Source organism: Methylobacterium variabile (assembly GCF_001043975.1).
In the GTDB taxonomy this organism is placed as follows: domain Bacteria; phylum Pseudomonadota; class Alphaproteobacteria; order Rhizobiales; family Beijerinckiaceae; genus Methylobacterium; species Methylobacterium variabile.
In genome coordinates this window covers 1-45,188 of the sequence record NZ_LABY01000026.1, presented here as the reverse complement: position 1 = coordinate 45,188, position 45,188 = coordinate 1, and the positions used below count along the sequence as shown (strand labels likewise).

Genomic DNA, 45,188 nt, shown 5'->3' with positions numbered 1-45,188 from the left:
GGGCAGCTGGCGCAGGTCCGCAGGCTCGCGGACGCGGTCGAGGAGGGGAAGGTTGAGCGGTGACACCGGAGCCATCCTCACGTCCGGAAGGAGAGAACCCGCCGCCGGATGACGGGGCGGGAGGAATGGGAGCGATCAGGCGACATCGAGCGGCGCCGTCCCGGCGGCGCGTCCGTCCGCCCCGAGGGTGATACGCTGGATGCGCGCCTCGGCGCGCTGCAGCAGGGCCTCGCAGTGACGCTTGAGGACCTCGCCGCGCTCGTAGATCGCGACGGACTCGTCGAGCGGCACGTTGCCCTGCTCCAGGCGCTGCACGATGCCCTCGAGTTCCTCGAGGGCCTTCTCGAACGGCAGGTCCGCGGTTCCGGCCGGGCCGGCGGGTGCGGATGCTGCCGCGCGGCTGGCATCGGACCGGGCTGCGGTCATGCGCGAAGATGCTCCCATGATGAGCGTTGGGTTATGGCGAGTGAGGTGACGCGAAACAACCCTCTGTCCGCGCCGCAGGCCCGCGGATGCCCGTTTACGCGCCAGGGCTGCGTTTCGGCCACAGTGGAATTAGTCGATGGCGAGACAGAAGGGCTCACCCTCGAAGGCGTCCGCGCCGCGACCGATCGCCGCCGCGGCGGCCACCATGCGTCCGTCGCGGCCGAGCATCGCGTCCGCCACGGCGACGAGGCGGCGGTTCGGCGTCGCCGAGGGCGACGCCTCGCGCAGCTCTCGGGCGATCTCGGCCTCGTCGCGGTCCGGCCTCAGGGCGCAGGCGGTGATGAAGGCGGCGGCCGTCGAGCGGCTGATGCCGGCGTAGCAGTGGATGACCAGGGGCTGCGCGCGGTCCCAGGCCCGCACGAAGGCGAGGAGCCGCCGCACGTGCTCCTCGTCGGGCAGCACGTGACCGTCGAGGGCGTCGGTGATGTCGCTGACCCCGACGAACAGGTGGTCGGTCTCGGAGATGCTCGGCGGCCGGGTCACCGGCGTGCCGACATTGATGAGGGTCACTACGTGGCGCGCCCCCGAGGTCTCGACCGTCTCGGGCAGGCGGGACAGGGCGCAGACGTGCAGTCTCGGCATCGGCAAGTCCTCTCTGGCAAGTCCTGTCTACGAAGCGATGGCCGCCTGCCGCGCCTCGGCGAGGGCGTCGAAGCGGGCGAGAAAAGCCCCTTGCGCCTCGGCGGTCGGCCAAGGCTCCAGCAGGGCATCGAGCGAGGTGTCGAGGCGGTCCGGCCGGCCGAAGATCCGCACCGCCTCCCCCTCCGCGAAGCCGGCGAGCTGCGTCGCCTCGAGATAGGCGCTCAGGCGGTCGGCGCGCTTGATCAGGCGCTGCATCGCCGCCGTCGGCGCCGGGGTGAGGCCGAAGCGCAGGCGGATCGCCGCCAGCAGCCGGTTCTCCACCGACTTGTAGGAGTGCCCGATCGCCGCCTTGAACGGCGAGATGATGTCGCCGATCACGTATTCGGGCGCGTCGTGCAGCAGCAGCTCCAGCCGCCCGGTCGCCGTGATCGCCGGCTCGAAGGCGCCGCCGATCGCCTCCACGAGCAGCGCGTGCTGCGCCACCGAGAAGACGTGCGGCCCCGCGGTCTGGCCGTTCCAGCGCGCCACCCGGGCGAGGCCGTGGGCGATGTCGACGATCTCGACGTCGAGGGGCGAGGGATCGAGGAGGTCGAGGCGCCGCCCCGAGAGCATCCGCTGCCACGCCCGCGGCTGGCCGGTCATGCCGGGAGCCCGAGGCCGCCGGGCCCCGGCATGGCGGCGCAGGGCGCGTGGCGGCAACAGCCGACGAGGTGGTCGTTGATCATGCCGACCGCCTGCATGAAGGCATAGACGATGGTCGGGCCGCAGAAGCCGAACCCTTCCGCCTTGAGCGCCTTGGACATCGCTCGCGACACCGGGCTCTCGGTCGGGATGTCCGCCCTCGTCGCGGCCTGCGTCTGGAGCGGGCGGCCGTCGACGACGTCCCACAGGAAGGCCGAGAAGCCGGGGCCGCGCTCCTGGATCGCCAGGTAGGCCCGTGCGCTGCGGATCGTCGCCTCGATCTTGGCCCGGTTTCGGATGATGCCGGTATCCTGCATCAGTGCCTCGACCTCGGCCGGACCGAAGCGCGCGATCGCCGCGGGCTCGAACCCCGCGAAGGCGCGGCGAAAGCCCTCGCGCCGGCGCAGGATGGTGATCCAGGACAGGCCGGCCTGGAACCCGTCGAGGATCAGCTTCTCGTAGAGGGCGCGGTCGTCGTGCTCGGGCACGCCCCACTCGGCGTCGTGGTAGGCGACGTAGAGCGGGTCGGTGCCCGGCCACCAGCAGCGCTGGCAGCCGTCGGCATGCGGGATCAGTCCGGTCGACATCCGGCCTCGTGTAGCGGCGGGACGCCGGAACGCAACCTGCCCCGCGCTGCATCACCCCACGAATTCGCTCGCCGCGAAGCCCTGCAGGTAGAGGAGGCCGGTGAGGTCGCCGTGATCGATGCGGGCATGGGCGGCCGCGGCGACCGCAGGCTTCGCCCGGAACGCCACGCCGAGGCCCGCCTCCGCCAGCATCGCGAGGTCGTTGGCACCGTCGCCCACCGCCAGGGTCTCGGCTGGATCGAGGCCGAGGCGGGCGCGCAGCTCGACCAGCGCGTCGCGCTTGGCGTCCCGCCCGACGATGGGCTCCTCGACGGTGCCGGCCAGGGTCTCGCCCGCGGTGACGAGGCGGTTTGCCCGGTGCTCGTGGAAGCCGATCCGCGCCGCCACCGGCCCGGTGAACAGGGTGAAGCCGCCGGACACGAGCGCCGTGTAGGCGCCGTGCGCCCTGAGCGTCTGAACCAGGGTGCGCCCGCCGGGCATCAGGGTGATGCGGGTGGCGATCACCTCGTCGACCGCCCCGAGGGGCAGGCCCTTCAGCAGGGCGACGCGCTCGCGCAGGGCCGGCTCGAAGGCGATCTCGCCCCGCATCGCCCGCTCGGTGATCGCCGCGACGTGGGCCTTGAGGCCGACCTGGTCGGCGAGCTCGTCGATGCATTCCTGGCCGATCATGGTGGAATCCATGTCGGCGAGGAAGAGGCGCTTGCGCCGATGGGGCCCGGAGACCTGCACGGCGACGTCGATCGGCTCAGCCCCGAGCGCCGTGCGCAGGCGCTCGGCGAGGCCGGCGGCGGCGGCGGGTGCGCCCTCGACCAGGATCTCGGCGGCGACCTCGCCGTGCAGGATGCGCGGCTGGTGCTCGGTCGCCAGCACCCGCCGGGTCTCGGCCAGCACCGCGTCGGTGATGGCGGGGCGCTCCGGGTTTGCTATCAGGGTGGCGACCAGGGTCATCGGGGATCTCGGGTTCGTCGGGACGGCGCGTCCCGGCCGCGCGACACGAGGGGCAGGCATGGACGGGCGGGTTCGGGCGATCCTCATCGCAGGGCCGACCGCCTCGGGCAAGTCGGCGCTGGCGCTGGCGCTGGCCCGCCGGCACGACGGGGTGGTGATCAACGCCGATTCGATGCAGGTCTACCGCGACCTCCACCGCCTCACCGCCAGGCCGGCGCCGGAGGAGGAGGCCGAGGCGCCCCACCGCCTCTACGGCACGGTGGACGGCGCGGTGAACTTCTCCGTCGGCCACTACCTCGCCGAGGCCGGCGCGGTCCTGCGGGAGTCCTGGGAGGCGGGGCGCCTGCCGATCGTGGTCGGGGGCACCGGGCTCTACTTCGTGGGCCTCACGGATGGGCTCTCGGAGATCCCGCCGGTGCCGGACGCCGTGCGGGCGGAGGTGCGGGCCGGAGCGGAGGGGCGCGCGACCCCGGACCTGCACGCCGCCCTCGCCCGCCGGGACCCGGACGGCGCCGCCCGCCTCGACCCCAACGACCGCCTGCGGGTGCTCCGGGCCCTCGAGGTGCTGGCGGCGACGGGACGGCCGATCGCCGCCTTCCAGGCCGAGCGCCGCCCCGGGCCCCTCACCCGCCTGCCCTGCCGCAAGCTCTTCCTGACCCCGGACCGCGAGACCCTGCGGGCGCGGATCGACGCCCGCTTCCTCGCCATGATGGCGGCCGGCGCCCTCGACGAGGTGCGGGCGCTGGCCGCCCGCGATCTCGATCCGATGCTGCCGGTGATGCGGGCCCACGGCGTTCCGGGGCTGATCGCCCACCTGCGCGGCACGCTCTCCTACGAGGAGGCGGTGGCGCGCGGTCAGGCGGATACGCGGCGCTACGCCAAGCGCCAGGTGACGTGGTTCCGGCACCAGGCCGGGGCGGACTGGACCTGGCTGACGCCGGACGCGGCGATGGCGGGCGTGGAGGCCGGGTCGTGGGACGGGCCCGCCTGAGCGCGCGGGTCTCCGGGCCCGGGATCGCGCGGCTCTGGCGGCGCGGATCGGTTCACGATCAGCCAGCCCGCCGGGACTTTTCCAGACCCTGCGCGGACTTGCGACGGATTCCTCCAGGATCGCCATAAGGCACCACGATCACGGGATTGATTGCGGAGCGGCTTGAACGGATTCCGGCAACCGCTTGTGCCCGCGAGCGAATGTCGCTCACGCCCGCCCCCGACGTCCCTCCGCCAGCCACATCGCCAGCACCGCCGCCGCCAGCGCCGCGAGCGCCGCGAGGCCGAGACCCAGCGGATAGACCGACACGCCCCGCACGACCGCGCTGTCGCTCGGCCGGAAGCCGATCCAGTCCGACCCGGCGAGGCGGCCGGAGCGGGCGATCTGGAGCCGCGGGACAGCGATCCCGCCCGCAGCCTCGGCGACGCGGCGCACCGAGCCGCCGGTGGCCTCGGCGATCGGGCGCAGACGCTCGGTGTCGCTGAACACGTCGACGAGCTCGCGCGGGTTGGCCGGGCCGACGCTCACGAAGGCGACGAGATTGCCGGCCCGCAGGGTGTGCAGCCCGAGCTCCTCCGCCTCGAAAGCGGCGGCGAACAGGCCCGGCTTCTCCGGATCGAGGGTCAGGGTGCGGGCCTTGCCGCCAGGCGCCGTCACGGTGACCGGCTCGGCGGTGTCGGCCATGGTCTGGCGCTCGACCCGGACCTCGCGGCCGTGGCCGGTGGTATGCGCCCGCAGGGCCTCCTCCTCAAGCGCCGGCTCCTTCATCAGCCAGTGGCCGAGGCGGCGCAGCAGGTCGAGATGCGGCCCGCCGTCCTGGTAGCCGCGGGCCCAGAGCCAGGCGTGGTCGGAGAGGAGCAGCGCCACCCGGCCCTTGTCCTCGCGGGACAGCGCCAGCAGCGGCAGCGCATCGGCGCCGGCCATGATCGGCGTGACGCCGGGACGGACCTCGGCACCGATCAGGCGCAGCCAGTCGCCCCAGGCCGGAGGCGAGGCGTCCGAGCCCGGCAGCTCGCGGGTGACGGGGTGGCGCTGGCCGCTGCCGGTCAGCGCCGCCTTGTAGGGCCGCTCGACCACCCTTCCGTTCGGCTCGCCCGGCAGGATCGCGGCGAGCCGCGTGCGAGCGAGGCTCGCCGCCGAGGCGAATTCCGGCCCGGCGGCGATCAGCAGGGCGCCGCCCTCCCGCACGTAGCGCACGATGTTGTCGAAGTAGCTCGACGGCAGCACGCTCTGGTTGGCGTAGCGGTCGAAGATGATGAGGTCGAAGTCCTTGATCTTCTGCTGGAACAGCTCGCGGGTCGGAAACGCGATCAGCGACAGCTCGGAGATCGGCGTACCGTCCTGCTTCTCCGGCGGGCGCAGGATGGTGAAGTGGACGAGGTCGACGTTGGCGTCGGACTTGAGCAGGTTGCGCCAGGTGCGCTCGCCCGCGTGGGGCTCGCCGGAGACGAGCAAGACCCGCAGCTTCTCGCGGATGCCCTCGATCGGCAGCACCGCCCGGTTGTTGGCGGTGGTCAGCTCGCCTGGCAGCGCCTCGGCCTCGATCTCGACCACGTTCGGCCCGCCATGCTCGACCCGCAGGGTCAGGCCGAAGGGCTGGCCGGTGCGCACGCTCTGGCGCACCACCTCCTCGCCGTCGCGGCGCACCGTCACCACCGCCGAGCCGGTGCCGCCGCGCTCCATCACCTCGGCCCGGATGGTCTGGTCGCGCCCGACGATGCCGAAGCGCGGCGCCTCGATCAGGCGGATCTGCCGGTCGCGCTCGTCGGTCCGGCCCGTGACCAGCACGTGGAGCGGCGCCTTGAAGCTCAAGGCGGCGAGGTTCGCCGGGATGTCGTGGACGACGCCGTCGGTCAGCATCACCACGCCGGCGAGGCGGTCCGGCGGCACGTCGGCCAGCGCGCTCGACAGGGCCGTGAACAGCCGCGTGCCCTCGTCGCCCCCGGCCTCCGGCACCTCGACGAAGCGCGGCTCGATCTCGTTGAGGGGGCCGAGGCGCCGCTGCAATTCGGCCCGGACGCGGTCGGTCATCGCCGGGCGCTCGCCGAGCGCCTGCGACCCCGAGCGGTCGACGACGACCGCGACGACATCCTTGACCGGCTCGCGCTCCTCCTGGACCAGGGAGGGGTTGGCCAGCGCCAGCAGCACCAGGCCGAGGACGAGGGCGCGCAGCAGCGCCACCGGCCCGCGGGCGAGGAACGCCACCACGGCCATGATCGCGGCGAGCCCCGCGAGGACCCAGAGGACCGGGACGGGGACGAGCGGGGCGAGGCTCAGGCTCAGCATGAATGACACCGTTGGGTGATGCGCCGCCTCACTGCCCCAGCCGCTCCAGCAGCGCCGGCACGTGGACCTGGTCGGCCTTGTAGTTGCCGGTGAGCGCGTACATCACGAGGTTGACGCCGCCGCGGAAGGCCATCTCGCGCTGCCGCGGGTCGCCGCCGACGAGGGGGTAGAGCGCCTCGCCGCGCCGGCCTACGGCCCAGGCGGAGGCCAGGTCGTTGCCCGTGATGACGATCGGCGAGACGCCGTCGCCGGCCCGGGCGGGGCGGCGCTCGCCGCCGTCGCTGGCGGGCGGCAGGGCCTCGACCCAGGTCTGGCCGCTGGCGTAGCGGCCCGGAAAGCCGTCGACGAGGTAGAAGGCCTTGGTCAGCACGTGATCGCGGGGCACCGGCTCGAGCTCCGGCACCTCGAGGGTCGAGAGCATGCGCTGGAGATAGAGGCTCTCCGGCGTCGCCGGACCGCCGGGGCGCGCGGTCATCGCGTCCCGGGTGTCGAAGATCACCGTGCCGCCGTTCTTCATGAAGGCGTCGATCCGTCGGATCGCCGCAGGGCTCGGTTGCGGCCGGCTCGGCACGATCGGCCAGTAGATCAGCGGGTAGAAGGCGAGCTCGTCCCGGGCCGGGTCGATGCCGGCGGGCTCGCCGGGCTCCAGAGCCGTGCGGCTCGCCAGCATCTGGGTCAGGCCGGCGAGGCCGGCCCGGCTGGTCTCGTCGACTGCCGGATCGCCCGTCACCACGTAGGCGATGCGGGTGATCAGCGCCGATTCGATGCCGTTCGGCCGGTTGGCGGCGGGCTCGACGGCGCGCGCCGGGTCCGGCGCGGCACCGAGGACGAGGACGCCGAGAGCGAGCGCCGCGGCGGCGGGGCGGCGGCGCAGGCGCGCCGCCATCAGCCCGAGGAAGCCGCCGAGCCACAGGCTCGCCAGGGTGTCGAGGGCGAGGAGCAGCAGGGCGGCGAGGAAGAACGGCCCGCGCAGGTCGCGGGTGCGGGCCTCCTCAAGGCCGCCGAAGCGGGCGCCGGCGAGCGCCTTCAGGTCGAGGGGCTTCAGCCGATCCTCGGCCGTCAGGGCGTTGACCGCGAGGCCGCCGTCGACCGGGCCGTAATAGCCGGGTGGATGATCGGGGGTGGCCCGCTCGGTCCAGGTCGCCGCCACCGCCCGGGCGGTGGCGGGCGGCGCCTTCAGGGCGCCGAAGCCGTCGAGGGTGAGGCGCGGGGCCAGCACCGGCGGCGGGGCGCCCGTCGCCGCCCCGGTCGTCGGCGGGGTGGTGCCGGCGAGCGCCACGACCCGGCGCAGCATGGTCACGAACAGGCCCGACAGCGGCAGGTTCGACCAGGTGGTGTCGGCGGTGACGTGGACCAGGACCACCATGCCCTCCCCCCGCTTGGTGGCGGTGACAATCGGGGTGCCGTCCTGCAGGGCGGCCCAGGTGCGCCGGGCGAGGTCGCCGTCCGGCTCGGCCAGGATCTGGCGCCGTACGCCGATATCGGCCGGCGGCGTCAGGCCCGCGAACGGGCTCTCGGGCGCGAACGGCGCCAGCGTGCGCGGGCTGTCCCAGGACAGGGTGCCGCCGAGGGTGCGCCCGCCCCGGCGCAGGCGCACCGGCACGAGGTCGTCGCTGCCGGCGGCCAGCCGCGGCCCGGCGAAGCGGAGCAGCAGGCCGCCCTTGTCGACGAAGCCGGAGACCCGCTCCAGGGTGGCGGGGTCGAGGGCCCCGACATCGGCGAGCACCAGCACCGAGACCTGGGAATCGAGCATCTGGCCGATCGATTCGGCGACGCCGCGACCGCCCCTGGGCTCCTGCACGTCGGCGAAGGGCGTCAGCGCCCGCGACAGGTAGTAGGTCGGCGACAGGAGCGGCTGGGCCTGATCGGCGGTGCCGCCGAAGACGAGGCCAACCCGCCGGCGGCGGCCGCGCTCGTCGGCGAGCACCACCGCGCCCGCCGAGTGCTCGCCTGCGACCTCGAAGCGCGCGATGGTGTTGCGCAGCTCCACCGGCAGGTCGAAGCGGACCTCGGCCGCGTCGGACTCACCTTTGAACGCGAAATTCGTCTCGGCAAGCGGCAGGCCCTTGGCGTCGAGGGCCCGGACGGTGCCGGCATCGCGCCCATTGGCGGCCGCCCGCACGACGCTGACGCCGAGCTGCCCGCCCGAGGAGTCGGGCCCGGCGAGGGCGAGGGCCGGCGGGCGCTCGGCCTTCAGCACTGTGACGTCGGCGCGGTTGCGCGCAGCGGCCTGCGCCAGGCCCGCCGGAAACGCGTCGCCGTCCGGCCCCGCGACCCCGTCGTGGATCCAGACCACGGCGCTGCCCGGCGAGCGCTCCAGGAAGGCGGAGAGGGTGGCGAGGTGGTTCGAGCGGTCGGCGAGGTGCGGCAGCGGCTCGATCGCGCGCAGGCGCTCCAGCGCCGGGCCGGGGCCGGTGGCTTCGAGACCCGCGGGCGCGGCGGCGGTGGCGAGCAGCGCCACGGGCCGACCGGCGCGGGCGGCCGCTTCGACCTCGGCGGTGGCGACCCGGACCCGGTCGCGCCAGTCCTGGGCGGCGGTGAATCCGTTGTCGAGGACGAGGACGAGCGGGGTGCGCCCGTCGCCCGCCGCCTGCGGGGTCGGGTTCCAGACCGGGCCCGAGACCGCCAGGATCAGGCAGGCGGCGGCGATGAGGCGCAGGGCCAGGAGCCAGGGCGGGGTGCGGGCGGGCGTCTCGCGCTCCGGCAGCAGGTCGGCGAGGATGCGCAGCGGCGGGAAGTCGATGCGGCGCGGCCGCGGCGGCGTCACCCGCAGGAGGTACCACAGGGCCGGCAGGGCGATCAGCGCCGCGAGGGCGGCGGGGGCGGCGAAGCTGAGGGGCAGTCCGAGCATCGAAGGCGTCCTCAGCCCGCGCCGCGGGCGGCGGCGACCAGGGTCACGAGGCGGAGCGCCGCCTCGCTCGCCGGCCGGTCGGTGCGGTGCAGGGTCAGCGTCCAGCCCTGGGCCCGGGCGATCTCCGCCAACGCGTCGCGGTGAGCCCGGATCCGGCGGCGATAGGCCTCGCCCCAGGCCGCGGCATCGCCGACCCGCAGCGACAGCCCGGCCTCGAGGTCGTGCAGCTCGGCCTGGCCCGCGAACGGAAAGGTCTCCTCGACGGGGTCGACCACCATTACCAGGTGGCCGCGGCTGCCGGCGGCGGCGATCGCCGCGACCGAGGCCCGGACCTGCTCGGGCGGGCTCAGGAAATCGCCGATCAGCACGACCTCGTCGAAGCGGCCGACGGGCGCCCGGGGCGGCAGGTCCTCGTCGAGGCCGGAGGTGTCGGAGACCAGCGTCTCGGCCAGCCGCTCGACGATGGTGCGGGCCGCCTGCGGCCGCGACAGGCCGAGCAGCCCGACCCGCTCGCCGGCCTCCACGAAGGTGTCGCCCAGCGCCAGCGCCAGCACCAGGGCGCGCTCGACCTTCGGCGCCTGGGCGAGCGTGGAGCCGAAGCCCATAGAGGCCGAGCGGTCGATCCAGAGCCAGACGGTGTGGGCCGCCTCCCACTCGCGCTCGCGGACGTAGAGCCGGTCATCCCGGGCCGAGCGGCGCCAGTCGATCCGGCTCGCCGCCTCGCCGGCGACGAAGGGGCGGAATTGCCAGAAGCTCTCGCCCGGCCCGGCGCGGCGGCGCCCGTGCAGGCCGTGCGCCAGGGTCGCGGCGACCCGGCGGGCCTCCAGGATCAGGCGTGGCATGCGCTCGGCGAGCGAGAGGGCGGTCTCGGTCTCCCGCCGGCCGGGCGTGCGGGCGGCCGCGTCGAGGACGCGCGTCGAGGCCACCGGGTCAGAGCCGCCCGACGAGGCGGCCGATCAGGCCGGGGATCGTCTCGCCGTCGGCGCGGGCCGCGAAGGTCAGCGCCATGCGGTGCTTGAGCACCGGCTCGGCCAGCGCCGCAACGTCGTCGACGGAGGGCGCCACCCGGCCCTCGATCAGCGCCCGGGCGCGCACCGCCAGCATCAGGGCCTGGCTGGCGCGGGGGCCTGGACCCCAGAGCAGCTTGTCGGCTATCGCGGCGTCGCCCCCGACCGGGCGGGCGGCGCGCACGAGGTCGAGGATCGCGTCGACCACCGCCTCGCCGACGGGCAGGCGCCGCACCAGGCGCTGGGCCGAGAGCAGGCCCTCCGTGTCCATCACGGCCTGCGGCCGGTGCTCCGCGGCACCGGTGGTCTCGAGCAGGATGCGGCGCTCGGCGGCGCGGTCGGGATAGCCGACGTCGATCTCGAGCAGGAAGCGGTCGAGCTGGGCCTCGGGCAGCGGGTAGGTGCCCTCCTGCTCGATCGGGTTCTGGGTCGCCAGCACGTGGAACGGTCGCGGCAGGTCGTGGCGCGCGCCGGCGACGGAGATGAACTGCTCCTGCATCGCCTGCAGCAGGGCCGACTGGGTACGGGGGCTGGCGCGGTTGATCTCGTCGGCCATCAGGAGCTGGGTGAAGACCGGCCCGCGCACGAAGCGGAACGAGCGGTGCCGGTCCTGGTCCTCGTCGAGGATCTCGGTGCCGAGGATGTCGGAGGGCATCAGGTCGGGGGTGAACTGCACCCGGCGGGCATCGAGCCCGAGCACGGTGCCAAGGGTCTCGACGAGCTTGGTCTTGGCCAGCCCGGGCAGGCCGACGAGCAGGCCGTGGCCGCCCGCCAGCACCGTGACCAGCGCGAGGTCGACCACCGTCTCCTGTCCGAAGATGACCCCGTGGATCGCCTCGCGGGCACGCCCGACGCTGGCGAGGCAGGCCTCCGCGGCGGCGACGATGCCGTCATCCATCGGGGTCGCGGCGGCCGGCGCGCTGGCTTGGGTCATGCGGGGTCCTCGTGCTCGTCCGGGACGCCTGGGCGTCCACCGGGATCCGCGAGTGTGGATCCCTTCCGCACCGCAAGGCAAGGTTGGCGCGACGACGCAGGGTCGCGGCGATGGGCCGGCCGCGGCAACGCCTCACGCAGGCTTGATCGATCGCCGGACGGTTCAGGGCTCGCGGCAGGCGAAGCTCTCGGCGCGCTCCGGCTCGCCGCCGCCGTAGCGGGCCTCCCGCGGGAACGGGCAGAGCGGACGCGTGCGGCCCGGGAAGGCGGCGCCGCGGGCGGGCAGGCGGTCGGGCGCCTCGCCGCGCTCGACCCAGGCCTCGATGGCGGTGAGCGGATCGAAGTCGTCGAGGGCCGGCCCGCCCCCGCAATGGGTCATGCCCGGGATCAGGAACAGGCGCGCCCATTCCGCGAGCGCTCCCGCGCCGCCGTTGTGGCGGGCGAGGTCCCGCCAGTGGTCGGCGAGGTCGCGGGCCGAGAAGACCGGGTCGGCTATGCCCTGGTAGACGAGGAGCCGGCCGCCCCGCGCCGTGAAGGTCGACAGGAAGGTGCCGGTCGGGTCGTTGAGGGCGGCGGTCTCGGCGGTGCGCGGGGTGTCGCGGTCGAAGTCGAAGCGCAGCGCGTCGAAGCCCGGGTCCGGCGGGGTGAGGAAGTAGTTCGCGACCGCCGCCGGCCCGAGGGTCGTGTTGCGGGCGTTCGGCGTCGCGGTCTTCGAGGTGCCGAGCTTCCAGGCCCGCCAGCCCGGCGCCGCGACGCCCGGATCCCACGGCCAGGCGGCGTAGACCGGCCGGCCCTGACCATCCCGCGCGCCGCCGAAGGCGCGATGCAGCGCCTCGACCTGCGGGGGGCTGAGGCAGGCCGCGGTCTTCTCCCCCGGGCAGGTCAGGCTGGCGGGATCGAAGCGGCAGGCCGACACCGCCTCGACCGCTCCGTCGGCGAGGCCGTCGGCCGCGTCGCAGGCCTTGAGCACGGCACCGGCCACCAGGGCGAGGTCGGCCTCGCTGAAGGCCCCCGCCAGGATCGGCCGGCCCTCCGGGTCTTTGGGGGCGACGGCCAGGAAGGTCTGCGTGTCCCAGATCTGGCCGAGGGCCGCCCGGGTCAGGCGGAAGGCCGGCGCGCCGGCCACGATGCCGTCGAAGGCCGTGGGCCAGCGGGTGGCGGCCATCAGGGCGGAGCGGCCGCCGTTGGAGCAGCCCATGAAGTAGGCGCGGGCCGGGGCGCGGCCGTAGTGCGCGGCGATGAGCCTCCTCGCCTCCCGCGCCACGGCGCCGACCGCCCCGTAGGCGAAGTCGATCCGCGCCTGCTGGTCGAGGCCGAAGGCGGCGTCGGCGCTGTCGCGGCCGCGATGCCCGGAATCGGTCGACGCCACGGCATAGCCCCGCAGCAGGGCCGGCGGCGCCGTCGCGCCCGAGACCGGGATCGCGCCCAGCGCCTCGCCGACCACGCCGTCGAGCCCGCCCCCGCCCTGGAACAGGAAGCGGCCGTTCCACGTCTCCGGCAGGCGCAGCTGGAAGCCGATGCCGTACGCCGCGCCGCCGGCTCCGACCCGCGGGTCGATCGTGCCCTCGACCAGGCAGTGGGCCGGCAAGGCCGCCCTGACCCGTGCGGTGCCGGTCAGGGCGGCGCGGCCCGGATTGTCGGCCGGCAGGGTGCCGGCAGGCACCGCCTCGGCGCGGGTGATGCGCAGGTCCGGCCGGGCGAAGCCTGCGAGGTCGCCGCAGGCGAGCGGCGCCGCGAGGGCCGGCAGGGCGAGGCCGGCCACCAGGCAGAGCGCCGGAAGGGTCGGCCCCGCTCTCCACGTCGCGCCGCGCGCCATGACCGCCCCTCCCCCAGAGATCGGCCCGGGTCTTGGCGGCCCGACCGTCGTGCGGCCGCCACTCGGCCCAACGCGGCGCGATCCGTCAAGTGACGCCGCAGAGATTCCCGTGCCGAACCCTGCGGCAGCGGATGCACTCCCCTGTCGCCGCAGGTCGCGCGGACGCATGATCGCCTGTCGACGATTCCAGGGAGGATCCGCCATGCCACCCCACGACGTTCCGCTGCCCGCCCGCCGGACGCTGCTCCTCGCCGGCGCGGGCCTCGCCCTCGCGGGCCCGGCCGGCGCCGAGGAGCGGCCTCCCGCCAGCCCGGTTGCCGGCCCGCTTGCCGGCTCTCCTGCGGGTCCTCTGGCCGACCTGCCGCTGGTGCCGCCGCGGACGGAGTTCGTCTACGAGGCCGTGGTCGAGATCGCCCCGCTCGTGTCCCTGGGGGATTCGCCGCTGGGCGAGCGCCGGATCGTGCCGATCACCGGCGGGCGCTTCCAGGGCCCCCGGCTCAGCGGCACGGTCCTGCCCGGCGGCGCCGACCGGCAGCTCGTGCGCAAGGACGGCGTGCGGCGCCTCGACGCCCTCTACGAGATGCGCACCGACGACGGCGCGATCCTGACGGTGCGCAACCAGGTGCTGATCGATCCCGGCCGCGACGGCGCCCCGGATTATCGCTTCTCGACCATCGAGGTCACGGCCCCCGAGGGCCCGCATGCCTGGCTCAACCGGCTGGTGCTGGTCGGCACCCTGCACAGCCTGAGGCCTGCCCGGGAGGCTGTGCTGGTGCGGGCGTACCGGCTGGCGTGACCTGTGGCAGGGTCGCGGCGGACAACCGGGAGCGCCCGCCATGCGCGCCGCCGAGACCCGCGATCCGCCGATGAGCCTCGACGGCTTCCTGGCCCTCCTGGAGGAACGGCCGAAAGGGGAACGCTGGAACCGGACGACGGGGTGCCGCTGATGAACGCGCAGCCGACGCGGCGGCACGACTGGATCCGGACCAACATCCTGGAGGCGCTGCGGCAGCACCGCCGCCGACACGCGGCTCGCCCGGTGAGAGGGCAGCCCCCACGATCCGATCAGTCCCGCATCAGTCTCGCGCGGGTCACGCTCAACCGAGCTCCGAAACCAGGAACTCCCGCACCGCGCCCGCGTCGATGCCCGGCGCGATGAAGCTCTGCCCGATGCCGCGCGCGAGGATGAAGGTGAGCGCGCCGTCGCGGACCTTCTTGTCCTGGCGCATGGCGTCGAGGAGCTGGTCGGCGTCGCCGCATCCGCCCGGGACCTGGGCGAGCGTGGTCGGCAGTCCGGCGAGCGCCAGGTGGTTGGCGACCCGGCCGGCGTCCTGACCGGGGCAGAGGCCGAGGCGGGCGGAGAACCGGAAGGCGAGGCACAGCCCGATCGCCACCGCCTCGCCGTGGACGAGGCGGGCGGAGTCGTAGGCGGTCAGGCGCTCGAGGGCGTGCGCGAAGGTGTGGCCGAGGTTGAGGAGCGCCCGCTCCCCGTCCTCGCGCTCGTCGCGCACCACCACGGCGGCCTTGGCCCGGCAGCAGGCGGCCACCGCCGCCTCGCGCGCGGGACCGCCTGCGAAGATCTCGGCGAGGTTTTCTTCGCACCAGGCGAAGAAGCCGGGATTGTCGATCAGCCCGTACTTCGCCACCTCGGCGTAGCCGGCGCGCATCTCGCGCAGGGGCAGGGTGTCGAGGGAGGCGGTGTCGGCCACGACCAGGCTCGGCTGGTGGAAGGCGCCGACGAGGTTCTTGCCGTGCGGGGAGTTGATGCCGGTCTTGCCGCCGACCGAGGAATCGACCTGGGCGAGCAGGCTGGTCGGCGCCTGGACGAAGCGCACGCCCCGGCGCAGGGACGCCGCCGCGAAGCCCGCCAGGTCCCCGACGACGCCGCCGCCCAGCGCCAGAACGAGGTCGCGCCGCTCGATCCGGTGGGCGATCAGCCCGTCGCAGACCTGGGCGAAGCCGGCATAGCTCTTCGAGCCCTCGCCGGGCGTCACCGCGATCAGGGCGGTGCGCAGGGAGGCCCGCGCCAGCGAGTCCGTGACGGCAGCGCCGTACTCCGCCGCCACGGTCTCGTCGCTCACCACTGCGACGGCCCTGGCCCCGAGCCCGGCCAGGTGCGCGCCGATCCTGGCCAGCAGGCCCCGGCCGATCAGGATGTCGTAGGCCCGGCCCCCGTCGAGGGGCACGTGAACGGTCTCGGTCTGCACGCGCGTGTCGAAGTCCATGGAGGGATGGCTCACTGGGCGGCGAGGCCGTGGCTCGCGGGCTCCGTCTCCTCGCCGGATTCCGGGGCGTGATCCGGCCGGCCGTGCGCCAGGCCTCCCCCTGCGGCATCCGCCGGGTCGACCGCCAGATCGCCTGCCAGATCACCTGCCAAGTAGGCGTCGAGGGCCTCGAGCACGTCCTGAACCACCCGGTCGTGGGAGACGTCGCGGGAGACCACCACCACGTCGGCACCGCCGTAGACGGGATGGCGCAGGTCCATCAGCCGGCGCATCGTGCCCTCGGGGTCCTCGTTCTGGAGCAGCGGGCGGCCCGGGCGCTTGCGCACCCGGCGCATCAGCACGTCGAGCTCCGCCTTGAGCCAGACCGAGACGCCGGCCTCGCCGATGCGCCGGCGGGTTTCCGCCCGCATGAAGGCGCCGCCGCCGGTGGCGAGCACCATCGGTCCCTCCCGCAGGAGGCGGGCGATCACCCGCTCCTCGCCGTCGCGAAAGCTCGGCTCGCCGTAGATGGCGAAGATGTCCGGAATGGTCAGGCCGGCGGCGGCCTCGATCTCGTGGTCGGCATCCTTGAAGATCAGGCCGAGGCGCCCCGCCAGGCGCTTGCCGACGGTGCTCTTGCCCGCGCCCATGAGCCCGACCAGCACGATCGAGCGCAGGCCGAGACCCCGGCGCACGCGCGACTCGATCGACTGTTCATGGGTGTGGCGCTGGTTCATGCGGCGTTCTTTAGCCTGTTTTTCGCGCAGGGCGAAACGGCGGATAGCGGGGAAAAGCCGCCCCTTCCTCAACTGCCGTCCCACTGCCGCCTCGGCACCCGCGCAACAGCCGCCGGCATTCCGCGGGCGGCGGCGCTGGGCGGCCTTGCCTCAGGGGACGACGCGTGGTCGAACCGACGGCCAAGGCGTCCGCGCCGCTCGTTGTCACGCGTAGTCCCGAGGCCCGTCCGACGTGCCGACCCTCTTCCGTTTCCTGGCCGTGGTGGCGATCCTGGCCGGGCTCGTCTTCGCGGCGATGTTCGCGCTCGCCACCTTCGTCGAGCCGACGCCGCGCGAGATCTCGGTCACGATCCCGAACTCGAAGCTCCAGCCGAAATGAGCGCCCTAGGTTCGCAGGGCCTCCTGGGTCCGCAGGGCCTGATGCACGCCTATCTCGACATGCTGGCGGCCGAGCGCGGCGCCGCCGCCAACACGCTCGCCGCCTACCGACGCGACCTCGAGGACTACCTCGCCCACCTCTCGGCGAAGCGGCTCGATCCCGGCGCCGTCGAGCCCGCTTCGGTGCGCGCCTACCTCGTCGAGCTCGAGGCCCGCGGCCTCAAGAGCACGTCCGCGGCGCGGCGGCTCTCCTGCGTGCGCGGCTTCCACCGCTTCCTCTACGCCGAGGGACTGGTCGAGGGCGATCCCACCGCGCCGGTCTCCGGGCCGAAGCGCGGCCGCGGCCTGCCCAAGGTGCTCTCGGTGGCGGAGGTCGACCGGCTCCTCGCCGTCGCCAAGGAGGCGGCCGCCAAGGCCCCGAACCCGGCCGAGGCGGTGCGGGCCGGGCGGATGCACTGCATGATCGAGCTTCTCTACGCCACGGGCCTGCGCGTCTCGGAGCTGGTCGCCCTGCCGCGGGCTGCTGGCTCCACCAAGGAGCGCTTCCTGGTGGTGCGCGGCAAGGGCGGGCGCGAGCGCCTGGTGCCGCTGACCGAGGTCGCCCGCAGCGCCATGGCGGCCCACCTCGCCACGCTGACGACCCCCGGACCCTGGCTGTTTCCCGCCGACAGCGAGACCGGCCACCTGACCCGCCAGGCCTTCGCCCGCGACCTCAAGGCCGTGGCGGCGGCGGCCGGCATCCGCACCGACCGGATCAGCCCGCACGTCCTGCGCCACGCCTTCGCCAGCCACCTGCTGCAGAACGGCGCCGACCTCCGGGTGGTGCAGGAGCTGCTGGGCCACGCCGACATCTCGACGACGCAGATCTACACCCACGTCCTCGACGAGCGCCTGAAGCAGATGGTGCGCGACCTCCATCCCCTGGCCGGCGCCTGACGCGCCGACGGACGGGTGACGCACGGGCCGGCGCGACCTATCTCGCCCGCGAGGCGGCGAAGGCCGCGGGGGCCAAGAATGCGGCGAAGGCCGCGAGGGAAAGTGCACGTGCCGGTCTCGACCCTGTCCATCGTCGCCCAGGGGCTGGCCGTCGCCCTCATCGCCGCGACCCTGCTGCCATTCTGGCGCAGCCGCGCCGGGCTGGTGCGCACCTTCGACTTCCCGCGCTTCCAGGTCGCCGCCGCGATCCCGCCGGTCCTCGTCCTGCTCGTCGCCGCCGGGACCGATCCGGTCTCGCTCGGGCTCGGGGGCGGGCTCCTCGCGGCCCTCTTCCTGCAGCTGCGGCGCATCCTGCCCTTCACCCGCCTGACGCCGCCGACGGCCCGTGACGCGCCGGCGGACGCGGATCCGGCGGCATGCGTCGCGATCCTGATCGTCAACGTGCTCCAGTCGAACCGGGCCTACGACCGGCTGCTGCGGCTGGTGGAGCAGAGCGACCCCGACCTGATCCTAGCGCTCGAGACCGATGCGGGCTGGCGCGACGCCCTCCGGCCCCTGCGGGCGCGCTACCCGCACGGGGTCGACCAGCCGCAGGACAACACCTACGGGCTGATGCTCTACTCGCGCCTGCCCCTCGACGACGTGCGCGTGTGCTTCCTCGTCGAGGACGACGTGCCCTCCGTGCGCGCCGGCGTGACGCTGCCGTCGGGCGAGCGCTTCACCTTCCACGGCGTGCATCCGCGACCGCCGCATCCGGGCCAGAGCAGCGCCCCCCGGGACGGCGAGCTGGTGCTGATCGCCCGCGAGGTCGCGCGCGAGGGCGGGCCGGCGGTGGTGGCCGGCGACCTCAACGACGTCGCCTGGTCGCGCACCACCCGGCTGTTCCAGGCCATCGGCGGCCTCCTCGACCCCCGGGTCGGGCGCGGCGCCTACCCGACCTTCCACGCCGGCTGGCCGATGCTGCGCTGGCCCCTCGACCACGCCTTCTTCAGCGAGCACTTCCTGCTCGCCCGGCTGGAGCGCCTGCCCGACATCGGCTCCGACCACTTCCCGATCCTGATCGCCCTGTGCCGCGACGAGGATGCGGAGGCGATGCAGGAGCCGCCCGCATCCGACGCGGAGGACCGGCGCGAGGGCGCCGAGGCGGTGGCCGAGGCACGGGACGAGGCCAAGGCGTAGAAGCCAGGCCGCGCAAAAGTCAAACAGTATGACTATTCAGCCGGGCGCCGGCATGCTGTAAGGAGCCGGCCGGCGCCCGCGGGGGGCGCTCCTTGTCGGGCGGATCTTCCCGAGGATGCGCGCACCCTTCGCCTCGTCGAATGCTTCCGCCGGTGCCGGCCTGGTGATGATCCCGGCGGGGCGGGCCCGATCGAACCACGCCGAGGTCGCCCGCAGCCTCGGAACTGCGATCATCACCGGCCGCTACGCCGCGGGCGCCAAGCTGCCGGGGGACGGCGAGCTGCTCGCCGCCTTCGGGGTCTCCCGGCCGGTGCTGCGCGAGAGCGTGAAGACGCTGGTGGCCAAGGGGCTCCTCACCACCAAGGCCCGGGTCGGCACCGTGGTGCGCGAGCGCGCGGCCTGGAACATGTTCGACGCCGACGTGCTGGCCTGGCACCTGGAGGCCGGCATCGACCGGCGGTTCCTGCGCGACCTCGCCGAGATCCGCCTCGCGGTCGAGCCGGCGGCGGCGGCCCTCGCGGCGGAGCGCCGCGGCCCGGCCGACCTCGCCGCCATGGAGGCGGGCCTGGCGCGGATGCGGGCCGAGCCCTCGGACTCGGCCGGCTTCGCGGAGGGCGATCTCGCGCTCCACGTCGCCGTGGCGGTGGCCTCCGGCAACCCGTTCATGCGCTCGATCGGCGGCGTGATCGAGGTCGCCCTGCGGGCCTCGTTCCAGCTCAGCGCCCCGGTCGCGGCGACGGAGCGCGAGACCACGCTCGCGGCCCACGCCGCGATCCTCGCGGCGATCGCCGCCCGCGACCCGCGAGGCGCGGCGGCCGCCATCACCGACGTGATCCACAACGGCCTGCGCCGCCACGGCGCCGCGGCCTGACAACCCCCCCAAGGAGGCAACGCCATGTCCACAGCCCCCCGCCCCTATCGCGGCGTCTTCCCGGTCGCGCCGACGATCTTTCACGACGACGGCACCCTCGACCTCGACGGCCAGCGCCGGGCGATCGACTTCATGATCGAGGCCGGCTCGCACGGGATCTGCATCTTGGCCAACTTCTCCGAGCAGTTCGTCCTCACCGACGCCGAGCGCGACCAGGTGATGACGGTCGTGCTCGAGCACGTCGCCGGCCGGGTGCCGGTGATCGTCACCACGACGCACTTCGCCACCCACATCTGCGCCGAGCGCTCGCGCCGCGCGCAGGACTTCGGCGCCGCGATGGTAATGATCATGCCGCCCTATCACGGGGCGACGATCCGCGTGACCGAGGCCGGCATCGAGCGGTTCTTCCAGCAGGTGTCGGACGCGATCTCGATCCCGATCATGATCCAGGACGCGCCGGTCTCCGGCACCACGCTGTCGGCCGCCTTCCTGGCCCGGCTCGCCCGGGAGGTCGAACAAGTCTCGTACTTCAAGATCGAGACCGCGCAGGCCGCGGCCAAGCTGCGCACGCTGCTGGAGCTCGGCGGCGACGCGATCGAGGGGCCGTGGGACGGCGAGGAGGCGATCACCCTGCTCGCCGACCTCGATGCTGGCGCCACCGGCGCCATGACCGGCGGCGGCTACCCGGACGGCATCCGCCAGATCATCGACCCCTACCTCGCCGGCCGGCGCGACGAGGCGGTGCAGGCCTACGGGCGCTGGCTGCCGCTCATCAACTACGAGAACCGCCAGACCGGTCTCGCGGCGGCCAAGATCCTGATGAAGGAGGGCGGCATCATCGGCTCGGCGGCAGTGCGGGCGCCCCTGGAACTGCCGCACCCGGCGACGCGAGCCGGCCTGATCGAGATCGCGCGGAGCCTCGACGCGGCGGTGCTGCGCTGGGGGCGGTGACAGGCTCCATCGTCGTCCCGGGGCCGCGCGGCGGAACCCGGGATCCGTAAACGCTGACGATCCAGACGAATCCGGATCGCGATCTGCTTCATCCAGCGACGTCGGAGGTCAGGGATCTCGGGTTCTCGGCTGCGCCGGGCCCCGGGATGACGCCGAGGGTTGCCGATGACGTGGTTGGACCGACCTTCGTCAGGCAGAAAGACGCTCTGCCAGTTCCTACAGCCGCGCCCGCACCTCCTCCACCACCCGCTCCGGCGTGAAGCCGAAATGCCGGGCGAGGTCGGCCTCGGCGCCCGAGGCGCCGTAGCCGGTCATGCCGACGAAGCCGCCCTCCTCGCCGAGGTAGCGGTCCCAGCCGAGGCGCACCGCGGCCTCGATCCCGACCCGGACGGTGCCCGGCCCGAGGGTGGCGCGGCGGTAGGCGGCGTCCTGGCGCTCGAACAGCTCCCAGGACGGCATCGAGACGATGGCGGTCGAAACACCCTCCGCCTCCAGGCGGCGGCGGGCCTCGACGGCGAGCGCCACCTCGGAGCCGGTGGCGAGCAGGGTGACGCGGCGCGGGCCGGAGCCCTCCTCCAGCACGTAGGCGCCCTTGGCCGACCGGTTCTCGCCCGATCCGTCGCGGCGCACCGGCGGCAGGGCCTGGCGGGCGAAGATCAGCGAGGACGGGCCGGTGCGGTTCTGGAGCGCGATCTCCCAGCACTCCGCCGCCTCGACGGCGTCGGCCGGGCGCAGCACCAGCATGTTGGGGATGGCGCGCAGGGAGGCCAGGTACTCGACCGGCTGGTGGGTCGGCCCGTTGCGGCCGATATGGACCGAATCGTGGCTGAACACGAAGGGCACCGGCAGACCCATCATGGCGGCGAGCCGCAGGGTCGGGCGCAGATAGTCGGAGAAGACCAGGTAGGTGACGCCGACCGGCACGACCCCGCCATGGGCGGCCATGCCGTTCATCATCGCCCCCATGGCGTGCTCGCGGATGCCGTAATGGACGTAGCGCCCGCCCTGGTCCGCGGCCGTGAAGGCCTTGAGGCTGCGCTTGTGCTGGGTCGCGCCCTCGAGGTCCGGCGCGCCGGAGAGCATCTCGGGGATCGCCGCGGCGAGGCGGTCGACGAGCTCGCCCGACAGGGCGATGCCCGATTGCGCCTTGCCGGCCGCCTCCTCGCGGAAGGTGCGCAGGGGCGCCTCCCACCCCTCCGGCAGCCTTCCCTCGCGCAGGCGATCGAGCAGGCGCCGGCGCTCCGGCGGCAGCGCGGCGACCCGCTGCGTCCAGGCCTCGAAGGCCGGCGCGTCGCGCTCTCCCGCTGCGCGCCAGGCCGCGCGGATCGGCTCCGGGATCTCGAAGGCCGGGTGCGGCCAGTTCAGCGCCGCGCGGGCGGCGGCGCTCAAGGAAGCCGGGATGCGGGCGGAATGCGCCGCCCGGGTACCCTCGACGCCGGGCAGGCCGCGGCCGATCACCGTGGTGCAGCGGATCATCGACGGGCGCGGGTCGGACTTCGCGAGCAGCAGGGCCGCCGAGACCGCCTCGACGTCGTGGCCGTCGACCTCCTGCACGTGCCAGTGGCTCAGGCGGAAGCGCGCCGCCATGTCGTCGCTGAGCGCGAGGTCGATCGCGCCGTCGTCGGTCATCTGGTTGTCGTCCCAGAGGAACGTCAGCTTGCCCAGGCCGAGGTGGCCGGCGAGCGAGATCACCTCCTGGCCGACCCCCTCCTGCAGGCAGCCGTCGCCGACCAGCGCGTAGGTGCGGTGGTCGATGATGTCCGACCCGAGCCAGCGGTTGAGATAGGCCTCCGCCAGCGCCATGCCGGCGGCGTTGGCGATGCCCTGGCCCAGCGGACCGGTGGTGGTCTCGATGCCGTGGGCGGGGGCGTATTCCGGGTGGCCCTCGCAGGGCGAGCCGAGCTCGCGGAAGCGCTTGATGTCGTCGAGGCCGATCGCCTCGTAGCCGCTGAGGTGCAGGAGCGAGTACAGCAGCATCGAGCCGTGGCCGTTCGACTCGACGAAGCGGTCGCGGTCGAACCACAAGGGCTCGCGGGCCAGGAACTTGAGGTGGCGGGTGAAGAGCGCCGTCACCGAGTCGGCGGCGCCGAGCGGCGTACCCGGATGCCCCTCGCCCACCCGCTCGATCGCGTCGATGGACAGGAAGCGGATCGCATCCGCGAGCGCGCGCGGCTCGGTGCCGGTCATCGGGGGTCCCTCCCGGGGATGTTGGGTGCTCTTGAGGCGGGATCACCCAACCGCCCCTGGAGGCGGAACTCAAATGAGTTTTTTCCGCGAGAAGGTGAGCCAGATTCATCTCTGGCCCACCTCCGTGAGGCAGGCTTCAGGCCGCGATCAGCCCGCCCATCCGGGCGACCCGGCCGAGATGGTGGTCGGCATCGCCGAACAGCTGGTCGATCATCGTGACCCGCTTGAAGTAGTGGCCGACGCTGTACTCCATGGTCATGCCGACGCCGCCGTGGAGCTGCACCGCACCCTGGCCGACGACGCGGCCGGAGCGGCCGATCTGCACCTTGGCGCCGGCGATGGCCCGCGCACGCTCCTCGGCGTCGCCCTCGCCCGCCATCATGGTGGCGAGGAAGGACATCGAGCGGGCCTGCTCCAGGGCGATGAACATGTCGGCGGCCCGGTGCTGCAGCACCTGGAACGACCCGATGGTCACCCCGAACTGCTTGCGGGTCTTCAGGTACTCGACCGTCAGCCGGTGCATCCGGTCCATCGCCCCGACCGCCTCGGCGCAGAGCGCCGCGATCGCCTCGTCGGTGACCCGCTCGATCACCGGCAGCGCCCCCTCGGGATCGCCGATAACCGCCTCGGGGCCGACCCGGACCGAGGACAGCGACACTTCCGCCGCCCGCATCCCGTCCTGGGTCGGGTAGCCGCGGCGGGAGACGCCTTCCGCACTGCCGTCGATCAGGAACAGGCCGATGCCGCCGAGGTCGCGCCGGGACCCGCCGGTGCGGGCCGAGACGATCAGCCGGTCGGCGCTGTCGCCGTGCAGGACCAGGGACTTCTCGCCCTCCAGGATCCAGCCGTCGCCGTCGCGGCGCGCCGTGACCCCGACGTCGTTGAGGTCGTAGCGGGCCTGGCGCTCGGAATGCGCGTGGGCGTAGCGGGTCTCGCCGGCGATCAGGCCCGGCAGCCACTCGGCGCGCTGCTCAGGGCTCGCGGCGTGGCGCAGCACGCCGCCGGCGAGCACCACCGTGGCGAGGTAGGGTTCGAGCGCCAGCGCCCCGCCGAACGCCTCCATGACGATCATCGTCTCGACCGGCCCGCCGCCGATGCCGCCGTCCTCTTCCGCGAACGGCACCGCGAGCAGGCCCTGCTCGGCGTAAGACCCCCACATCGCCTTCGAGAAGCCCTCGGGCTCCCTGGAATGGCGCGTGCGGGCCTCGAAGTCGTAGCGGTCGGCGAGGAGCCGCTCGACGCTGTCCTTGAGGAGGCGCTGCTCCTCGCTCAGATCGAAATCCATCGACGTGTGTTCCCGGTCGGTCTGGGGCCGGCAGAGCGGCCGAATTGTCTGGCTCTCCCCCCTTTCCCGGGCGCGTGCAGCGACAGCGGAATGCGACCTGGGATCCAGCACAAGACTCGCGAAGCGTCCGAATGTCGGCGACGGAGCAACAGGCAGAGCCGCTTTGCGGCGAGTCCTTGCGCTGGTTCCCGGATCTCGTTCCGTTGACGCTTCAGTCGTCCGGGAAAGGGCGGAGTGCGTGAGGAAATCCCGGGGCTACAGCCCCAGGATCGCCTTCGCGATGATGTTCTTCTGGATCTCGTTCGAGCCGCCGTAGATCGAGATCTTGCGCCAGTTGAAGTAGGTCGGCGCGGCGGGAGCGGCCCAGTCGGGGCCGACCGGCGGCTCGTTGCTCAGATGCTCGTCGCCCTCGTCCTCCGGCACGTAGGGAAGCGCGTAGGGTCCGACGACCTCGAGCAGCAGCTCGGTCGTGGCCTGCTGGATCTCCGAGCCCTTGATCTTGAGGATCGAGGAGGCCGGGTCCGGCTTGCCCTTCTCGCGGGTGCGCTCGGCGGCGACGACGCGCAGCTGCGTCATCTCCAGCGCCTTCAGCTCGATCTCCAGCGCCGCCAGCTTCTCGCGGAAGCGCGGGTTCTCCAGGATCGGCGTGTCGCCGACCCGCTCCAGGGCCGCCAGCTCCTTCAGCCGCCGGATGCGCTGCTTCGAGACACCGACCCGGGCGATGTTGGTGCGCTCGTTGCCGAGCAGGAACTTGGCGTAGTCCCAGCCCTTGTTCTCCTGGCCGACCAGGTTCTCGACCGGGACCTTGACGTCGTCGAAGAAGACCTCGTTGACCTCGTGGCCGCCGTCGATGGTCTGGATCGGCCGCACGGTGATGCCCGGCGTCTTCATGTCAATGAGCAGGAAGCTGATGCCTTCCTGCTTCTTCACGGTGCTGTCGGTGCGCACCAGGCAGAAGATCCAGTCGGCGTACTGGCCGAGCGTGGTCCAGGTCTTCTGGCCGTTGACGATGTAGTGGTCGCCCTCGCGCAAAGCCTTGGTCTTGAGCGAGGCGAGGTCGGAGCCGGAGCCCGGCTCGGAGAAGCCCTGACACCACCAATCGTCGAGGTTGGCGATGCGGGGCAGGAAGTGCTTCTTCTGCGCCTCGTTGCCGAACTGGGCGATCACCGGCCCGACCATGTAGACGCCGAACTGCAGCGGCGACGGCGCCGGGAAGCTCTGGAGCTCATCCAGGAAGATGTACTGGCGCACCGGATCCCAGCCGGTGCCGCCCCACTCGACGGGCCAGTTCGGCACCGCCCAGCCCTTCTTGTTGAGGATCTTCTGCCAGGTGACGATGTCGTCCTTCGACGGGTGGCGCCCGTCGACGAGCTTCCCGCGGATCGCCTCCGGCAGGTTCTCCTGGAAGAAGGTGCGGACTTCCTGGCGGAAGGCGCGCTCTTCGGGGGTGAAGCGAAGGTCCATGGGGTGCCTCCTGAGAAGGTTATTGTCTCGAATGCGATGGCTCGACGCCCACTCCCTCCTCCCTCTGCGGGGGAGGGTGCCCCACGAAGTGGGGCGGGAGAGGGGACGCCGGTTCCGGAGAGGTCGCGACCTTCGTGACGGGCGCTGGACCCAGCAACGTCGCGGTCCCCTCTCCCGGCCCGCTCCGCGGGCCACCCTCCCCCGCGGAAGCGGGGAGGGTTCACGCGCACGAGCACTTGCGACTTTTACAGGTCCTTGAAGCCCTTGCCCTCGGCGGCCAGCCGCTCCAGCAGGGCCGACGGCTTGAACGCGTCGCCGTACTCGGCCTGGTAGGCGCGCAGGCGCTCCAGCACCTTCGGGAGCCCGATCGTGTCGGCCCAGAACATCGGGCCACCGCGATAGACCGGCCAGCCGTAGCCGTTGATCCAGACGATATCGATGTCGGAGGCCCGGATCGCCTTGCCCTCCTCGAGGATCTTCGCGCCCTCGTTGACCATCGGGTAGAGGCAGCGCTCCAGGATCTCCTGGTCGGTGGCGTCCTTCCGCTTGACGCCCTGGCGCGCGGCGACCTTCGCGATGATCTCCTCGGTCACCGGCGAGGGCGTCGCCTTGCGCCTGGCGTCGTAATCGTAGAAGCCGGCGCCGGTCTTCTGGCCGCGGCGGTCCTGCTCGCAGAGGAGGTCGCGTACGCTCTCGGACTTGTTGGTCTCACGGCTCCAGCCGATGTCGAGGCCGGCGAGGTCGCTCATGGTGAACGGGCCCATCGGCAGGCCGAACTCGTAGATCACCCGGTCGACGTCCCAGGGGGTGACGCCCTCGAGGATCAGCCGGTTGGCCTCGCGCTGGCGCTCGGCCAGCATGCGATTGCCGACGAAGCCGTGGCAGACGCCGACGAGCACCGGGATCTTGCCGACCTTGCGGCCGATCTGCATCGCGGTGGCGATGACGTCCTTGGCGGTCTTCTCGCCGCGCACGACCTCGAGCAGGCGCATGACGTTCGCCGGCGAGAAGAAGTGCATGCCGATCACGTCGGCCGGGCGGCTGGTCATCGCCGCGATCGCATCGATGTCGAGGTAGGAGGTGTTGGACGCCAGGATCGCGCCGGGCTTGGCGATCGCGTCGAGCTTGGAGAAGATCTCCTTCTTGATGCCCATGTCCTCGAACACGGCCTCGATGATGAGATCGCAATCGGCGAGCGCATCCAGCTCCAGCGTGTCGGAGAGGAGGCCCATCCGGGTCTCGACGTCCTCCGGCTTGAGGCGGCCCTTCTTGGCGGTGTTCTCGTAGTTGGTGCGGATGGTCTTGAGGCCGCGGTCGAGCGCCTCGCGCCGGGTCTCGACGATCGTCACCGGGATGCCGGCGTTGAGGAAGTTCATCGAGATGCCGCCGCCCATCGTGCCGGCGCCGATGACGCCCACCTTGGCGATCGGGCGGGCGGGCGTGTCGTCCGGCACGTCCGGGATCTTGGCGGCCTGGCGCTCGGCGAAGAACACGTAGCGCTGCGCCGCCGACTGGGTGCCGGAGACGAGCGCCTGGAACTGCGCGCGCTCGAAGGCGATCCCCTCGTCGAAGGGCAGCCGGCAGGCGGCCTCGACGCAGGCGATGCAGGCCTCGGGCGCCTCGAAGCCGCGGGTCTTGCGGGCGTTCTCCTCGCGGAACGCCGCGAACAGGCTGGGATCGTCGCGCCCCTCGGCGATCTTGTCGTCGCGGTCGCGGATCTTGGTGAGCGGCCGTCCCTCGGCGACCACCCGCTCGGCGAAGGCGACCGCGTGGGCGCGCAGGCCGTCCTCCGGCGCCAATTCATCAATCAGCCCCATCCCGGCGGCGGCCTTGGCGCCGATCGGCGAGCCGCCGACGATCACCTCGAGGGCCTTGCGCGGACCCACCACCCGCGGCAGGCGCTGGGTGCCGCCGGCACCCGGCAGGATGCCGAGCTTGACCTCCGGCAGGCCGACCTTGGCGGACGGCACCGCCACCCGGTAGTGGCAGGCGAGCGCGGTCTCGAGCCCGCCGCCGAGGGCGTTGCCGTGGATCGCCGCGACGACCGGCTTGGTCGAGGCCTCGATGCGGTTGAGGAGGTCCGGCAGGCTGATGCCGCTCTGCGGCTTGCCGAACTCGGTGATGTCGGCCCCGGCCGAGAACATCCGGCCGCCGCCGATCAGCACGATCGCCTTGACGGCGGGATCGGCCTCCGCGGCCTCGACCGCCGCCAGGATGCCCTGGCGCAGGCCCGAGCCCAGGGCGTTCACCGGTCCCGATTGCAGCGTCAGGACCGCGACCGCCCCCTCGCGGGCGGTCGAGACGGGGTTGCCTTGAGCGGGCGTGTCCTTGGCGTTCGACTCTTGCGCCATATTCGGAAAAATCCCTCTGCCGGCGTCCTCCGGGCGCCTCTTGCCGGGCGCCGTCGCGAGCCGGAATGTGGCAGGTTCAGTAGATCTCGAACAGGCCCGCGGCGCCCATGCCGCCGCCGACGCACATCGTGACGACGCCGTACTTGGCGCCGCGGCGGCGGCCTTCCAGCAGGATGTGGCCGGTCATGCGCGCGCCCGACATGCCGTAGGGGTGGCCGATCGAAATCGCGCCGCCGTTGACGTTCAGGCGCTCGTCCGGGATGCCGAGCGTGTCGCGGCAGTAGAGCACCTGGCTGGCGAAGGCCTCGTTCAGCTCCCACAGGTCGATGTCCTCGACCTTGAGCCCGTGCTGCTTGAGGAGCTTGGGCACCGCGAAGACCGGGCCGATGCCCATCTCGTCCGGGTTGCAGCCGGCCACCGCCATGCCCCGGTAGGCGCCGAGCGGCTGCAGGCCCCGGCGCTCGGCCTCGCGGGCCTCCATCAGCACCACGGCCGCCGCCCCGTCCGAGAGCTGGCTGGCATTGCCGGCGGTGATGAAATGCCCTTCCTTGATGCGCTGGCCGTCCTTGAACACGGGCTTCAGACCCTGGAGGTCCTCGAGCCTGGTCTGGGGCCGGTTGCCCTCGTCCTGGGAGAGCGTGACCTCCTTGTGCGAGACCGCGCCGGTCGCCTTGTCGACCACCGCCATGCGGGCGGTCATCGGCACGATCTCGTCGGCGAAGCGGTTCTCTGCTTGCGCCTGCGCGGTCCGCTGCTGCGAGCGCAGGGCATAGGCATCCTGGGCCTCGCGGCTGATGCGATAGCGCTCGGCGACGGTCTCGGCGGTCTCGATCATCGTCATGTAGATCGCCGGCACGTGCTCGACGAGCCACGGATCCTGGCCGCGGAAGCGGTTGATCTTGTCGTTCTGGACGAGCGAGATCGACTCGAGGCCGCCGCCCACCGCGACGTCGAGACCGTCGGTGACGATCTCCTTGGCGGCGGTGGCGATCGCCATCAGTCCGGAGGCGCATTGCCGGTCGAGGCTCATGCCCGCCACCGTCTCCGGCAGCCCGGCGCGCAAGCCCGCCTGCCGGGCGATGTTGCTGCCGGTCGAGCCCTGCTGGAGCGCGGCGCCCATCACCACGTCGCCGATCTCGGCCGGGTCGATGCCGGCGCGCTTGACCGCATGGGCGATGGCGTGGCCGCCGAGGGCCTGGGCCTGCGTGTCGTTGAACGCGCCCCGGTAGGCCTTGCCGATGGGGGTGCGCGCGGTGGCGACGATGACGGCTTCCCGCATCTCAGGTTTCCTCCGACGACCCCGTCCGCCGCTCTCGGCGGGGCGGGGCTCTGCCTCATTATCGGGGATTGGGTATGGAGCCGCAAGGGCCCCAAAACCTGGTCTTGAGCGAGGGGCAATCCCTACCGCCGGTCCTCCCCACGGCCGCGTTTTCGAAAAGGCGGCTTGCTTAATCGTCATACAGGGCTAAGGTCGGCGCAAAAGCAAGGCCTGTTTTGGCAGGACCTGCCGCGGGAGGACGCCCCTATGAAGACGCCGCTCTTCGATCTCACCGGCCGCGTCGCCATCGTCACCGGCTCGTCCCGCGGCATCGGCCGTGCCATCGCGGAGCGCCTGGCCGAGCACGGCGCCAGGGTCGTCGTCTCGTCGCGCAAGGCGGAGGCCTGCGCGCCCGTCGCGGCGGCGATCAACGACCGGCACGGCGAGGAGCGGGCGGTGGTGATCCCGGCCAGCATCTCGTCGAAGGCCGACCTCGAGCGCCTGGCCCGCGGCACCGAGGAGCGCTTCGGCCGCATCGACGTCGTGGTCTGCAACGCCGCCTCGAACCCGTATTACGGGCCGATGAGCGGCATCTCGGACGAGCAGTTCCGCAAGATCCTCGACAACAACGTGATCGCCAGCCACTGGCTGATCGGCTTCTGCGCCCCCGGCATGATCGCGCGGAGGGACGGCGCGATCATCCTGGTCTCGTCGGTCGGGGGCTTGAAGGGCTCGGGCGTGATCGGCGCCTACAACGTCTCGAAGGCGGCCGACTTCCAGCTCGCCCGCAACCTCGCGGTCGAGCTCGGGCCGCACAACGTGCGGGTCAACTGCATCGCGCCGGGCCTGATCCAGACCGACTTCGCCCGCGCGCTCTGGGAGGACCCGACCTCCCGCGCCGCCTACACGGCGCGCACGCCGCTCGCCCGCATCGGCCAGCCCGACGAGATCGCCGGCGCGGCGGTTTTCCTGGCGAGCCCGGCCGGCGCCTTCATGACCGGCCAGAGCATCGTGATCGACGGCGGCCAGACCATCACGTGATGCCCTGCACCTGACCGTCTTCCCCCGTCGTCTCAGAGAGCCACACCTTCACGAGCCCGCCGATGACCGAGCCGTCCGCCGCGACGAAGCCCGACACCGAGAAAGCCTGGCCCGCCCTCACCTTCGCCGAGGCGACCGCGCGCCTGACCGCGCCGGGCTCGCCCTTCGCGGTCTCGGAGATCCCGATCCGCGGCGTGCCGACCCGGATCTGGGCCAACGCGCCGGGCACGCTGCGGGACGTCTTCCTGGCCGGGCGGGCGCACGGGGACAGGACCTTCCTGGTCTACGAGGACGACCGGGCGAGCTTCGAGGCGTTCAGCCGCGCCACCCTGGCGCTGGCCGACGACCTGATCCGCGGCGGCGTCGAGCCCGGTGACCGGGTGGCGATCGCGATGCGCAACCTGCCGGAATGGCCGGTGGCGTTCTTCGCGGCGATCCTGGCCGGCGCCGTCGCGACGCCGCTCAATGCCTGGTGGACCGGCCCCGAGCTCGACCACGGCTTCACCGATTCCGGCGCCCGCGTCGCGATCGTCGACGAGGAGCGCTGGGCCCGCATCGCCGAGCGCCGCGCCGGCTATCCGGCCTTGCAGCGGGTCCTGGTCGCCCGCGCACCGGCCGGCCCGGGCACCGAGAGCCTCGCCGACGTCATCGGTGCGGTGCCGGACTGGAGCGGGCTGCCGGAGGGCCGGGTGCCCGACCTCGCCATCGACCCGGAGGACGCCGCCACCCTGTTCTACACCTCGGGGACCACCGGCCGTTCGAAAGGGGCCGTCGGCACCCACCGCGGCGGCGCCTGCGGGGTGATGGCCCATCCGTTCTCCGCCGCCCGGGCCTTCCTGCGCCGGGGCGAGGCGGTGCCGGTGCCGGACCCGTCCGCGCCGCAGCGGGTGGCGCTGCTCTCGATCCCGCTGTTCCACGTCACCGGCTGCTTCGCCACCCTGGTGCCGAACCTCTTCCGCGGCGGGCGCCTCGTGATGATGCGCCGCTGGGAGCTCACCCGCGCCCTGGCGCTGATCGAGCGCGAGCGCTGCACCAGCGCCGGCGGCGTGCCGACGATCGCGTTCCAGCTCCTCGACGGGATGGTGGCAGGGACGCACGACCTCTCCTCCCTCGAGACGATCAGCTACGGCGGCGCCCCCGCCCCGGCCGAGCTGGTGCGGCGCCTGCGCGCGACCTTCCCGCGGGCCCAGCCGGCGACCGGCTGGGGCATGACCGAGACCGCCGGCACCTTCACCCACCACCAGGCCGAGGACTACGTCCACCGTCCCGACAGCTGCGGCCCGCCCCTGCCGGTCTGCGAGGCGAAGGTGGTGGACCCCGAGGAGAACGCCCTGCCGCCCGGCGAGGTCGGGGAGCTGTGGGTGAAGGGTCCGAACGTGGTGGCGGGCTACTGGAACCGGCCCGACGCCAGCGCCGAGGTGTTTCGCGGCGGCTGGCTGCGCACCGGCGACCTGGCGCGGATCGATTCCGAGGGCTTCGTCACCATCGTCGACCGGGCCAAGGACATGCTGATCCGCGGCGGCGAGAACATCTATTGCGGCGAGGTCGAGAGCGTCCTCTACGAGCACCCGGCGGTGGTCGACGCCGCGGTGGTCGGCATCCCGCATCCGACGCTGGGCGAGGAGCCCGGCGCCGTAGTCGCGATCGCCCGCGGGCAGGAGGCGACGGAGGAGGGCCTGCGCGCCTTCGTGGCCGAGCGGCTCGCCGCCTTCAAGGTGCCGGTCCGCATCCTGCTCCACGACGAGATCCTGCCCCGCAACCCCAACGGCAAGATCCTGAAGAGCGAGCTGAAGCGGCTGTTCTGAGGAACCGTCCGACCCTCGCGACGGGGTCGACCGCCGCCATCGTCGTCCCGGGCTCCGCGGCGGACCGCGATGCGCCGTCCGCGTCAGCGGGGGTCAGGTCCCGGCCCCCGTCTCTCCGGCCGAGGGCGCCCCGAACGTCACCCCGGCGTAGTCGCCTCGCCGCCAGCGCAGGTGCGCCGCGACGGTGCGCAGGTCGTGGGCGGCAATGACCAGGGAGAACGCCTCCGGCAGGGCGATGCGGGCGGGAACGCGCAGGCGCGCGCCCGCGGCCGAAACGTCCGTGACCTCGCAGGCGACGAGGCGGTCGGGGCCGAGCACGATCCGCCCCTGCTGGAACACGCGCCGGCGCCGGGCCGCGCGGGGGATCAGGCCGGCGATGCCGGTCCCCTCGCCAGCGTGTGCGCCCTCCGGGTGCTCCGTCTCGATCTGCGGTCGATCGGTCATGCGCTCCCCGCCCCGGGCCGTGGCGGCCCTTCCGGCGACCTGTAGGGCATTTCCCGGACCCGCGGAAACCCGGGACGGGGCGGCGTCCCCGCGATCCTGCGCATCGCCGGGCGCATTAACCGTCCGTCAAGCCTGATCCTTCATCTCTCGTTAGCCATCAACGTCCCGACCGATCCCGGCCATGCCCGCAGCCCCGGCCACACCGAAGCGCCCCCTCCTCCCCCCGGAGAGCCCGATCGCGCGCCTGATCGCGCGCCGCCGGGCCCGGGAGGCCGCAATGGAGCGCGGCGTGTTCGGAGCCGCCGTGCTGCTGGCGCTCACGGCCAGCGGGTTCGCCGGCTACACCCTGTCCCAGCCGGCCCGGCCCTACGACGTGCGGGCGGTGCTGCCGACGAGCACCGGCCCCTTCGCCTGGAAGCGGACCGTCACACAGGGCCAGCCCGCCGCGCAGGACAGGGCGCCCGAGGCCGAGCTCGATCCCCTGGTCACCGGATCTCTGCCGGAGGCTCCGCCCGCCCCCTCCCAGCTCTCCGCATCGGCCGCCGCCCTGCCGGAGCGCACCGCCCCGCGGCAGGAGGGCTACGCCCTGCGGCGGGCCTCCGCCGGGCAGGCGGTGGTGGAGGACCGGACCGGCCTTCACCAGGTCGGCGTCGGATCCACCCTGCCGGGAGCCGGCCGGGTGCTGTCGATCCGCAGCACCGGCGCCGGCTGGATCGTCATCACGACCGAGACCATCATCGGGCCGACGCCGCTGTGACCGCACCGCAGCAAGCCTGGGACAAGCGTGGCCCCCTAGAGCGGAGGCCGCATCGGGGCCTCGTGCCGCCCCGCCCCACCGCGCCGACGGGCCGGAGACATCATCCGTGACGAGCACCCTGACGAGCTACATGCTCCTGTCCCGGAACCTGGCGACCTCGCTGCAGCGCAAGGGCGCCGAGGCGGTCGTGGCCCGCGAGACCGCCTATTACGAGGCCAATATCGGCAAGGTGAAGTCGGTCGACGACCTGATGGCCGACCGGCGGCTCTACGCCTACGCCATGAAGGCCTTCGGCCTCGAGGACATGACCTACGCCAAGGCGTTCATGCGCAAGGTCCTCACCGAGGGCACGGGCACGGCCGCCTCCTTCGCCAACCGCCTGGCGGACGAGCGCTACATCGCCTTCGCGCGGGCCTTCGACTTCGCGCAGGGCGCGTCGGCGACCGGCACCGACCCGGTGCTGACCGACGCCAGCCAGACCCCGGCGGGCAGCGCCAGGCTGTCCCTGCCGGGCGCGCTCGACGCGTCCTACGACTTCACCGGCACCAACGAGGCGCGATTCACGGTCTCGTCCCAGGTCGACGCGACGACGACGAAGACCGCCACCGTCGTCCTCAACGGGGCGAGCCTCGCCGGCAAGGTCGCGGACCTCGCCAATGTCACCCCGACCGAGATCGGCGCGGCAATCAGCGCCCAGATCGCCGCCTCGGGCGCCGAGGGGCTGATGGGCAAGGTGCAGGTCGGCATCGACGTGCAGGGCCGCCTGTTCTTCGAGACCACCGCCTATACCGACCTCGGCTTCGACGGCACGCCCGGCGGCAGCGGCGTGGACGCCGACACGGTCTACCTCGCCGGGGGCACGAACCGCACGCTGGGCGTGAGCAACGCCGCCCTGTCCGCGCCCGGACAGACCGCCGTCGACATCGGCATCGGCACCGACCTCTCCCCCAACGCCAACGTCCGGGGCGTGGTCGATGCCTACCTGCGCGAGAGCCTGGAATCGGACGCGGGCGACGAGGACACGGGCGTGCGCCTCGCCCTCTACTTCGCCCGCAAGGCGGCGACGCTCAACAGCGGCTACGACATCCTCGGGGACGCGGCGCTGACCAAGGTCGCCAACACGGTGATCGGCCTGCCGGCGACGAGCGGCGCCACGACCAGCGAGGCCCTGGCCCAGCGCGCCGCCCTCATCGCCGAGAAGATCGACCTTGCGAGCTTCCAGGACCCGGCCAAGGTCGAGGCCTTCGTGCGGCGCTTCGCGGCGATCTGGGACGCGCAGAACAACACCGGCACCGACCCCATCCTGGCGCTGTTCGGCGTGGGCGGGGCGTGAGGCGGCGATGCAGAACAGCCTCTACGTCAACCTCTCGGCCCAGGTCGCGCTCGACAAGCGCCTGACGACCACCGCCAACAACGTCGCCAACATGGCGACGGCGGGCTTCCACGCCGAGGAGACCAAGTTCTCCGCCCTGCTCGCCCAGGCGACCAAGGGCGCGGTGGCCTTCACGGGCTCGGGCGACACCTACCTGTCGCGGGCCTCCGGGCCGATCACCAAGACCGACTCCCCCCTCGACGTCGCCGTGCAGGGCGACGCCTGGCTCGGGATCGGCGGAGCGTCCGGCCCAGCCTATACCCGCGACGGGCGCCTGACCATGGACGCCACCGGGCAGTTGCGCACCTTGACCGGGCAGCCGGTGCTCGATCCGGGCGGCTCAGCCCTGCTCCTCGACCCGCAGGCCGGCCCACCCACCATCGGGCGCGACGGCAGCATCTACCAGGGCACCAACCAGGTCGGGGCGCTCGGCCTGTTCACCCTCGACAAGAAGGCGGCGCTCACCCGCGCACCGGGCAACGCCGTCGCCTCCAGCCTGCCGGCGCGCCCCGTGCAGGACTTCACCGGCATCGGGATCGTGCAGGGCTACGTCGAGGGCTCGAACGTCAACCCGATCATGGAGATGACGAAGCTCATCACCATCCAGCGCGCCTTCGAGAGCGCCGCCACGGCGACCGCGGAGGCCGAGTCCTCGCTCCAGAGCGCCGTGAAGACGCTCTCGCCGCAGGGCAGCTAGCATGAAGGGCGATCCGATCGCGCGCCTCGCCGAGGCCGTGCAGGCCGCCGGGCGCGAGGGCGCCCTGGTGCGGGTCGGCGGGCCGATCCGCGAGGTCACCGCGAGCGCCTGCCGGATCGGCGGCGTCTCACCCTTCGTGCGCCTCGGCGACCGCATGGCCTTCCAGGCCGGCGGGCGGGTGCAGGTCGGCGAGATCGTCCGCGTCGACGCCGAGGGCGCGACGCTCAAGGCCTACGAGAGCCGGATCGAGGCCGGGATCGGCACCCTCGCCCACCGCCTCGGGCCGGCGGAGCTGCGCCCCGACCCGAGCTGGAAGGGCCGGGTCATCGACGCCCTCGGGCGCCCGGTCGACGGTTCCGGCCCCCTCAGCCCGGGCGAGCGCGCCACTCCCCTCGACGCCGACCCGCCGGCGGCCCTCGGCCGGGCCCGGGTGCGCGCGCCCCTGCGCACCGGGGTGCGGGCCCTCGACCTGTTCACGCCGCTCTGCGCCGGCCAGCGCATCGGCATCTTCGCCGGATCGGGCGTCGGCAAGTCGACCCTCCTCGCCATGCTGGCGGGGGCGAAGGGCTTCGACAGCGTCGTGGTTGCCCTGGTGGGCGAGCGCGGGCGCGAGGTGCGCGAGTTCCTGGAAGGACCGCTCGCCCCGAGCCGCGACCGGGCCGTGGTGGTGGTCTCGACCGGCGACGAGAGCCCGATGATGCGCCGCCAGGCGCCGAGGGCCGCCCTCGCGGTCGCCGAGGCGTTTCGCGATCGCGGCGAAGCGGTGCTCCTGATCGTCGACTCGGTGACCCGCTACGCCCACGCCGCCCGGGACGTGGCGCTGGCGGCGGGCGAGCCGGCGGTGGCTAGAGGCTACCCGCCGAGCGTCTTCTCCGACCTGCCGCGCCTGCTCGAGCGGGCGGGCCCCGGCCTCGAGGGGCGCGGGACCATCACGGGCGTGTTCTCGGTGCTGGTGGACGGCGACGACCACAACGATCCCGTCGCCGACAGCATCCGCGGCACCCTCGACGGCCACGTCGTCCTCGACCGCACCATCGCCGAGCAGGGGCGCTACCCGGCGGTGGACCTGCTCGGCTCGATCTCGCGGCTCGCCACCGAGGTCTGGACGCCCGAGCAGCGCGACCTGATCCGCAAGCTCCGGGCGATGATGGCCCGCTTCGAGGAGACCCGGGACCTGCGCCTGATGGGCGGCTACCGGGCCGGGACCGACGCCGAGCTCGACCAGGCCATCGGCCTAGTGCCGCGGATCTACGACGCCCTGCGGCAGGATCCGAGCCAGCCCGCGAGCCAGGACGCGTTCCTCGAGCTCGCCCAGAGCCTGCGGGGCTGACGCGATGACCCGGCCCCTCCTTCCAGCCCCGCGCAAGCCTGCGCGGGTCTACTCCGCCCCGAGCCTTGACGGTGCGCGTCGCGTTCCGCCCGCATCCAACCCGAACATCCTGACGAACGAGGTCCCGCAATGAGTCTCATCGGCGTGCTGCGCACCGGTGTGTCGGGCATGAACGCCCAGTCGAACCGCATCTCGACGGTGGCGGAGAACATCCAGAACTCGAGCACCACAGGCTACAAGCGCAGCTCGACGGAGTTCTCCTCGCTGCTGATCGAGGAGAGTGCGAGCGGCAACTACAACTCGGGCTCGGTCGAGACCACGGTGCGCCGCGCGGTGACCGAGAACGGCACGATCGCCGCCACGAACTCGAAGACCGACATCGCCATCGACGGCAACGGCTTCTTCGTGGTCAAGGACGCCACCGACGCGCCCTACCTGACCCGGTCCGGCAACTTCGTGGTCGACGGCACCACCGGCAACTTCACCAACGCCGCCGGCATGACCCTGATGGGCTACAGCCTCCTCGACGGCGAGCCCAACCCGACGCTCAACAGCGTCGCCGACATGGTGCCGATCAACCTCTCGTCGGTCAGCACCCGGGCGCAGGCGACCTCCGAGGGCAGCCTGTCGGGCAAGCTGCCCGTCGACGGGAACGCCGCGGCGGCCGGCCAGTACTCGAAGAAGTACTCCCTGGTGACCTACGACCGGCTCGGCCAGGCCAAGACCCTCGACGTCTACTTCGCGAAGAACACCGGCGGCACGTGGTCGATCTCGATCTACGACGCGGCCGCCAACCCGACCCCGGCCGGCACCACCCCGAACCTGCCGGCCGGCGCCGCGCTCGCCACCACGACGGTCGGCTTCGATCCTGAGGGCAAGCTCGCCGGCACCCAGGTCGCCGGCCTGCCGGTCGCCTATACGGGGCCGAAATCCATCAACCTGACTGTCCCGGGCGGCAACGGCGACCCGGTCGCCATCGACATCTCCGGCCTGAGTCAGCTCGCCGGCGACTACAGCGTCGAGGGCAAGGCCAACGGCAAGGCCCCGGCGGCGGTCACCGGCCAGGAGTTCGGCAGCGACGGCACCGTCTACGCCACCTTCAACGACGGCACCCGGCTGGCGGCCTTCAAGGTGCCCCTCGCCACGGTGGCGAGCCCGGACAACCTCGAGCCGCGCTCCGGCAACGTCTTCCGCCCGAGCGTCGATTCGGGCGACATCCAGGTCGGCTTCACCAGCCAGAACGGCCGCGGCGTGATCAAGGCGGGCGCGCTCGAGCAGTCGAACGTCGACGTCAGCTCCGAGCTCACCGCGATGATCGAGTCGCAGTCGATCTACACCGCCAACTCCAAGGTGTTCACGACCGGCAACGAGCTGCTCGACACCCTGATGAACCTGAAGCGGTAAGCCTGAGACCGGCTACCGGGAGCTGACAGATGGGCCTCTCGCTCGCGCTCACCACGGCGCGCTCGGCGCTGCTCGCCACGTCGAGCCAGATCGCGACCTCCGCGCGCAACACCGCGGGGGCGAACGATCCCGGCTACTCGCGCAAGATCGCCACCCTGGTGACCGGCGCGGGCGGCGCGACGGTGGTCGTGACCCGCGCGAGCGACGCGGCCCTGTTCGCCCGCACGCTCTCGGCCGGCGCCGCCTCGGCGGGCGCCCAGGCCCTCCTCGACGGCCTCACCGCCCTGTCGCGGACGGTGGGCGACACCGCCGATGCGGGCTCGCCGGCCGCCCGGCTCGGCGCCCTCAACGCGGCCCTCCAGGCCGCCGCCAACCGTCCGGACGACGCCGAGCTCGCCCGGGCCGCGGTGGAGAGCGCCCGCGACCTCGCCGCCAGCCTCAACGGGGCGGCGGCGGCCGTGCACGACGTGCGGGCCCAGGCCGACCAGGGCATGGCGGACTCGGCGGCGCGGATCAACGACCTGCTCGGCCAGTTCGACCGGGCCAACCGGGCGGTGATGCGCGGCACCGCGAGCGGCCAGGACGTCAGCGACAGCCTCGACGACCGCGACCGCGTCCTATCGCAGCTCTCCGAGGAGATCGGCATCCGGGTCGACAACCGCCCCGGCGGCGACATGGCGATCACCACGGACAGCGGCGTCGCACTCTACGACCGGGGCGCCCGGACGGTGAGCTTCACCCCGAGCGCGGGCTTCTCCGCGGGCACGGCCGGGGCCGCCGTCACGGTCGACGGCGTGCCGGTCACCGGCGCCGCCTCGCCGATGCGGATCACCGGCGGGCGCCTCGCCGGGCTCGCCAGCCTGCGGGACGAGACCACGGTCGCCTACGAGAACCAGCTCGACGCGATCGCCGCGGCCCTCGTCGACGCCTTCCAGGAGACGGACACCCGCAGCCCGGGCGACCCGCTCTACCAGGGCCCGGCCGCCGGCCTGTTCACGGCGGGCGCCGGCGGCGCCCTGCCGGCCTCGCAGGCGGGTCTCGCCACCCGCATCTCCCTCAACGCCGCGGCCGACCCGCAGGCGGGCGGCACGGTCGCGACCCTGCGCGACGGCGGCATGAATGGCAGCGCCTACCGGGCGAATCCCGGGACGGACGCGGCCTATGCCGACCGCCTGCGCGACCTGGCGAGCCGGCTCGCGACGGCGCGGAGCTTCGATCCCGGGCCCTCGCTGCGGGAGACCGCCACGCTGGCGGGCTTCGCGGCGGATTCCGCCGGCTGGCTCGAGGCGACCCGCAAGGCCGCCTCGACCGACTCGGCCTACCAGACGACGCTCCTGAGCCGGGCGAGCGACGCCCTCTCGAACGCGGTCGGCGTCAACGGCGACGACGAGATCGCCCTGACCCTGCAGCTCGAACGCTCCTACACCGCCTCGGCCAAGATCCTGACCATGGTGGACGACCTCCTGAAGACCCTCCTGGACGCCGTCCGGTGAGGCGCCTCGGGCGCGGCGTTCCAGAGACAGAGCCCTGCCAGCCATGATGACCACGAGCTACATCTCCAGCCTCGGCCTGTGGAACTCCTCCCGCAGCGGCACGAGCCGGCTCCAGGCCGAGATCGCCAAGGCCAACCAGGAGATCGTCGAGAGCCGCCACGCTGATATCGGCCTCGCCCTCGGCGGCCAGGTGAGCCGCAGCCTCGGCCTGCGCCAGAGCGCGGCGGAGATCGCCGCCCTCAAGGACGGCAACGGCCTCAGCGCCCTGCGCCTGAGCGCGAGCCAGTCGGCCCTGCAGCAGATGCAGAAATCGGCCGACGCCACCCTCGCCACCCTGACCGGGCTGCCGGCGGACAAGCGCGTCGCCGCGATGGCGGCCTCCGCTGGCGACACCCTCGCCTCGCTCACCGGCCTCCTCAACACCTCGGCGGACGGCCAGGCGCTCTTCTCCGGCACCAACACCCGGACGAGCCCGATCCGCGACGGGGCCGGAGCAGCGGCCGGCGACGCGGCGCGATCGGCGTTCCAGGCGGCCTTCGGCTTCCTGCCGAGCGATCCCCGCGCCGCCACCCTGACGGCGGCGCAGGTGACGAACTTCCTCGAAGGGACGGTCGCGGCCCAGTTTGCCGACCCGAACTGGGGCACCATCTGGTCGCAGGCCTCGGGCAACGCCGTCACCAGCCGGATCTCCCTGAGCGAGACCGTCACCACCTCCGTCACCGCCGACGAGACGGCCTTCCGCCAGCTCGCCCAGGCCGCGACCGTGGCGGGGCTCGGCCTCACCGGCCTCTCGGCCGATGCCCAGGCCGCCGTCTCCGAGCGGGTGATGGGCCTCCTCAGCAAGGGCAGCGCCGGGCTGGTGTCGCTCCAGGCCGATCTCGGCCGCAGCCAGTCGCGGATCACCGACGCCAACACCCGGCTCGACGCCCAGTCGAGCCTCATCACCAAGGAGATCGCCCGCCTCGAGGCGGTCGACCCGGCCGAGGCCAAGACCCGGCTCGACGCCGCGACGACCCAGCTTCAGATGTCCTACGCCCTCACCGCGCAGCTCCAGGGCCTCACGCTCCTGAAATACGTCGCGTAGCGCCCGGCCGCGCCGGCCCACGCGACGCCTTTTCGACACGCGCAGACACCAGACCGACGAGGCATCGGCCCGATGTACCGCTTTTCCTATTCCGAGATCCTGGAGGACGCCCCGGAGGTCGGCCGCGAGCGCGAATGCGCCGCGTTCGACCGGGCGCTCGCCCTCCTGCGCGACGCCGAGGCCCGCGGCCTCGGCGGACCGGAGCGGACCGCCGCCGTGGGGTTCGTGCAGGATCTCTGGAACGTCCTGATCGCCGATCTGCTGGCGCCCGAGAACGCGCTGCCCGCAGCTCTCCGGGACAACCTCGTCTCGATCGGCGCCTGGACCATGCGCGAGGCCGGCGAGGTGCTGCGCTCGCCCGAGCGCAGCCTCGCTGCCCTGATCGAGGTGAACACCTCGATCCGCGACGGGCTCAGGTGAGCGGCGCCATGCGTCTGTCGCTGCGAGCCGGGGAGCGGATCTACATCAACGGCGCCGTGCTGCGGGTCGACCGCAAGGTGGCGATCGAGCTCCTCAACGACGCGACCTTCCTGCTGGAGAGCCACGTGCTCCAGGCCGAGGAGGCAACGACGCCCCTGCGCCAGCTCTACTTCGCGGCCCAGACCATGCTGATCGATCCCGGCCAGGCCGAGGCGGGGCGGGCGCTCTACGACGGCATCCGGGCCGGCCTCCTCGCCACGACCGGCGAGGCGGTGCTGCGCGACGGGCTCGGCACGGCCCACGCCCTCGTCGAGGCCGGCCGCCTGTTCGAGGCGCTGAAGCTGATCCGCGGGCTCTACCCCCTCGAGGCCGCCCTGATGGCGGCGGGCACCGCGCCCGCCGCGCCGGTGCCAGCCCTCGCGGCGCTCGGCCGCCGCACCCGCGGCGTCGAGCGGCATCGGGAGCGCGGCGCCGGCCGGCCCCCGGCGGCGGGCCGCCGCTCCGCTTCCCCTGCCCTGCCCGCCCTCGACCCGGAGGCCTGAATGACCGTCGACAGCACCACCAGCGCCACCGCGGGCACCACTGCGACGGGCGCCGCCGCCAAGGCCGGCAGCTCCGTCGCCGCCAAGCTGAATTCGGACACCTTCCTGACGCTGCTGATGGCGCAGCTCAAGAACCAGGACCCGACGAAGCCGATGGATTCGACCGAGTATGTCGGCCAGATCGCCAGCTTCACGCAGGTCGAGCAGGCGACCAAGACCAACCAGAAGCTCGATTCGCTGCTCGCCTCGAGCTTCCTCGACCAGGCCGATACCGTCATCGGCCGCACCCTCACCTCGGCGGACGGCACCGTGACCGGCACGGTCCAGTCGGTCCGGGTGACGAGCGACGGGGCGCTTGCCCGCCTCACCAACGGAGCCGACGTGCTGCTCGCCTCCGGGGTCGTGATACAGTAGCCCGCGTGTCAGTCCCGCAGGCAGCCATCAGGGCACGGTCATGAACGAGGTCGACGCCCTTGAGCTCGTCCGCGCCGCGATCTGGACGGTGATCGTCGCCGCCGGCCCCGCGGTCGGCGCCGCGATGCTGGTCGGCATCGTGGTAGCCCTGCTCCAGGCTCTCACCCAGATCCAGGAGGTCACCCTGACCTTCGTGCCGAAGATCGTGGTGATCCTGCTGGTGCTCCTCGTCACCGGCACCTTCGTGGGCTCGCAGATCCACGCCTTCGCGGAGGCCGCCTACGGCCGGATCGCGACGGGGTTCTGACGCACCCGCCCAACCCCCACGCAAGCTAGCGGTGGCACACCTCATCGCGAAAAGCCTTCGCGGAGGATGGTGACGTCATGGCGGTGGGCGCGGCGCTCGCGGTCGAGCGCAAGTCGCGGCGGGATTTCGGCTTCGCGGCCGGCATCGTGGCGATCCTGGCAGTGCTGTTCCTGCCGGTGCCGGCGGTGCTCATCGACATCGGGCTCGCCTTCTCGATCGCCCTGTCGGTGCTGATCCTGATGGTGGCGCTCTGGATCCAGAAGCCGCTCGAGTTCTCGTCCTTCCCGACCGTGCTGCTGATCGCCACGCTGCTGCGGCTGGCGTTGGGCATCGCGACGACGCGGCTGATCCTGGCCAACGGCCAGAACGGCGTCGACGCCGCCGGGCACGTCATCCAGGGCTTCTCGCAGTTCGTGATGAGCGGCGACTTCGTGATCGGGATCGTGGTGTTCCTGATCCTGATCACGGTCAACTTCCTCGTCATCACCAAGGGCGCGACCCGCATCGCCGAGGTCGGCGCCCGCTTCACCCTCGACGCCATCCCCGGCAAGCAGATGGCGATCGACGCCGACCTCAATGCCGGGCTGATCGACGACAAGGAGGCGCAGCGCCGGCGCCGGGAGCTCGAGGAGGAGAGCGCCTTCTTCGGCTCGATGGACGGCGCCTCGAAGTTCGTGCGCGGCGAGGCGGTGGCCTCGCTCATCACGATCGCGGTCAACGTCTTCGGCGGCATCATCATCGGCACGACGCGGCACGGCCTGCCGCTCGGCACCGCCGCCGACATCTTCACCAAGCTCTCGGTCGGCGACGGCCTCGTCTCGCAGATCCCGGCCCTGATCGTCTCGCTCGCCGCGGGCCTGCTCGTCTCGAAGGGCGGCACACGGGGCACCGCCGAGCAGGCGGTGATCGGCCAGCTCGGCGCCTATCCGCGCGCGCTCCTAGTGGCGGCGGCCCTGATGGGCGTGTTCGCCCTGGTGCCGGGCCTGCCCTTCCTGCCCTTCGTGGCCCTGAGCGGGCTCCTGTTCTTCGTCGCCCGCACGATTCCCAAGCGCCTCGAGGCGCAGGCCGCCGCTGCGGAAGCCAAGGCGAAGGCGGAGGAGGCGCAGCGGCAGGCCGAGGCGAAGGACTCGGTCAAGGATTCGCTGAAGACCCCGGAGATCGAGCTGTGCCTCGGCCGCCAGGCGGCCTCGCAGATCCAGGCCTCCCACGCCGAACTCGGCCACCGGGTCGCCAAGATGCGGCGCAAGTTCGCCCGCCAGTACGGCTTCGTGGTGCCGGACATCAAGGTCACCGACAACCTCTCGCTGCCGCCGAAGAGCTACCAGATCCTGATCCACGGCACCGTGGCGGCCGCCCAAGAGCTGCGCCCGGGCGAGATGCTGGTGGTGGTGGGCGACGGCCCCCGCCCCGACGTGCCGAGCGACGAGGTGCGCGAGCCCGCCTTCGGCCTCAAGGCCCTGTGGGTGATGGATTCCTACGCCGGCGAGGTGCGCCGCGGCGGCTTCGAGCCGATCGACGGCGCCTCGGTGCTGCTCACCCACCTCTCCGAGGTGATCCGCAACAACCTGCCGCAGTTCCTGTCCTACAAGGACATGCGCGGCCTCCTCGACCGCCTGGATCCCGAGTACAAGCGCCTCCTCGACGAGGTCTGCCCGTCGCAGATCTCGTATTCCGGCCTGCAGGCGGTGCTCAAGCTGCTGCTCTCCGAGCGGGTCTCGATCCGCAACCTGCACCTGATCCTGGAAGCCATCGCCGAGATAACTCCGCACGCGCGCCGGGCCGAGCAGATCGCCGAGCACGTGCGGATGCGCATGGCCCAGCAGATCTGCGGCGACCTCGCCGAGAACGGCGTGCTCAACGTGCTGCGCCTCGGCGCCAGCTGGGACCTGTCGTTCCACCAGAGCCTGAAGCGCGACGCCAAGGGCGAGGTCGTCGAGTTCGACATCGACCCGCGCCTCGTCGAGCAGTTCGGCACCGAGGCCGCGGAGGCGATCCGTACCCGGATGCGGGAGGTGCACAGCTTCGCCCTGGTCACCGCCCCGGACGCCCGGCCCTACGTGCGGATGATCATCGAGCGGATCTTCCCGACCCTGCCGGTGCTCTCGCACCTCGAGATCGCCCGCGGCGTCGAGATCAAGTCGCTGGGCACCATCTCGTGACGGGGATCGGGCCGGACAGCTTCCTCGCCGTCTTCCTGATCTTCTGCCGGGTCGGCGGCTGCCTCCTCGTCGTGCCGGGCTTCTCCAGCCCCCGGGTGCCGCAGCAGGTGCGGCTCCTCATCGCGGGCGCCGTCTCGCTGGCGATCGCGCCCCTGATCGTGCCGCAATTCGAGCCGCGCCTGGCCGGCCAAGTCCCGGCGCAGACGCTCGTCTGGATCGCCAGCGAGACCCTGACCGGGCTGATGATCGGCTTTCTCGGCCGGATCTTCATCCTGGTGCTCGAGACGGTCATGAACGCGACCTCGGTCATGGTCGGCTTCGGCGGCATGCCGGGTTCGCCGGTGGAGGGCACCGACCCGGTGCCGGCAGTGGAAGGGCTGATCCTGCTCACCGCGACCGCGATCCTCTTCGCCGCCGACCTGCACTGGGAGCTGTTTCGCGGCCTCGTCGAGTCCTACGCCCGCATTCCGCCCGGCGAGGGCGTCGGCGCCCAGGTGGTCCTGACCCGGATCGTCGACCAGGTCGCCGCCGCCTTCATGCTGGGCCTGCGCATCACCGCGCCGTTCATCATCTACGCCATCCTGTTCAACCTGGCGGCGGGCTTCGTCAACAAGCTCACCCCGACGATCCCGGTCTACTTCGTCGCCACGCCCTTCGTGATGTTCGGCGGCCTCCTGATGCTCTACTATCTCGCGGGCGAGTTCATGACCCAGTTCCTCCTCGGCTACGCCTCCTGGCTGCGGCGCGGCTGATGGCGGCGGGCACCGGCAGCCGGCTCGCGCGGGCAAAGCGCCTCGTCGCCGTGCAGGAGCAGATGCGGAGAGCCGCCGAGATCGAGCTCGCGGCGACCCGCGAGCGCGGGGCGGCGCTCGAGGCCGACCGGGCCCGGCTGCTGGCGGCGCTCGCCTCCTCCGACCACGGCGCGATGCTGCTCGAGGCGACCGCCAAGC

General features: G+C 72.9%; 40 protein-coding genes and 1 pseudogene. 23 read left to right on the top strand and 18 right to left on the bottom strand.

All coding sequences use genetic code 11. The features are described from left to right. Nucleotides 1-135: 135 nt before the first annotated feature. From VQ02_RS04475 to serB, 5 genes are all read right to left on the bottom strand, one after another. Complete coding sequence (locus tag VQ02_RS04475) at nucleotides 136-426, bottom strand: exodeoxyribonuclease VII small subunit (RefSeq protein WP_048442960.1); 291 nt, start codon at nucleotides 424-426, stop codon at nucleotides 136-138. 129 nt (nucleotides 427-555) lie between these two features. Beyond that, complete coding sequence (locus tag VQ02_RS04470; protein WP_048442959.1) at nucleotides 556-1,068, bottom strand: tyrosine phosphatase family protein; 513 nt, start codon at nucleotides 1,066-1,068, stop codon at nucleotides 556-558. A 27-nt stretch (nucleotides 1,069-1,095) separates the two neighbouring features. Continuing rightward, entirely contained in the window at nucleotides 1,096-1,710 is a 615-nt protein-coding gene (locus VQ02_RS04465) for a YfbR-like 5'-deoxynucleotidase (RefSeq protein WP_048442964.1), read from the bottom strand. Then, on the bottom strand, nucleotides 1,707-2,336 hold the full coding sequence (locus VQ02_RS04460; RefSeq protein ID WP_048442958.1) for a DNA-3-methyladenine glycosylase I: 630 nt from the start codon (nucleotides 2,334-2,336) through the stop codon (nucleotides 1,707-1,709). Before VQ02_RS04460 ends, VQ02_RS04465 begins: the two co-directional genes overlap by 4 nt. A 51-nt stretch (nucleotides 2,337-2,387) precedes the next feature. Continuing rightward, nucleotides 2,388-3,284: a phosphoserine phosphatase SerB gene (gene serB / locus VQ02_RS04455; RefSeq protein WP_048442957.1), complete on the bottom strand. Its 897-nt coding sequence runs from the start codon at nucleotides 3,282-3,284 to the stop codon at nucleotides 2,388-2,390. Between the two features lie 58 nt (nucleotides 3,285-3,342). Between serB and miaA the strand changes: the two genes are divergently transcribed. Next, nucleotides 3,343-4,275, top strand: coding sequence for a tRNA (adenosine(37)-N6)-dimethylallyltransferase MiaA (miaA, locus tag VQ02_RS04450; protein ID WP_048442956.1), 933 nt, complete (start codon nucleotides 3,343-3,345; stop codon nucleotides 4,273-4,275). A gap of 207 nt (nucleotides 4,276-4,482) precedes the next feature. On the opposite strand, the gene VQ02_RS04445 is transcribed toward miaA, so the two are convergent. From VQ02_RS04445 to VQ02_RS04425, 5 genes are all read right to left on the bottom strand, one after another. Further along, a complete protein-coding gene (locus VQ02_RS04445) occupies nucleotides 4,483-6,561 on the bottom strand; it encodes a membrane protein (protein ID WP_048442955.1) in 2,079 nt (692 codons plus the stop codon). Between the two features lie 28 nt (nucleotides 6,562-6,589). After that, nucleotides 6,590-9,412 (bottom strand): DUF4159 domain-containing protein, encoded by a 2,823-nt coding sequence (locus tag VQ02_RS04440; RefSeq protein ID WP_048442954.1) that lies wholly within the window; start codon nucleotides 9,410-9,412, stop codon nucleotides 6,590-6,592. 11 nt (nucleotides 9,413-9,423) lie between these two features. Continuing rightward, nucleotides 9,424-10,338, bottom strand: a complete 915-nt coding sequence (locus tag VQ02_RS04435; protein WP_048442953.1) for a DUF58 domain-containing protein — start codon at nucleotides 10,336-10,338, stop codon at nucleotides 9,424-9,426. A gap of 4 nt (nucleotides 10,339-10,342) precedes the next feature. Further along, nucleotides 10,343-11,353, bottom strand: coding sequence for an AAA family ATPase (locus VQ02_RS04430; RefSeq protein ID WP_048442952.1), 1,011 nt, complete (start codon nucleotides 11,351-11,353; stop codon nucleotides 10,343-10,345). A 162-nt stretch (nucleotides 11,354-11,515) separates the two neighbouring features. Beyond that, the gene (locus tag VQ02_RS04425) at nucleotides 11,516-13,168 is read right to left on the bottom strand and encodes a tannase/feruloyl esterase family alpha/beta hydrolase (RefSeq protein WP_053080222.1); all 1,653 of its coding nucleotides are present in this window, start codon (nucleotides 13,166-13,168) and stop codon (nucleotides 11,516-11,518) included. A 202-nt stretch (nucleotides 13,169-13,370) separates the two neighbouring features. On the opposite strand from VQ02_RS04425, the gene VQ02_RS04420 reads away from it, so the two are divergent. Continuing rightward, a complete protein-coding gene (locus VQ02_RS04420) occupies nucleotides 13,371-13,964 on the top strand; it encodes a DUF3237 domain-containing protein (protein WP_048442951.1) in 594 nt (197 codons plus the stop codon). Between the two features lie 301 nt (nucleotides 13,965-14,265). Here the strand turns inward: VQ02_RS04420 and aroB are convergent, their stop codons facing one another. Then, nucleotides 14,266-15,393: a 3-dehydroquinate synthase gene (gene aroB / locus VQ02_RS04415; protein WP_048442950.1), complete on the bottom strand. Its 1,128-nt coding sequence runs from the start codon at nucleotides 15,391-15,393 to the stop codon at nucleotides 14,266-14,268. 11 nt (nucleotides 15,394-15,404) lie between these two features. Then, nucleotides 15,405-16,109 carry a shikimate kinase gene (locus VQ02_RS04410; protein ID WP_083469049.1) on the bottom strand — a complete coding sequence of 235 codons (705 nt, stop codon included), beginning with the start codon at nucleotides 16,107-16,109 and terminating at the stop codon, nucleotides 15,405-15,407. Between the two features lie 232 nt (nucleotides 16,110-16,341). On the opposite strand from VQ02_RS04410, the gene VQ02_RS04405 reads away from it, so the two are divergent. The 5 genes from VQ02_RS04405 (at nucleotide 16,342) to VQ02_RS04385 (ending at nucleotide 20,424) form a co-directional block, all read left to right on the top strand. Further along, nucleotides 16,342-16,488: a hypothetical protein gene (locus VQ02_RS04405; protein WP_048442949.1), complete on the top strand. Its 147-nt coding sequence runs from the start codon at nucleotides 16,342-16,344 to the stop codon at nucleotides 16,486-16,488. After that, nucleotides 16,485-17,423 carry a site-specific tyrosine recombinase XerD gene (locus VQ02_RS04400; RefSeq protein ID WP_048442948.1) on the top strand — a complete coding sequence of 313 codons (939 nt, stop codon included), beginning with the start codon at nucleotides 16,485-16,487 and terminating at the stop codon, nucleotides 17,421-17,423. The genes VQ02_RS04405 and VQ02_RS04400 overlap by 4 nt, the downstream gene beginning before the upstream one ends. Nucleotides 17,424-17,531: 108 nt before the next feature. Beyond that, entirely contained in the window at nucleotides 17,532-18,602 is a 1,071-nt protein-coding gene (locus tag VQ02_RS04395) for an endonuclease/exonuclease/phosphatase family protein (protein ID WP_245239625.1), read from the top strand. A gap of 115 nt (nucleotides 18,603-18,717) precedes the next feature. After that, nucleotides 18,718-19,473 carry a FadR/GntR family transcriptional regulator gene (locus VQ02_RS04390; RefSeq protein ID WP_048442946.1) on the top strand — a complete coding sequence of 252 codons (756 nt, stop codon included), beginning with the start codon at nucleotides 18,718-18,720 and terminating at the stop codon, nucleotides 19,471-19,473. Between the two features lie 24 nt (nucleotides 19,474-19,497). Beyond that, a complete protein-coding gene (locus VQ02_RS04385) occupies nucleotides 19,498-20,424 on the top strand; it encodes a dihydrodipicolinate synthase family protein (protein ID WP_048442945.1) in 927 nt (308 codons plus the stop codon). 216 nt (nucleotides 20,425-20,640) lie between these two features. Here the strand turns inward: VQ02_RS04385 and VQ02_RS04380 are convergent, their stop codons facing one another. The 5 genes from VQ02_RS04380 to VQ02_RS04360 form a co-directional block, all read right to left on the bottom strand. Then, entirely contained in the window at nucleotides 20,641-22,611 is a 1,971-nt protein-coding gene (locus tag VQ02_RS04380) for a transketolase family protein (protein WP_048442944.1), read from the bottom strand. A 136-nt stretch (nucleotides 22,612-22,747) separates the two neighbouring features. Next, entirely contained in the window at nucleotides 22,748-23,896 is a 1,149-nt protein-coding gene (locus VQ02_RS04375) for an acyl-CoA dehydrogenase family protein (RefSeq protein WP_048442943.1), read from the bottom strand. Nucleotides 23,897-24,151: 255 nt separating this feature from the next. After that, complete coding sequence (gene pimC / locus VQ02_RS04370) at nucleotides 24,152-25,360, bottom strand: pimeloyl-CoA dehydrogenase large subunit (protein ID WP_048442942.1); 1,209 nt, start codon at nucleotides 25,358-25,360, stop codon at nucleotides 24,152-24,154. Between the two features lie 245 nt (nucleotides 25,361-25,605). After that, nucleotides 25,606-27,711, bottom strand: a complete 2,106-nt coding sequence (locus tag VQ02_RS04365; protein ID WP_083469048.1) for a 3-hydroxyacyl-CoA dehydrogenase NAD-binding domain-containing protein — start codon at nucleotides 27,709-27,711, stop codon at nucleotides 25,606-25,608. Nucleotides 27,712-27,787: 76 nt separating this feature from the next. Then, nucleotides 27,788-28,990 (bottom strand): acetyl-CoA C-acyltransferase, encoded by a 1,203-nt coding sequence (locus tag VQ02_RS04360; protein WP_048442941.1) that lies wholly within the window; start codon nucleotides 28,988-28,990, stop codon nucleotides 27,788-27,790. Nucleotides 28,991-29,236: 246 nt separating this feature from the next. Between VQ02_RS04360 and VQ02_RS04355 the strand changes: the two genes are divergently transcribed. Then, nucleotides 29,237-30,010 carry an SDR family oxidoreductase gene (locus tag VQ02_RS04355; protein ID WP_048442940.1) on the top strand — a complete coding sequence of 258 codons (774 nt, stop codon included), beginning with the start codon at nucleotides 29,237-29,239 and terminating at the stop codon, nucleotides 30,008-30,010. A gap of 62 nt (nucleotides 30,011-30,072) precedes the next feature. Beyond that, complete coding sequence (locus VQ02_RS04350; protein WP_048442939.1) at nucleotides 30,073-31,815, top strand: class I adenylate-forming enzyme family protein; 1,743 nt, start codon at nucleotides 30,073-30,075, stop codon at nucleotides 31,813-31,815. 93 nt (nucleotides 31,816-31,908) lie between these two features. Here VQ02_RS04350 and VQ02_RS04345 read toward each other — a convergent pair whose 3' ends face one another. Next, complete coding sequence (locus tag VQ02_RS04345) at nucleotides 31,909-32,259, bottom strand: PilZ domain-containing protein (RefSeq protein WP_048442938.1); 351 nt, start codon at nucleotides 32,257-32,259, stop codon at nucleotides 31,909-31,911. Nucleotides 32,260-32,440: 181 nt separating this feature from the next. Here VQ02_RS04345 and VQ02_RS04340 point away from each other — a divergent pair, with 181 nt between their 5' ends. The 14 genes and pseudogenes from VQ02_RS04340 to VQ02_RS04275 all read left to right on the top strand — a co-directional run. Then, nucleotides 32,441-33,016: a hypothetical protein gene (locus VQ02_RS04340; RefSeq protein ID WP_048442937.1), complete on the top strand. Its 576-nt coding sequence runs from the start codon at nucleotides 32,441-32,443 to the stop codon at nucleotides 33,014-33,016. A 106-nt stretch (nucleotides 33,017-33,122) separates the two neighbouring features. Next, entirely contained in the window at nucleotides 33,123-34,349 is a 1,227-nt protein-coding gene (locus tag VQ02_RS04335; RefSeq protein ID WP_048442936.1) for a DUF1217 domain-containing protein, read from the top strand. A gap of 7 nt (nucleotides 34,350-34,356) precedes the next feature. Further along, on the top strand, nucleotides 34,357-35,085 hold the full coding sequence (flgF, locus tag VQ02_RS04330) for a flagellar basal-body rod protein FlgF (RefSeq protein WP_048442935.1): 729 nt from the start codon (nucleotides 34,357-34,359) through the stop codon (nucleotides 35,083-35,085). 1 nt (nucleotide 35,086) lies between these two features. Continuing rightward, entirely contained in the window at nucleotides 35,087-36,415 is a 1,329-nt protein-coding gene (gene fliI / locus VQ02_RS04325; protein WP_048442934.1) for a flagellar protein export ATPase FliI, read from the top strand. 129 nt (nucleotides 36,416-36,544) lie between these two features. Continuing rightward, on the top strand, nucleotides 36,545-37,819 hold the full coding sequence (locus VQ02_RS04320; protein ID WP_048442933.1) for a flagellar hook protein FlgE: 1,275 nt from the start codon (nucleotides 36,545-36,547) through the stop codon (nucleotides 37,817-37,819). A 29-nt stretch (nucleotides 37,820-37,848) separates the two neighbouring features. Beyond that, nucleotides 37,849-39,312, top strand: coding sequence for a flagellar hook-associated protein FlgK (gene flgK, locus VQ02_RS04315; RefSeq protein WP_048442932.1), 1,464 nt, complete (start codon nucleotides 37,849-37,851; stop codon nucleotides 39,310-39,312). Nucleotides 39,313-39,355: 43 nt separating this feature from the next. Further along, the gene (locus tag VQ02_RS04310) at nucleotides 39,356-40,396 is read left to right on the top strand and encodes a flagellar hook-associated family protein (RefSeq protein WP_048442931.1); all 1,041 of its coding nucleotides are present in this window, start codon (nucleotides 39,356-39,358) and stop codon (nucleotides 40,394-40,396) included. 72 nt (nucleotides 40,397-40,468) lie between these two features. Beyond that, entirely contained in the window at nucleotides 40,469-40,816 is a 348-nt protein-coding gene (gene flaF, locus VQ02_RS04305; protein ID WP_048442930.1) for a flagellar biosynthesis regulator FlaF, read from the top strand. 8 nt (nucleotides 40,817-40,824) lie between these two features. Beyond that, on the top strand, nucleotides 40,825-41,358 hold the full coding sequence (flbT, locus tag VQ02_RS04300) for a flagellar biosynthesis repressor FlbT (protein WP_048442929.1): 534 nt from the start codon (nucleotides 40,825-40,827) through the stop codon (nucleotides 41,356-41,358). After that, nucleotides 41,359-41,772, top strand: coding sequence for a flagellar hook assembly protein FlgD (gene flgD / locus VQ02_RS04295; protein WP_048442928.1), 414 nt, complete (start codon nucleotides 41,359-41,361; stop codon nucleotides 41,770-41,772). Between the two features lie 40 nt (nucleotides 41,773-41,812). Next, nucleotides 41,813-42,079 (top strand): flagellar biosynthesis protein FliQ, encoded by a 267-nt coding sequence (fliQ, locus tag VQ02_RS04290; RefSeq protein WP_048442927.1) that lies wholly within the window; start codon nucleotides 41,813-41,815, stop codon nucleotides 42,077-42,079. Nucleotides 42,080-42,156: 77 nt separating this feature from the next. Next, nucleotides 42,157-44,238 (top strand): flagellar biosynthesis protein FlhA, encoded by a 2,082-nt coding sequence (gene flhA / locus VQ02_RS04285; RefSeq protein ID WP_048442926.1) that lies wholly within the window; start codon nucleotides 42,157-42,159, stop codon nucleotides 44,236-44,238. Next, the gene (gene fliR, locus VQ02_RS04280) at nucleotides 44,235-44,990 is read left to right on the top strand and encodes a flagellar biosynthesis protein FliR (RefSeq protein ID WP_048442925.1); all 756 of its coding nucleotides are present in this window, start codon (nucleotides 44,235-44,237) and stop codon (nucleotides 44,988-44,990) included. Before flhA ends, fliR begins: the two co-directional genes overlap by 4 nt. Beyond that, nucleotides 44,990-45,188, top strand: a pseudogene (locus VQ02_RS04275) (hypothetical protein); the annotation flags it as partial. The gene fliR and the pseudogene VQ02_RS04275, both read left to right, overlap by 1 nt.

Excerpts from the sequence above, each read along its gene's own strand:
- VQ02_RS04475 (WP_048442960.1), bottom strand. The coding sequence starts at position 426 with ATGACCGCAGCCCGGTCCGATGCCAGCCGCGCGGCAGCATCCGCACCC.
- VQ02_RS04470 (WP_048442959.1), bottom strand. The coding sequence starts at position 1,068 with ATGCCGAGACTGCACGTCTGCGCCCTGTCCCGCCTGCCCGAGACGGTC.
- VQ02_RS04465 (WP_048442964.1), bottom strand. The coding sequence starts at position 1,710 with ATGACCGGCCAGCCGCGGGCGTGGCAGCGGATGCTCTCGGGGCGGCGC.
- VQ02_RS04460 (WP_048442958.1), bottom strand. The coding sequence starts at position 2,336 with ATGTCGACCGGACTGATCCCGCATGCCGACGGCTGCCAGCGCTGCTGG.
- serB (WP_048442957.1), bottom strand. The coding sequence starts at position 3,284 with ATGACCCTGGTCGCCACCCTGATAGCAAACCCGGAGCGCCCCGCCATC.
- miaA (WP_048442956.1), top strand. The coding sequence starts at position 3,343 with ATGGACGGGCGGGTTCGGGCGATCCTCATCGCAGGGCCGACCGCCTCG.
- VQ02_RS04445 (WP_048442955.1), bottom strand. The coding sequence starts at position 6,561 with ATGCTGAGCCTGAGCCTCGCCCCGCTCGTCCCCGTCCCGGTCCTCTGG.
- VQ02_RS04440 (WP_048442954.1), bottom strand. The coding sequence starts at position 9,412 with ATGCTCGGACTGCCCCTCAGCTTCGCCGCCCCCGCCGCCCTCGCGGCG.
- VQ02_RS04430 (WP_048442952.1), bottom strand. The coding sequence starts at position 11,353 with ATGACCCAAGCCAGCGCGCCGGCCGCCGCGACCCCGATGGATGACGGC.
- VQ02_RS04425 (WP_053080222.1), bottom strand. The coding sequence starts at position 13,168 with ATGGCGCGCGGCGCGACGTGGAGAGCGGGGCCGACCCTTCCGGCGCTC.
- VQ02_RS04420 (WP_048442951.1), top strand. The coding sequence starts at position 13,371 with ATGCCACCCCACGACGTTCCGCTGCCCGCCCGCCGGACGCTGCTCCTC.
- aroB (WP_048442950.1), bottom strand. The coding sequence starts at position 15,393 with ATGGACTTCGACACGCGCGTGCAGACCGAGACCGTTCACGTGCCCCTC.
- VQ02_RS04410 (WP_083469049.1), bottom strand. The coding sequence starts at position 16,109 with ATGAACCAGCGCCACACCCATGAACAGTCGATCGAGTCGCGCGTGCGC.
- VQ02_RS04400 (WP_048442948.1), top strand. The coding sequence starts at position 16,485 with ATGAGCGCCCTAGGTTCGCAGGGCCTCCTGGGTCCGCAGGGCCTGATG.
- VQ02_RS04390 (WP_048442946.1), top strand. The coding sequence starts at position 18,718 with ATGCGCGCACCCTTCGCCTCGTCGAATGCTTCCGCCGGTGCCGGCCTG.
- VQ02_RS04385 (WP_048442945.1), top strand. The coding sequence starts at position 19,498 with ATGTCCACAGCCCCCCGCCCCTATCGCGGCGTCTTCCCGGTCGCGCCG.
- VQ02_RS04380 (WP_048442944.1), bottom strand. The coding sequence starts at position 22,611 with ATGACCGGCACCGAGCCGCGCGCGCTCGCGGATGCGATCCGCTTCCTG.
- VQ02_RS04375 (WP_048442943.1), bottom strand. The coding sequence starts at position 23,896 with ATGGATTTCGATCTGAGCGAGGAGCAGCGCCTCCTCAAGGACAGCGTC.
- pimC (WP_048442942.1), bottom strand. The coding sequence starts at position 25,360 with ATGGACCTTCGCTTCACCCCCGAAGAGCGCGCCTTCCGCCAGGAAGTC.
- VQ02_RS04365 (WP_083469048.1), bottom strand. The coding sequence starts at position 27,711 with ATGGCGCAAGAGTCGAACGCCAAGGACACGCCCGCTCAAGGCAACCCC.
- VQ02_RS04360 (WP_048442941.1), bottom strand. The coding sequence starts at position 28,990 with ATGCGGGAAGCCGTCATCGTCGCCACCGCGCGCACCCCCATCGGCAAG.
- VQ02_RS04355 (WP_048442940.1), top strand. The coding sequence starts at position 29,237 with ATGAAGACGCCGCTCTTCGATCTCACCGGCCGCGTCGCCATCGTCACC.
- VQ02_RS04350 (WP_048442939.1), top strand. The coding sequence starts at position 30,073 with ATGACCGAGCCGTCCGCCGCGACGAAGCCCGACACCGAGAAAGCCTGG.
- VQ02_RS04345 (WP_048442938.1), bottom strand. The coding sequence starts at position 32,259 with ATGACCGATCGACCGCAGATCGAGACGGAGCACCCGGAGGGCGCACAC.
- VQ02_RS04340 (WP_048442937.1), top strand. The coding sequence starts at position 32,441 with ATGCCCGCAGCCCCGGCCACACCGAAGCGCCCCCTCCTCCCCCCGGAG.
- flgF (WP_048442935.1), top strand. The coding sequence starts at position 34,357 with ATGCAGAACAGCCTCTACGTCAACCTCTCGGCCCAGGTCGCGCTCGAC.
- fliI (WP_048442934.1), top strand. The coding sequence starts at position 35,087 with ATGAAGGGCGATCCGATCGCGCGCCTCGCCGAGGCCGTGCAGGCCGCC.
- VQ02_RS04320 (WP_048442933.1), top strand. The coding sequence starts at position 36,545 with ATGAGTCTCATCGGCGTGCTGCGCACCGGTGTGTCGGGCATGAACGCC.
- flgK (WP_048442932.1), top strand. The coding sequence starts at position 37,849 with ATGGGCCTCTCGCTCGCGCTCACCACGGCGCGCTCGGCGCTGCTCGCC.
- VQ02_RS04310 (WP_048442931.1), top strand. The coding sequence starts at position 39,356 with ATGATGACCACGAGCTACATCTCCAGCCTCGGCCTGTGGAACTCCTCC.
- flaF (WP_048442930.1), top strand. The coding sequence starts at position 40,469 with ATGTACCGCTTTTCCTATTCCGAGATCCTGGAGGACGCCCCGGAGGTC.
- flbT (WP_048442929.1), top strand. The coding sequence starts at position 40,825 with ATGCGTCTGTCGCTGCGAGCCGGGGAGCGGATCTACATCAACGGCGCC.
- flgD (WP_048442928.1), top strand. The coding sequence starts at position 41,359 with ATGACCGTCGACAGCACCACCAGCGCCACCGCGGGCACCACTGCGACG.
- fliQ (WP_048442927.1), top strand. The coding sequence starts at position 41,813 with ATGAACGAGGTCGACGCCCTTGAGCTCGTCCGCGCCGCGATCTGGACG.
- flhA (WP_048442926.1), top strand. The coding sequence starts at position 42,157 with ATGGCGGTGGGCGCGGCGCTCGCGGTCGAGCGCAAGTCGCGGCGGGAT.